We start from the raw sequence: 57,671 nt of genomic DNA, 5'->3' as shown, positions 1-57,671 counted from the left end.
AATCTTGGAATATCTCTTTCATTAACCGGAATATCAACTGCAATCGGATCAGTTGAAGATACCGTATTCAGTAAAGTAGTGCCAGCGCTTACCAAAGCACCCACTCTTACTTCTGATATACCAATAGTACCACTGAATGGCGCACGGATAATTGAGCGATCGAGATCAGTTGTTGCTGAGATATATGATGCTTTTGCCGATGCAACCTGAGCTTTAGCATTGCTGAGGTCAGTCATTGCATAGTCTAGTGTTTGTTTAGCAATAGCATCTTGATCTGAAAGTTGTTGATATCTTTTTACATCCGTTTCAACTTTCAATAAGTTAGACTCGGCAATTTCGAGGTTTGCTTTTGCCTGTTGCTGCGCAGATTCATAACGAATGCGATCAATCTCATATAACTTCTGACCTTTACTGACTTGGCTGCCATCTGCGGCCAATATTGCTGTGACATATCCATTCACCTCCGCACGTAATTCGGTCTGGTTCAATGCGACCACGCTTCCAGGATAGCTATCGCTAAGGTTTACATCCTCTCTGGTCACCGTATAGGCAGTAACTTGCGCATTTCCTCCTTGTTGTGAACCTTGCTGGTCATTTCCTCCACAGGAAGAAACTGCGATTGAACCAATAAATAAAATGGCCGATAGATAATTATTGTTCATATGATGGGATTATTACTCTGTATCGTTAATAATTTGTTGATTTAAATTGGATATCTCCTTGTGCTTGTTGAATGTCTAGCTTACTTGATAATACCGCATACAAGGTATTAATATAGTTTATCTGCGTGGTGCGTAGATCTGTTTCAGCGGTCATAAGATCTAGATAAGTCTTAATTCCAGCATCATACTGCAATTTGATCGTGTTATAGACATCCTTTGATAGTTCAACGTTCTCTTTGGCCGTCTTCCAGTCATTCAAACTTGCCTTATATGATGCCAACGCCTCTTGAAATTGCGTATTGATTTGATTTTTTACATTGGTTATTTCCCAATCAATTCGTTCTTCCTGCAATTTGGATTTTCTAATCTCTTGAATTCTTCTTGTTCCTTGAAAAATCGGCAGCGATAACGTTACTCCCAATACGGATCGAGGATAGTCTACGTTAAAAAGTCGCGAAAAATGGTCTTCCCGATAATCCCAAGCATAATTATAAAATGCCGATATATTAGGTAAAAAAGTCCACCTATTGTAGCTAGTGTTTAGCTGTTGGAGTTTGCTCTGGGTTTGTAGCTGTTGATATTCTATACGACGGTTGTAATCCAAAGTTTGTGTGGTATCCATGAGCATTTCCCGTTCCATCGTATCATCATCATATGATAATTGCAAATCGCTGTTCACGTCTGTACCAATCAACTCCTTTAAAAAAGCATATTTATATTTTAATGTTTCTTCAGTTCTTTTCCGATCGGCTTCTGTAGTGCCCAAGGTAATCTGTGCTCGTTTGAAGTCTGTTTTATCAACTAACCCAGCCTCATATTGTGCTTTTGCGTCTGATAGTTGTCGTTTAATCCTTGCAATATTCTCATCAATAATTTTAATTTGCTCCTCACTGGTCAGGATGTCGTAAAAGGCTTTACTTACGGCAACTGTTATATTTATTCGATTACTTTCCGTATTCTGCGCATTTTGGAGCTTAATATATTTTGCAGCTTTTGATGCCTGTAACAAGGCGGGATCCAAAATCGTTTGATCTGCCTGAAAGACTAAAGCGGCTACGTTTTTCTGTCCAAATTGGATAACTTGGCCTCCTATCACATTCGTTGGTATCCTGATATTATAATTATAGGATGCGTCAGCGCGCAACTGAGGATACCAGCCGGATAGGGCTGAAGCTATATCTTTTTTACCAATTTCTTCATCAATAAGCGCTTGTTGTACCGTTGCCTGGTGTTCTAGCGCATAATCAATACACTCTTGTAGAGATGCTTGGCGGGCGATACCGCCCCCCACCATCGGAATGGAATCCTGCGCATTTACTACAGGACCGATTAACAAAAAGAATAGTAAACTAATCGCGGTATACTTCATATATAAATTATGTAATAACTTGTAATATTTTTAATGTGTGCATTTTAAGCCATCCCATATAATAGCGGCCATTATTCTCAGTTCTTTATCGGTAACGGGATAATAACCATTTATGTGTTTCTTGGCAGCAATGGTAATACTCCCTATAAATATTGAAGAAATAATATGTAAATCATTTGATTTAATATGTTTTTGATCTACTCCTAACTTAAAGAAAACTGTTAAACTGTTCTCTCTAAATTGTAGATCGCGATCTTTAATTTTTTTCTGAAAAGGAGAACTGTAAAACTGTTCCATGAAACTCAGTACCTCAGGATGAGCGATATAGTATTGACATAAATTCATCCAAATACCCTGAAACCTATCCTTATAGTTATCCGTTATTCGATCCTTTATTTTAAATATTTCGTTATTTATTGAAGTCCTCACATACTGAAAAAGCTCCAATATCATGGCATCCTTAGACTCGAAATAATGGTATATAGTTCCCGCGGCCACATTGGCTTTCTTTGCTAACGAACTCATAGAAACACCTTGTAAACCGTGGGACGCTATTAGTTCCAACATACTGTTTAAAATGTTTTCCTTTTTTTCTGTTGCTTCCAATTGAACGTTCATTCGGCATCAAAAGTAGTAAATATTTGCTACCACAGGATTATGCCATTAATTTGTGACGAAAAAAAGATATTATAATTACAAAAGGAGTTTATGTATATAAAAAAAATTAAAATCAAGTAGTAAAAAATGGTTATTTTTTTTTGTTTTTAAAATTTTCCAATAGGGTTTTTGTCTGCTGTTCAACAACTAAGCTTCCGCTGATTTCTGCTTGGGATAGTAGCATAGTATCCCAATGATCTGTGCCCTGCCAAAGTGTCTTTTTCAGTTCAGATAATGCAGTTGGTGGATATTTGGATAGCTTTTGACAAAATTCCTGGACGGCTTCGTCCAATTGTTCGATATCTTCATAAACTGATTGAAATAATCCATATTTCATCGCCCAATCTGCACTCCTAAAAATTTCTGGATTAAACGATAATCGTGTAAGCGCATTTAGTCCCATTTTCCTTTGGATCACTGGTGCTATTACAAATGGACCTATACCAATGGTTAGTTCACTTAATTTAATATGGGCATTTACATGGGCGAAACAATAATCGCAAGCGGCTGCCAATCCAACTGCTCCACCGATTGCCTTTCCCTGTACTCTACCGATAACGAGTTTACTGGACAGGCGTATTTCGTTAATAACATGTGCAAATCCGGCGAAAAAAGTCTTTCCCGAATCCCTATCTCTGATCGTTAAAAGTTCATCAAAATTGGCTCCCGCACAAAAGGTTTTTATCCCTGCACTTGTCAATAATATCACATTTATTGCCTTGTTTTTTCCTAAGTTCCTTATCTCTGCTGCTAATTGCTTGAGTAGATCGGAGGGAAGCGCATTATGGGAAGGATGTTCAAAAATAACGGTTGCTACCTGATTGCTAATGGTAGTAGTTATTTTTCCAGCCGGTATATGGTGATTTTTCATGTGTTTTTTAATATGATCTCTCCATCCGATAATTTAACAATCCATTGCTTAATCGCTAACTTTACCATAATGGTAACCGATAGGGCAAATTTTTTTCCGGCGTTCGGTAGTCCGATGATGGCTCCCTGTTCGCTGATTCTATTTAATTGAATATTTTAAGAAGCGCTTATTGACGGAGCGTTATATACACGTTTACTAGTTTACTAAGGGAAATAAATTATCGTTTGTTGTTATTAAATTGTTGAATAGCAAACATAAAAAAATGAAATTGTACTTGCTAAATTTTGTGCCGTTCTTATTTTCGTGCCTTTGGCTTTTTTTTAAGTTTCAGATGTTCTTTAGTTTGGATTTTGATTATCCCTTTATTCAATTCATCTTTGAGCACCTCGAAGCTTTGTATTTCGTTTGGTGATAATTTGTTTAAGTCGTCTCTAGTTGCTTCCTCGTCATCAATAATAATGGTAATATCGTCAGGTAGCGTTCCTTGTTCGTAACTATTGTTTTTGATGGTTATTCCACTGATTACAGCTATAACCTTTCCTGTTGAAGAAGCTTCTTCAGGTTTATTTTTCAGCAATGTTTTCACGGGTAATCCGAAATCACCTGCGAGCCTATAGTCATAAATAAATGTTTTTTCATTGTTGATTTTTACCGTGCTTACCTTTGGCAGCGTATCCGTTTTTGCTGCTTTCTTCGAGGTGATTTTAACTACATTCCGACCTACTGATCCATTAATCGTTGATGATCGTTCCACCCCTTTCAAAACCTCCATTGCTGCTATTTCATTTGGATCAAGACGATTAAACGCGATAGTATTTATTTCTTTACCATCTAATAGATACATGGGGTCACGGAGATTAGTAGGTTTTTTGTTCTGTTTCAAGTTTCTGGATGCGTTAACGGGAATATTTTTTTCAACCTTGGTTGTAATAAGTACCACACCGCTTTTCCCTCTCTCACCATATAGGGCGGTGGCTCTTGCATCTTTCAACACATCTATGCGCTCAATATCTTCAGGTTTTATCTTATCCAGACCGTTACGCACTATTTCTCCATTAAGTACGTACAATGGCTCTTCATCTGAGTTTGCGGAACCTGCACTTACTTTAGAGGTTTTAGTATTACTTTTCCCTTCTAGAACGACCAACGCTGGTTCTTTTTCACCGGTTTTTGGTGATGGTAGGGTATCTGCCTTATCTTCAATAGTATTTTTGAGAAGAGTTGGCGTTGGTGGGACAACATGATCTCCGTCCAGTCGGTTGTCTTGATAAGCTTTTGTAATTGTAAATATTAATATGAAAACAATAATACCGGGGATCATAAATACATATTTACCTAAATTAAAATATGACGAGCTGCGTTTGTTCATCATCATAATTCTCCGTTTTAAAGCGTGTAGGTTGTAATTGTTCCCGATAATAGGTTGGTTATTCTGCGTAAGCATGTTTACCAAACTGTATTGATAAGTTTTTTTGTCTACACCACCGATAAGTACCCGCCTGTCTGTAATAAACTCTAAATTCTCTTTTATTGCATTTCTATAAAGCCAGATAAAAGGATTAAACCAACACGCAAGAGACACAATTTCTACCACTAACACATCTAATGTATGCAGGCTCTTAACATGGACATATTCATGTTTAAAGATATCTTTCAGCTCACATCTGTTATGACGATTGGGGTTCAGGTAAATGTTTCTCCAAAAGGAAAAAGGGCTTATATCCAGTTTTACTTTACGATATTGGTAAAGCGAATAAATAGCAGGCGTCGATTCTTTATGTATTCTTCGCAATGCAACTAGACGTAATAAGAAACGTATAAAAAGAATACATGTAATGAAAGATGACAAAATAGTTAAAATATCTACTAGTGAAAAATGGGGCGTAGTAGTTTGTTGTAACTCTTGCCAGTTTGGAGTCCAAGATATCACTGACGGTGATAGGGTTTGTCGTTTATAAAGGATGTTTGTGATGTCAATCAACGGATATATAGTGGAAAAGAGTAGTCCGAATAGCAGGTAAAGTCGGTTGAGGTTGTAAAACGTTAACCTGCTGAGCAGCCAGTGATATCCAAGATAGAACAACAAAATGCCAAGGTTAACCTTAAGTAAGTAAATAAACAGATCAGCCATAATCATTCATTTTTTTCAGCGTGAATCATGTTGATTATTTCTTTCAATTCGTCGGTACCGTTATTTCTTCTTTTGCAAAAAAAAAACGCAAGTTTTTTATAAGAATTTTTGAAATAATGATTCACAAAGCCATTCATAAACTTTTTTCTATTCTTCTCCGTTCATCAAGGCTCATGTCCATAAGCATTAGCATATTTAACCGCTTTGATAAAAATCCTTTACCTTCGCGATTTTTTTACAGTAGTATATATGGAAGTTTAGGCGTCGGTATATATGGCAGTAATTCTCTGATAAACCCACCGTTATTCTTCCAAATTGCCTACATGGCCTCTTCTCCTTGAATCGTTAACTTTACATATATTTATGTTTATATCGTAAATTTACGAATTATTCGTAAATAAGCAAATCATTCTTTATTTAACTTTAAGGTTATTCTGCTCATTCTGTTGTATTGAACAATTTATATTGGTAGAAAACAATCTCTTTATAGACGTGTTTTAATTTACACTAACTGCGATAGCCTTAAATACCTTATGTCATGAAAAAGTGGAATCTATTAGTATTATTATCTCTTTTTATCTGTAGCTGTAACAGCGGTGGTTCTACAGATGACAAAGCAGATACAGCTGCTGTCAGTGCTGAAGGGGTAATCATCGAGAACGATACATTATCTACTGTATTTGCAGCGTACATCAGCTTAAAAGATGCATTAGTCGATTCAGACCCCAACGAAGCGAGCCACGCGGCCAACACACTGGCGGAGAGTTTAAACACCATACATGGATGTGAGAATACAGCGATGTTGGCGCAGGAACTAGCCAATACGAAAGATCTCGGGATTCAGCGAACAGCATTTTCTACTATTAGTGAAGATGTTATCGCGATGTATAAAAACACCTCATTAAATGCGGGTACCATTTACGTTATTCATTGTCCTATGTATAATAATAACGAGGGGGCTAATTGGTTATCGGTCTCACCAGAAGTTGAAAATCCATATTTTGGCGATGAGATGTTAACTTGTGGTACTGTAACAGAAGAGATTAATTAGTGCATACCGGAAACGCATAAATAGCTGAGGTTAATATATCGTAAATTAATTGAAATATTTAAAGCCTTACACTATGTTTTAAGGCTTTTTTTTTTAGTTTTGTTACAAACCATTGAATTACTATGTCAGAAAAAATTTCTTTGAATATTGGAGATAAGAATGTGGAGTTACCGGTTATTGTAGGTACCGAAAACGAAAAAGCGATAGACATTTCAAAAATTAGAGCTGAAACAGGTTATATCACATTAGATCCAGGCTTTAAAAATACGGGGGCTACTACAAGTGCGATTACTTATTTAGACGGGGAAGAGGGAATTCTTCGTTATAGGGGATATCCAATTGAAGAATTAGCCGAAAAATCTAGTTTTCTTGAGGTAGCTTATCTGTTGATATATGGTGAATTGCCTAAGGAAAGTGAATATGCTGATTTTCAGAATAAGGTTGGCCGTCATACACTGATCCATGAGGATATGAAGAAATTTTTTGAGGGTTTCCCTACCAAATCTCATCCGATGGGGCAATTATCAGCTTTGGTTGGAGCACTTTCAGCATTTTACCCGGAATCTTTAAATCCAGATGCTTCTGAAGAAGAAGATAACCTAACTATTATCAAGTTATTGGCTAAATTTCCGACTATCGTGTCGTGGATATACAAGAAGTCATTAGGGCATCCTGTGATATATCCCAAGAACAGTTTAGATTACGTAAGTAATTATCTTAACATGACTTTTGGTCAGTTAACCGAAGACGTAGCTATTGACCCAATCGTGGTCTCGGCGATGAATAAGTTATTGATTCTTCATGCTGATCACGAACAGAATTGTTCTACTTCAACGGTTCGGATAGTAGGTTCTTCAAATGCGAATCTATTTACATCTATATCTGCAGGGATTTCGGCGTTGTGGGGCCCTCTTCATGGAGGCGCAAACCAAGCGGTTATAGAGATGCTAGAACGGATCAAGGAAGACGGTGGAGACTCCGAAAAATGGTTAGCAAAAGCAAAAGATAAAAATGATCCATTCCGTTTGATGGGTTTCGGACATCGTGTTTATAAGAATTTTGATCCACGAGCTAAGATCATCAAAAAGGCATGTGATGATATATTAGAAAATCTGGGGGTAGAGGATCCGGTATTAGATATAGCCAAGAAGTTGGAAGAAACAGCTTTAAACGATAGCTACTTTGTGGATCGTAAACTTTATCCGAACGTTGATTTTTATTCAGGCATTATTTATAGAGCCCTAGGCTTTCCTACCGATATGTTCACCGTATTATTTGCATTAGGACGTTTACCTGGTTGGATAGCACAATGGAAGGAAATGCGTACTAATAAGGAGCCCATTGGACGGCCTCGACAAATTTATACTGGCGAAACAAAACGTAATTATGTTGCGATGAAAGATCGATAGGACGTGATCTATAGCTTCTGAAGCTAATAAAAAAAGGAGCACTTTTACTTCAAGTGCTCCTTTTTTATTAAGACGCTTTTCTGGAGCTGCTGATTAAGGCAATTATACCTCCTCCAATCAATATAGCACCTATATATGGAGGCCAATTAATTTGCTTTTCTTTGTCTGCATTAATCTCAACCGGGCCTACATCTACAACTTTTTCTTTCTTTGTATAGCTGAATCCTGTCCATATTAACATTATGGCACCTACTACAATTAATATAATACCAAGTCCTTTCATAACAACATGCTTTAATGGTTAACAAAAATGTTATATGAAGGTTTTTTAACTTTAAATACTTTACTTAGTTTGTATAACAATTTTTAAAAATTCTATCTTTATCCCATGTTTCCTACACTCTCGCACATTATAGAGTATTTAACTGGCATCTACGTGCCACTACCCGTTCAAACTTTTGGCTTATTCGTCGCTTTCGCCTTTTTTGCAGCTTATTGGGTATTCAGTAAAGAGCTTGAGCGAAAAGAAAAGGAAGGGCTTATTAAACCTATATACCGTAGGGTTACTATCGGCGAGAGACCTAATATTTACGAAATAATCACCAATGCGCTTGTTGGTTTTATTATAGGGTACAAATTGTTGTATGCTGTATTAAACTACAGGTTAATGGTGGATGATCCACAAGGTTTTTTATTGTCTTTAGCGGGTAATTTTTTTGGTGGACTAATACTGGCGGCATTATTTGGCTATTGGGCATATGCAGAAAAGAAGAGAAACCAGTTAAGTAAGCCTAAGGAAATAGAGGAGGTCGTAAAACTGAAAGACCTCATGGGTAAGGTATTATTATGGGCGGCTATATGGGGATTAATTGGGGCAAAATTATTCCATAATCTAGAATATTGGGATGAGTTTGTAAACGATCCGATAACCGGTTTACTTTCATTTAGTGGGTTGACTTTCTATGGCGGGGTTATCTTCGGTGGAATAGCAGTTATTTATTATACCGGTAAACAAGGTATAAAGCCATTGCACATGTTAGATATAGGCGCACCAGGTATTATGTTAGGATATGCAATCGGAAGACTGGGCTGCCAATTATCGGGAGATGGAGATTGGGGTATTAACAATACTTATCTAAAGCCTACATGGCTGGGTTGGGCCCCCGATTGGGTCTGGGCATTTAAATTTCCGCATAACGTAATTAATGCGGGTGTACCGATAGCGGATTGTACCGGAAAGTTCTGTCACGAGCTACCATTACCAGTATATCCTACATCTTTTTACGAATTTTTAATGTGTATGTTTTTGTTTGCAGTGCTTTGGCTATTGCGAAAGCGTATACGTACGGCAGGTATACTTTTTTGTATTTATCTTCTTTTAAATGGTATCGAACGTTTTTTAATCGAATTGATACGTGTAAATTCAAAGTATCATGTTTTGGGGATACGTTTTACACAAGCAGAATTTATATCGTTACTAATGATTATTTCTGCGATAATTGGTATTTCTTACGCAAAATCATATGCAGAAAGGAATCCTGATACGGTAGCTCCCAAATATGTTTAGCATGTATTTTAAATAAGAAAAGGAAACAAATCGTCATTTGTTTCCTTTTCTTATTTAAAATATACTTTTGTCTATTTACATCGCTTCTGCTACAACTTCTTGTACCTCGGGTACCATTCTTTTCAATAAACCTTCTATACCAGCCTTAAGTGTGATTGTTGATGATGGGCAACCACTACATGAGCCTCTTAATTCTACAGTTACAACTCCTTCATCAAAAGATTTATATGCGATAGCACCTCCATCTTGCTCTACAGCAGGCCTAACATAGTCGTGTAGTACCTGTTGTATTTTAATTTCTGTTTCTGAACCCTCAAAATCGATATTTTGATCTGTGGCGACTTCTTGAATAAGCAATTCTGCTTCAACCGCACCTTTTACAAAATCCTTTAATATAGGTAAAATATCATCCCAATCGCTGTCTTCAGACTTCGTTATGGTTACGAAATTACTGGCAAAAAAAACTCCATTGACAAAATTGAACTTAAAAAGTTCTCTTGCAAAGGGAGAGCTTTGAGCCTTTTCTTTATCAGGGAAATCCAAGCTTCCGTTGTATAATAATTTATTCACCAGAAACTTCATAGTCGCCGGGTTGGGAGTACTCTCTGTATAGACGTTAATTGTAGCCATTTTTTAATTTTAATTTAATATAACAAAACTACTAAAATATAACAGCTTCGCCGTCAGTTGTTCGTCAAAGTTGTATCGTCGTGCCTGTTAAGATATACCGGTATATGTCCAAGGTGTTATTTGTTTTAATTCCAGTTTTATCTCGTCGGTGATATCAAGATTTTCAATAAAATGTGCAATTGATTGTTCGTTGATAGCGTCATTGGTTCTGGTAAGATCTTTCAGCGCTTCATAAGGTTTAGGGTAACCTTCCCGTCTTAAAATAGTTTGTATCGCTTCTGCAACAACGGCCCAATTTTTCTCCAGATCGGTTTTGATCACCTCTTCATTTAATATAAGTTTATTTAGACCGCGTAAGATAGACTTGCAGGCGATTAAGGTATGTGCAAAAGGAACACCGATATTACGTAACACTGTAGAATCAGTTAAATCCCGTTGTAACCTTGAAATGGGAAGCTTAGCCGCCAAATGTTCGAAGATAGCATTTGCTAAACCTAAGTTGCCTTCGGCATTTTCAAAGTCAATTGGATTCACTTTATGCGGCATAGCGGAGGAGCCTATTTGTCCAGCTATTATCTGTTGCTTGAAATAATCCATTGAGATATAGGTCCAAATATCTCGACATAAGTCAATCAAAACATTGTTGATCCGTTTTAAGCAATCGCACTGCGACGCAAAATTGTCATAGTGTTCAATCTGTGTAGTTCTTTGCGATCGATGTAACCCCAATTGGTTGTTTACGAAATTGTTTCCAAAAGCCACCCAGTCGTAATCAGGATAGGCTACATGGTGCGCATTAAAATTACCTGTGGCACCTCCAAACTTGGCTGAAAATGGAATGTTTTCCAATTGTACTAGCTGAACTTCCAACCGCTCTACAAAAACTTCAATTTCTTTTCCTAAACGTGTTGGAGATGCGGGTTGCCCATGTGTTTTTGCCAACATTGGTATCTGTCGCCAGGAAATAACTAAGTTACGCAAAACGCTTACGACTTCCTCGATATTTGGAAAATATACTTTCGTAAGCGCTTCTCTCCAAGAGTACGGGATAGCTGTGTTATTGATATCTTGAGAAGTAAGCCCAAAATGGATAAATTCTTTTAAATCATCTAAACCGAGCAAATCAAATTTCTCTTTAACAAAATATTCTACAGCCTTGACATCATGATTAGTCGTTTTTTCAAACTCCTTAACTTGAGCAGCATCTTCGTCTGAGAAATGTCTATATACATCTCGCAGTTTTTCCCTATTGCTGTTGTCAAAAGCATTAAGTTGAGGGATTTTACTATCAACCAGTGCTAGAAAATATTCAATTTCAACAAACACCCTGTACTTGATCAATGCTGCTTCGGAGAAATACGAAGACAACGCTTTTGTTGCGTTGTGGTAACGTCCGTCTATTGGAGATATCGCTGTTAGAGAAGTTAATGCCATCTTTATGAGAACTATAAATAATAAAGCGCAAAGTTATAAAAATAGCCTTAACCTACAGCAGTAATGTAAAACAAAAAGGCCACACAAATTATGTACGGCCTTTATATTCTTTCGAAATGTAATAGTGAGAAAAACTACCCTATAGTATCGGTAGTAATAGTAGTATCAGTCTCGATTACTGTAGTATCTGGTTCGCTAGGAGTTATAATAGTAGTTGTATCAGCAGCTTCTTCTGTGTTTTCTCCTGTGTTAGAATCACATGCTGCTACTGTTAAAGCTAAAGCTAGGCCTAAAAAACCGAATTTGAATAAATTTTTCATTGTTAATTTTCTTTTCTGATTTAAATAAAAAATTGTTTATTTATTACTTTATACCGCATTTGTAAAAAGGTAACCCAAAAAATAAAAAAAGATATTTTTTGTTCTTTATCACTTTTGCGGTTGCAAATATGAGTATATTTTTGGTATTTCCAAGGTTTAGATTAGATATTTGCAATATGTCAGAGGCCATTTTATTTCCGTACTTTTGCCGAAGTGCATGGAGTATAAAAGCGCATTCAATTAGTTTAGTAAAGGCTATGGCTATTATATATTGAGAATTTGTTTAATTAGGAGATAAAATACTTCTCAATTTTCTGCTATTAGTTGCTTGTGGGGAAAATAAAAAAATGTACTTTAATGGGTTACTATTTGCATATTGATGTATTAACTAGTGAGTAAAGAAGAGAGACATACACTATCTGAGGATAACGATATAATAACCGGAATACTTAAGGGGAAAAAAGGAAGTCTTGAAAAACTGTATGAAATCAATTTCCCTGTGGTGACGCGAATGATATTGAATAACGGTGGAGATATTGATGATGCGAAGGATGTATTTCAGGAGGCAGTCATTATATTGTATGATAAAGTGACTTGTGGGGACTTTAAGTTAAATAGTAAGCTCAAAACATATGTTTACTCCGTGAGCAGGAATTTGTGGTTAAAAAAACTTACAAGAAAAGGTGTTTTTACAAATATCAAGGATTACGAAGAGCGAATGGTAGTAGACGATGATTTAGAAAAACATCATGAAAAAGATCAGCAATTTACGTTGATGGAAAATGCCCTGGTTCGTCTAGGCGAACCATGTAAAACAATTATTGAAGATTTTTATATTCACAATTTGAGCATGCAGGAAATCTGTGAGAAATTCGGTTATACAAATACAGATAATGCAAAAAATCAAAAGTATAAGTGTTTACAACGGTTAAAAAAATTATTCTTTAGTTAATGGAATAAAGAGATGAAAAGTGATCAGGAATTTTTAAATCAAGTGGAGGCCTATTTAAGAGGTGATCTAAATGATTCGGACAATTTGCGGTTTGAGGATCTACTTTCTAAAGACCAGGCTCGCCGTGATCAGTTCAACGAACATCGTGCGTTTATGGAAGGATTACACACTTATGGTGGACGAATTAATCTACAGCATAAACTAGATGATATTCATGCAAATTTAGATATAGAGTCAATCATAGAAAATGCTCTGCCTAGGAAGACGTTGGTTGTTCGCTTATGGGATAAATATAAAATCAATTCCCTTGTTGCCGCGTCGGTCGCGATTTTAGCAGTATTCTCTACTTTATGGCTTACAGGTTTTTATGCTAAAGACGATGCTTCTCAATATATCGCTTTACGACGCGATATGAATAATATCCGTCAAAATGTGAAAGCCCAGAACGCGTTGATTAAAGATATTAATAGAAATCAGGGAGGTATAGCAACGCCAAGCCATTATGGCGCAACAGGTTTCGCCCTATCTTCAAATGGTTATATAATGACTACTTATCACGTAATCAAAGGTGCTGATTCCGTTTATATTCAGAATAATACCGGTGATTCCTATAAAGTAAAAGTCGTTTTTACAGATCCCGCTTATGATATTGCTGTTTTGCAAATTATTGATGAAGAGTTCAAAGATTTAGGCCATCTACCTTATACATTTAAGCAACACACAACGGATATAGGAGAAGATGTATATACGATTGGATTTCCCAGAGAAGAAGCCGTCTATGGAAGGGGATATTTGAGTAGCAATACGGGATATAGCGGAGATACAGTAGCTTATCAGGTGTCAATTCCGGTTAATCCAGGAAATAGTGGTGGTCCGGTTTTGGATAATAGAGGTAATATAATTGGTGTAATAAACAGTAAGCAAACAGAAACAGATGGCGCCGCGTTTGCAATCAAAGCTGATTATGTCTTGAAAGCTATTGAAAGTATTCCTGAAGATAGTTTGGAGAAGAAGATTCAGATTAATAAGAAAAATTCTTTATCGAACTTATCGAGAACAGAACAAATAAAAAAAGTGCAGGATTATATTTATATGGTCAAAGTGTATTAATAGATTCTGTATAATAATATTAGCAGGCCCTCATACTAAATATGGGGGCTTTTTTGTAGCCAACAATCGAGAATTGATTTTTATAGAATAAAAACTTATTTTAGATGACATACGTTTCACCCATAAAACTTATCTTCCTTCTATGACTTATATTAATATATAAATATATAGGTTGATAAAGTAAGCAATTTAGATGAATACATTTTCCGACAATATTAATAGATTTAATGATCGCGCTGACAACTATGATAGGTTCCGACCAGGATATCCCCAGCAGCTGCTGCAATATATTTATGAACATAATAAATTAGAAGCTCATCACATTGTTGTTGAAATGGGAGCAGGTACGGGAATATTATCACAAGAATTGATTAAATGGCCTGGGAAACTAATAGCAATAGAACCAAATGATGAGATGCGTGAAAAGGCTATCAATTCATTAGGTCATGCCGAACATTGCTCGGTTCTGGGATCAACGGCCGAAAATACCGGTTTAGCAGATAACTCCGTTGACTTAATCATATGTGCACAGTCTTTTCATTGGTTTGATGCCGAAAAATGCAAAATTGAATTTAAACGTATACTAAAATATCGTAAGAAAGCAGCAATTATTTGGAATATTAGGAGTGCCGAAACAGCTTTTGAGCGGGCTTATGAGGAATTTATATTGGAGTTTTCGATAGACTATGAAGAAGTTAAAAAGAGAGAACAGCGTGGAAACAACCTTCATTTTTTTTTCTACCAAGGCGTATTTGAAGAAAGAACGTTTATTTATGATACTTATTTAACCTTTGAGCAACTATTAGGCAGAACTTTATCATATTCTTATATGCCAAATTATGGACACCAACAACTGCCAAATATGGTAGATGCGCTGAAGGTATTGTTTGATAAATACAGCACGAATAATATTATCGGACTTTCATATAAAACGAGATTATTTATGGGAGAACTGTAAAACTTCTAAAATGTTACAATGTTGCATTATTAGGGCTCGTTTGCTTTTTACATTTTTACCTATGTTTGTGATAACTAATAATCATAACTTAGTATCACATGAAAAAAACATTAACTAATCTAAAAGTATTCCTTTCAGTATTTTTATTAATTACAGCAACTTCTTATAGCCTAGCCCAAACAGAGGCGTTGTGGTTAAGATACCCGGCTATCTCCCCAGATGGGACCTCCATTGTTTTTGGTTATCAAGGTAATTTGTATCGCGTCGATTCAAAAGGCGGAAACGCGGTAGCACTTACTATTGGCAATTCATATAGCATGATGCCTGTGTGGAGCCCTGATGGGAAATTCATTGCGTTCGCTAATAATAGATACGGTAATTTTGATGTGTTTGTAATGCCAGCTACTGGAGGTAAAGCTGTCCGACTAACGTTCAATAGCGCTAACGACTATCCGTACGATTTTACACCTGATAATAATGAGGTTGTTTTTGGAAGTGCTCGTCAAGCGCCCGCCGAAAGTATTAGATTTCCCAGTATCCGTCTCTTCCAAAATTTATACAGTGTGAAGATAACTGGAGGCAGACCAATGCTAATAAGTGCCGCTGGTGTTGAACATGCACACTTTAACAAAGATGGGAGTCAGCTTGTATTTCAGGATCGAAAAGGATACGAAGATCCTTGGCGTAAGCACCATACTTCATCGGTTACAAGAGATATTTGGTTATACGATTTAAACAACAAGTCTTATGAACCGCTAACAAATGAAGAAATCGAACACCGTGAACCGGTTTTTAGCAACGACGGTCAATATGTGTATTACTTAAGTGAAAAAGACGGTACGTTAAATGTATACAAGAAAGGGGTTAAATTAAAAATTGCTGATCAGCAGTTGACTAATTTTTCAAACAATCCGGTGCGGCATTTGAGTATTTCGAAAAACAACATGTTGGCTTTCAGTCAAGATGGCTCTATTTATACCTTAAAGGAAGGAGAGGATCCACAAAAGCTGACCGTTTATGTTAATACAGATGGTGGACAATACGTAACGGCCAACACTCCAATCAATGGGCAAGTCAATCAATTCAAGCTAAGCCCCGATGGCAAGCAGATTGCTTATGTAAGTAGGGGAGAGTTATTTGTTACAAGCGTTGAAGGAGATTTTACCAAAAGGGTCACGAACACAGCAGGGCAGGAGCGAATGGTACAATGGTCGCCAGATGGTAAATCTTTAATTTATGCAGCTGAACGTGAGCGCAAGGGGTGGGGCATTTATCAAACGACTGTTGTAAATGAAAATGAACGTTATTTTTTTAATGCAACTGTACTAAAAGAAGAGCCTCTCATTATTGGAAATACCGATAATTTTCTTCCTAAATTTTCACCCGATGGCAAATCCATTGCTTATATCGAAGAACGTAATCTACTGAAAGTGTACCAAATAGAAAGTAAAAAAACGATCACAGTTTTACCCAAGGGAAATAATCATTCGTATGCAGATGGTGATTGGGGGTTTGAGTGGAGTCCGGATAGCAAATGGTTATTGGTAGACGATCAACGTGGTTATTTTAGCATGAGTAATACAGCGCTGATAAAAGCAGATGGTTCGGGAGATATTCAGCATCCTATACTTAGTGGTTTTGGTGAAAGCGGTGCTCGCTGGCAGATGAAAGGTAGGCTTATTACTTGGTTAAGTAGCAAGTATGGTAGGAAATCGTTGGCTTTTCAGGGAAGTAGGGAGTTAGATGTATTCGGTGTTTTTGTGGATCAAGAAGCCTATGATAAATTCAAGTTAAGTAAGGACGAGTTTAACTTAGTGAAAGAAAAAGAAGAAAAGGAAAAAGAAGGTTCTGATGACAAAGAGAACGATAAGAAAAAAGAAAAGAAAGATACGGAAAAAAAAGACGAAGAACCTCTTCTTTTGAACCTCGACAATTTAAAAGAGAGAGAGATTAGGTTTACTATCAATAGCTCGTCCATAAGTGATTACGTATTAACAAAAGACGGGAGTAAACTGTACTATTTAACGGCTTTTGAGAAAGGATATGATCTCTGGGTTACAGAACCTCGTACTAAAGAGACAAAAATTCTAGCTAAACTGGGAGGAAGTCCCAGCGGTATAGCTATTAGTGACGACGAAAAGAATTTATTCGTTACTAACCGTGGAAATATTGTAAAAGTAGAAGCCTCTGGCGGGAAAATTACACCGATAAGCAGTAAAGGAGAAATAATGCTGGATGCAGCTTCAGAACGCAGTTATATCTTCGATCATGCGTGGTTACAAGTAAAAAAGAAATTTTACGATCCGACTATACATGGATTGGATTGGGAAGAATACTATGAAATATACCGTCGTTTTCTTCCACATATTAATAACAATTTTGATTTTCAGGAATTGTTGAGTGAACTGTTGGGGGAACTGAATGCTTCGCATACTGGAGGAAGGTTCACCCCTGAATATAATAATCCGGATATCACCGCTGCACTGGGTTTGTTATACGACGAAACCTTTAGTGGGCATGGCTTGAAAATTTCTGAAGTGATCATGGGAGGCCCATTAGACAAAGCGTCATCAAAAATTGATGCTGGAAGCATTATAGAAGAAATTGACGGAGACATCATAGCGGATAGTATTGATTGGGCAAAATTCTTAAATCGTAAAGAAGGGCAATATATAAACATCAGAGGAAAGAATTCGCAAGGAACAGTTTTTAACGAAACCGTAAAACCTATTACATTAAATGAGGAAATAGCATTAATGTATAAGCGATGGGTGAAGGGACGTAAAGAATATGTACATAAACTAAGCGACGGACGCTTAGGTTATGTACACGTTGAGGGAATGAATGACGCAAGTTTTCGGGAGGTTTACGACAAGGTTATGGGAGAAAATAGAGATAAAGAAGCGCTGGTGGTTGACACAAGATTCAATGGTGGTGGGTGGCTTCACGACGATTTAAACACTTTTTTAAGTGGGAAAGAATACCTGAAATTTGCTCCACAGGGCGAAATCCTAAATGGCGGAGAACCAATGTCGCGCTGGAATAAACCCAGTATAGTGGTTATGAGCGAAGGGAACTACAGTGACGCATTTATTTTTCCTTATATATATAAACAAAATGGTCTTGGTAAATTAGTAGGTATGCCGGTACCGGGTACCGGTACAGCCGTGTGGTGGGAAACACAGATCGATCCTACGTTGGTTTTTGGTATCCCCATGGTAGGTACAATTGGTGCTGAAAACCGCCCCACAGAAAATTTACAAGTTGAACCAGATATCAGGACTCCACTCCCATATGGAGACTTTCTAAAAGGAAACGATCCACAATTAGAAACTGCTGTACAAGAGCTCTTGAAGAAATAGCTATCTGCAGTAGATATCATGTTAATCCCATGGCATAATATCCATGGGATTTTTTATTTTTATACAAAAATCCTCTACAGATAAATTTTATTCCAATGAGAAATTATCCCTTTGTTTTAGCGCTAATATTACTAGCAGTATTGTTTGTAGCATGTAAGCAAAAAAAAGTTGCTGACCTCATCATACATAATGCAGTGATTTATACTGTCGATTCGGCCTTTAGCGTTCAGGAAGCTATGGCCATTAAAGACGGGAAATTTTTAACGATAGGCAGTAACGAAGAGATCATGAATAATTATGAAAGTGGCCAACAGGTAGATGCAGATGGAAGAACCATATATCCGGGCTTTTATGATGCACATTGCCATTTCTTCGGATTTGCCCAACGGTTGCACCAGGTTGATCTAGTGGGTACTTCCTCAGAAGAAGAGCTCGTAGCGCGGGTACAGGCATTTCGAGAGAAACACCCTAATGATCTTTGGATAACAGGGGGAGGTTGGGACCAAAACAGATGGACCGGTAAAAAATTTCCTACCCATGAGGCGTTAAGCAAGGCTTTTCCGGATGTACCGGTATACTTAAGAAGAGTTGATGGACATGCCGCATTAGCAAATAAAAAAGCTCTTGAACTGGCAGGAGTTACAGTGGGTAGACAACCTTCTGGTGGGCTTATCGAACAGCGAAACGGTCAGCTTACTGGTATGCTGATTGATAACGCTATGCGCTTGGTACAGGAAAAAATTCCTCACCCAAGTACCGAAGAAATGAGCAGTAGACTTCTAGCAGCAGAAAAGGCCTGTTTAGCAGTAGGCTTAACAACACTGGCGGACGCAGGTCTGGGAGAAGAAGAAATCGCTTTACTTCATAAATTATATAATGAAGGGAAATTGAATATACGGGAGTATGCGATGATCATGTTGAATCCTTCTTCGCTTGAAGAAGTGCTGGCTAAAGGGATATATACCAGTGAACATCTCGACGTTCGTTCTTTTAAGATAGTAGGAGATGGGGCATTAGGTTCGAGAGGTGCTTGTTTACTGGAACCTTACGCAGATCATGCTAGTCAGGGTTTTCTGTTGACTTCGCCGCAGGAATTGGAGACCGTGATCTCGAAGGTTGCCAAAAGTGATTTCCAGTTAAATATCCATGCCATCGGAGATTCTACCAATAGATTGGTACTCGATTTGTTTAATAAATATTTAGATAGCCAGCAGGATAGGCGATGGCGTGTCGAGCATGCTCAGATTCTTTCAGCCCGCGATTTCGAAAAATTTGCTAGAGGTATTATTCCATCTATACAACCAACACATGCCACTTCTGATATGAACTGGGCCATCGATCGTATTGGAAAAGAGCGGCTAAAAAATGCTTATGCCTATAAGCAACTATTAGAGGTAGCTGGCAGTGTAGCCATTGGCAGTGATTTTCCGGTGGAAGATATTAATCCATTGTATGGTTTCCATGCAGCGGTTGCGAGGGTTGATGAACAGGGTATGCCGAGTGGTGGCTTTCAAATAGAGCATGCATTAAGTAGAGAAGAAGCATTGAAAGGGATGACTATCTGGGCTGCCTACGCGTGTTTTCAGAATGATTCGCGTGGTAGTATTGAAGAGGGGAAACTGGCCGATTTTGTGATGTTAAACAACGACATCATGAAAATTCCTTTAGAGGACTTAAGAGACGTTGATGTACTGCAAACGTTCATTGGAGGGGAGTCTGTTTTCAAGAAGGAAGACAAATAAACCTGTTTTTTGTGGCTCATTGCCATAGAGATTCCTTTGTGAAGACTGTTTGTGCGTTAATAAAGCATATATGGTTTTCAAAAGGGTCATAAGTATAAAGTGGGGTTTACTAAAGGTATATAAAGTAATTCACGAATGATGACGAAGTATACACATTACCGGTTATCGATGAAGTTTTTAATTTCACTAATTAATTGTGTTCTTCCCTTTTCTGGTCTATCCAGGAAAACATAATGAGTGCCCGGTATTTCAACAATTCGTTTTCGTTCCGTATTTACCAATGCTTTTTCAATGGCAACCAAGTCTGATGGTCGAGACCAGAAGTCGAGATCACTTCTGATGATTAAAGTCGGACAGGTAATATCTGCTGCATCCCAGTATTTTTTTCCTAAGGACATATAAAAACTTTCTTCTTGATAACCTCCGGGAACGTATAAAATATTAGAATCGGGATGGAAGCTAGTAGCTGTATTTCGGTAAGCCTCCATTACCAAAGAATCTCTCCAATCATTTTTTACTTCAATGGGTATAGTCGCATTCCACTGTCTGACGAGACCAACTTTATCCGATGTCCGAAAATGATCGCTTTTATTGAATTGACTGGTATCCTCTTCTTTCCCAAAAGCGGCTCTCAATGGCCATGGAGCATTCACACTGTATAAGGAGTTTAACGAAATAAAATGACTTACCTTTTCGGAATTTCTAGTGGCATAATAACCTCCCCAATGTCCACCGGTTGCCCAGCCAAAAAGAGAGACTTTATCTATCTGTTCTTTTTCCCTGATAAACTCAACTACTGCGTCGATATCATCGAAAGCTTCTTCGTAATTACCGGTAACTATAGTCGAATCATGCTTGTCATAATCAGGATAAGTGGATAGTTCCCACCCCCTAATATCCATTATGTATACTTTAATACCCTGTGCGGCCAAGTCTCTTGCGAGAGAACCATGAGGGATGTCCAAGTCAAAAGATGCTATTGCTCCAGGTCCTCCACCGTGTACGAGCAGTAGTGGATAAGGACTGATTGGTGTTTTATCATCCAACTTAAATTCTCTAACAAATAACCTCACACTGTCGGTACTTTCTATGAAGTGATCCTCGTATGTTATTTGCTTTTCTTTACCCGCTTGTGAGCACGCACCGAATAAAATCACGCCTAATAATATAACACGTATTACCATTTTTATAAGCAATTTTTAACATAAAACGGTCATCCCGTTATTGGTATTGTTCGCTTTGTCTAATATTAAAATAAAAATAAGTAATCTACGGTTAATTCTAAAACAACCCCATTAATGTAAATTTTTTAGGTAATTTTCATTATAAATGAATGAAATCCTTTGTTCTTTGAAAAGAAAATAACATTTTAGTTCTTCATAAGAAACGTCAAATTGCCGATGACGTCATAACTAACAGTTATAACTTAAATTTATCGAATTTGAAACTAGCCGTAGTCAAAGAAACCAAAGTACCTGAAAGTCGGGTGGCGATTACGCCAGAAGCTATCAAACCACTAATTAAAGCAGGTTTTTCGTGTTTTATTGAAAGTGGTGCCGGGTTATTATCAGGATTCAGTGATGAACTCTATCAAAAGGCCGGAGCAGAAATTATTTCAGATAAATCCATTTTATTGCAGCAAACACAAGTCCTATTAAAGGTAAATGCTCCTACTCCAGCAGAGTTGGAATTATTGCCCTATGGGAGCACTACGATATCCTTACTATACGCTTACACGATCCCCGATTTAGTAGCACTTCTGAACAAAAAACGTATTTCTGCCTTTGCGATCGATGCTGTGCCACGGATATCCAGGGCACAGAAAATGGATGCGCTGAGTTCGCAGGCCAATCTAGCGGGCTATAAAGCAGTGATTCTAGGGGCAAATGCCCTGGGCAAAATATTTCCGCTGATGATGACGGCCGCTGGTACTATCACCCCTGCTAAAGTGCTTATCTTCGGAGCTGGAGTTGCCGGGCTGCAGGCCATCGCTACCGCCAAACGGCTCGGAGCAGTCGTAGAAGTGACGGATGTACGCCCCGAAACAAAGGAACAGGTAGAATCTTTGGGTGGACGTTTCTTGCAAGTAGAAGGTGAAGGAGTTCAAATTGCGGGTGGTTACGCACGTGAAGTTTCTGCCGAATATCTCCAGAAGCAACAAGATTTAGTTGCCATGCATGTCGCTGACGCCGACTTGATTATTACAACTGCATTGGTGATAGGAAAAAAAGCACCTGTGCTGGTTACCGAAAAAATGATACAAACCATGAAACCAGGTTCAGTCATCGTTGATATGGCCGTGGAGTCTGGTGGCAACTGCGCGCTTAGTGAAGCCGGAAAAACAGTCGTAAAGTACGGTGTAAGCATTATCGGAGAAACAAATCTGCCTGCTCTGCTTCCAGTAAATGCCAGCGGACTGTATGCTCGCAATATCAGCACCCTATTATTGCACTTGGCCGATAAAGAAGGTTTCAAATTGGAATTGGAAGAAGACATTACCAAAGGTTCGTTGATCACTCACGAAGGAAAGTTAATTCATCAATTTACTAAAGAAATATTAGAAAAAAAATCATGACAGCAGACACCCTCTTGATCTTGTTATACATCTTAGTTCTGGCCGGGTTTATCGGTTTTGAATTGATCTCAAAAGTACCACCTACACTGCATACGCCTTTATTGTCTGCAACAAACGCCATAGCTGGTATCACCATCGTAGGTGCTTTACTGTCTTCCGGATCTTTGGGTTGGCCGACAAGTAAAATATTAGGTCTTACGGCATTATTCCTCGCCACACTTAATGTAGTGAGTGGGTATGTGGTTACCGATCGCATGTTGCAAATGTTTAAAAAGAAAAAGTAAAAACCAAGATGTTAAATGCAGCAGAAAAAAAGTAAACTTACCCTTTCAAGGACGTAATTAGGAGAGAAATGGACAACACGCTACTCATACGGACTGCATACTTAATAGCTGCGGTCCTTTTTATCGTAGGTATCAAAATGCTTGGTAAAACACCTACAGCCAGAAGAGGAAATACGCTATCTGCTACAGCCATGCTTATTGCGATATTGGCCACCTTACTAGATACCCAAATATTGCGTTTTTCAGAAATATTTGTCACTATACTGGTTGCTTCCGCCATTGGCGTATATGCCGCCCGAAAAGTAGAAATGACCTCAATGCCCGAAATGATCGCATTGCTCAACGGCTTTGGAGGTCTTGCTTCTGCACTTGTGTCCACATCCGAATATTGGCGAATGACACAGGAAACAGGTATCGGAATCAATACGGTTATCGGTATTAGCATTACACTTAGTATCCTTATCGGCGCTGTCACATTTACCGGATCCATGGTGGCATTTAGCAAGTTGAAGGGGATCATGAGCGGCAAGGCCATCGTTTTTTCTGGCCAGCATTATATCAATTTGATGCTGTTAATTGCAGCGATTGTCTTTTCGATATTGCTAATTATTAATCCATCAGCCCAAATATGGGTCATCAGTATCTTGACCACTGCATTAGTTTTAGGTGTGCTCGCAGTCATCCCTATCGGAGGTGCAGATATGCCAGTAGTGATTGCCCTACTCAATTCATATACGGGTATTGCAGCAGCGGCTACCGGATTTGTCTTGAATAATAAGGCACTCATTATTACTGGTGCTATAGTTGGTACAGCGGGGCTTATCCTCACGCAAATCATGTGTAAAGCGATGAACCGCTCACTAGTTAATGTAGTGCTTGGAGGTTTTGGACAAACAACTGGATCGGGAGATAATGGGGGAGAAGACATCGTGGTGAAAGAAGTCGGTGTAGAAGAAAGCGCTATGCTTTTTGATTCGGTTTCCTCAGTTATCATTGTACCGGGATACGGCATGGCTGTGGCACAGGCCCAGCATGCAGTTCGTGAACTCTCAGAACTACTTGAAAAAAGAAATATTTCGGTGAAGTTTGCCATCCATCCAGTAGCCGGTCGCATGCCCGGCCACATGAATGTCTTATTGGCCGAAGCTAATATCCCCTATGACAAACTCATTGAAATGGATCATATAAATGATGAGTTTGCTACCACGGACATTGCACTGATCATCGGAGCGAATGATGTGGTAAACCCTGCTGCAAAAACTAATTCAGAAAGCCCTATTTTTGGCATGCCGGTATTGAATGTAGAAAATGCACAAACGGTAATTGTCTGCAAGCGGAGTATGAATGCAGGATATGCGGGTATTGAAAATGAACTCTTTGGATACCCCAATTGCCTGATGCTCTTTGGAGATGCTAAATCTTCCATCACAGCGGTGATCAACGAACTAAAAGAGATGTGATAAAGCATGGGTAAAATTGTACTGATAAAAAAGTACATGATCTGTGAGACGAGGAAAAATGCCAAGAGCAAGTTCGAACTCTTTATTGGAAGGCTTGAGGCGATTGAACCAATTGAAAGACAGCCCCAATCAACATAATTTAGATACGGACAACGTTAATCGACCTGGTTTATAAAGCCTATTTTCTCAGGCGGTAACGATCACACCTCATTTGCCACCCTTGCAAACTTATTCCTGTACTCTATTGGCGTAAGCCCTGTAATCTTTTTAAAGATATCCCTAAATGCTTTCGTGTCCGTATAACCCACATCGAACATGATTTCAGTTATATTCTTTCTTGATGCTTCAAAGAATTTTTTTGCGGCTTCTATTCTTACCCGTTGTATATATTCTATGGGTGTATTGTTGGTAGCCTCTTTAAATTTCCGTTCAAAAGTTCTACGGCCTATATGAATTAAATTCGCTAAAGTTGCTATGGATATTTTATTGTGATAATGCTTTTCAATGTAATCCTGTACTTCTTGAATATCATTGTCACCATGATTCCGTTGACCTTTGAATATCGCGAATTGAGATTGACTATCTCTCCCGATATCTAATGCAAAATATTTTGAAATCATGATTGCTGTTTCTCTATCCGCAAACTTTTCAACCAGGTATAATATTAAATTCCATAAACTGCTTGCCCCACCACTGCTGTAAATATTATCGTGTTCGGTGATTATAGCCCCATCTTCCACTTCTACATCGGGGTATCTTTCCCTAAATTCGTTGATATGAGCCCAATGTGTCGAGCATTTCTTACCATTGAGTAAACCCGTTTCGGCTAAAAGAAAAGCGCCGATGCACAAACTGGCAATACTTGAACCTTTCTCGTGCAGCTTTTTAAAGTAAGGTATCGCTTCTGCATTGGCCTGAACCCCTTTGGCGGTATCGCCAAATGCAGGTGGTATAATCAGTAGGTCCGTTTCGGTCACATCCTTGAGTAACCTATCGGTTTTTATCATGTATTCGCCATTGTTAGCAGGTACATATTCATTTAAGCCCACATATTCAACTTTGAACATGGGCTTTTTGCCAAATGTGGTTAAAAACTCATTGGCGGTATGAAAGGTTCTGAATGGCGGTGTAACGGCTTCAATTACCCCATACTCTGGTACAAAGACAGAAATCTGCATAACAACGAATGTGTTAAACCGCAAGATAAAAAATAGTTTTGTCATAATTCACCCCTAAAGTTGTCGTTTTCATAACAGCCACGGTTTTATATTCCATTGTAATTTTGAATTGTAAAATTTAATGAACAAAAATTAACTAATAATGGCACAAGTAACAAGAATTACGGTAGAAGCAACAGTAAATGCTCCCGTAGCAAAAGTTTGGAATGCTTGGAATACACCAAGTGACATTATGCAATGGAATACTCCTGACCCAAGTTGGCATACCCCAAGCAGCGAAAACGACCTGCGTGTAGGAGGTAAGTTTAAGAATAGAATGGAAGCAAAAGATGGCAGCTTCGGTTTTGACTTCGAAGGCATTTATGATAAGGTAGAACTTCATAAGGAAATTACCTACACCATGCTTGATGGGAGAAAGGCTACTACCTTGTTTACCATAAAAAATGGAAAAACCAACATAGTAACGACATTTGATGCTGAAACAGAAAATGACCCTGAATTTCAGAAACAGGGATGGCAAGCTATCTTGAACAACTTTGTTAATTATGTTGAATCAACTAATTTATAAACCATTAATCGTTATTAAGATGAAGAAGAATAAAATAATCTTTTGGGTGGCAACTACCATCATCATCCTTTGGGAAGGTGTCATGCCACTTGGTACCCTGCTGCTTGCACCGCAGCAAGCGACCGTCGGTACAAAACCTTTGGGTTATCCCGATTACTTTGCCTATACGCTTATCATCTGCAAAGTACTCGGCGTATTAGCGATATCTATTCCAACAATACCAGGCAAGTTAAAGGAATGGGCCTATGCAGGGCTCACCTTTAGTTTAATCTATGCATTCATCAGCCATGCATATGTAGATCAAAACATCGGGTTTATGCTGTTGCCATTGGTGGTGTTGGGTATTCTTGCCATTTCTTATAGCTATAACAACAAAATCCAAGCTAATGGCTGAGACAAATTAATTAAGACGTAACTAAATTTCAATAAAAATGACAGATCAAACGGTTTCAGTATACCGAGTCATCAATTAACAAATGAAATGTAGCTCTATAGCGGTTTTAAGGATGGTTCAAATCCAACAGGGAAACCCCTTCTGTTCTCATAAACAATAAAGAAGGCGTCTAAAAAGGGCGCCTTCTTTCGTTTTGTATCTACCTGTAGAGTCTATCGGTTTTAGGATGTTACTCTGCGACCAATGGTTGATAGCAGTAGTTTATCCATTTGGGGTCATAAATAAGGGGATTATTGTATTTAGGTTCGTTGTTTGGGCCTGACGAAGTTGTTTTCAGGAGCTTTTTCGACCATTTTCTCAGGTTATGCCCTATACACATCAGGGCGAACTCAATATCGACCTTTTCAAGCCCCCTCATGGTTAACCTGTTGAATCTGTTGTTGCTTTTCATCTGTCCGAAGACCGCCTCCACTTCTATGGGGCGTTTACTCCGGTGGTACTTTCCTGTTTCCGATGTTAGACGTTCGCGTGCCCTGGTCTTCAGTTCGTTCAACCGGTGGTTGACTTCGATGATCCTGTTTCCCTGCGCTTTATGGCACTGCCCCCGAAGCGGGCAGCCTTCACAGCGTTCGGCCCTGTAATAGCTCACCCGGGAACTATATCCATTGGTGCTTTTGCGTATTCCCTTACCGGCAAACTCCATCTTCTGTCCCATCGGGCACACATAGAAGTCCTGCTCTTTATGATAATACAGGTTCTGTAATAGAAAAGGATTGTTCCTCTGGTTGCGTTTCTGCTCTTTGTGGAAGTAATTATATTTCACGTAACCTTCTATGTTCTTTGATTCCAGCATTTCATAGTTCTCTTCACTTCCGTAACCGGCATCGGCCACCACCACATCGCTCTGCCTGTTATATTGATCTTCGAAGCTATCAAGATGGTCTTCCAATGTGGTGGTATCGGTGCTTGTCTGGTGGATACTGTAGTGGGTGATGAACTGTTCTTCCGTACTGATCTGCGTGTTGTAGGCCGGTTTGAGCTGCCCGTTCTGCATGTGGTCATCTTTCAGCCGCATGAAGGTGGCATCTTCATCGGTTTTGCTGTAACTGTTCCTTTCCCCCAGTGTAGCCAATTGCTTTTCGTACTTTTCCAGCCTTGGAAGATGTTCTTCCCGCAGCTTTTTAAGCTGTTTTTGGGTAGGTTTTGCTGTTGCTTTGAGCTTTTCGTTCAGTAAAGAAAGTCTGTCCCTGAGCTCATTGCTCTTAATAGGTTTGGGTGTTTCATCCCTGCCCAGTTCCGATTGGTCCTGTTTTATCTGTGATTCAATGTCCGAGAGGACCGACTGTATTTTATTTTCCAGTTTTGCTTTGTTCTTTTCCACCGAACCTTTCCATACAAAAGTGTAACGGCCTGCCGCCGATTCAATCTTTGTACCGTCTATGTACTGGTGGAGTTGCTACCTTTAAAGCGAGACAGATTTAGACAGTAATTTTAAATTTGTAGAAATGCATAGAAAATTTGATGATTCGTTTAAGATAATGGCGGTCGATTTGAGCGTTGTTAAGGGATCTGTAGCCGATGTAGCTAAGGAATTAGACATAGACCCCAGTTTACTGAGTAAATGGCGTAGAAATCCACGTTATAATGGGAATAAGGTTTTACCTGACAATCCCAAGATCAGTCCGGAGGAGCAGGAGTTAAGGATTTTACGCAAGAAATTAAGAGATACAGAATTAGAACGCGATATCTTAAAAAAGGCCATAGCCATCTTCTCCAGGGGAGACGGTCCATATACCGGTTCATAAAGGAGAACCGAGAAGTATATTCCGTAGAGAAGATGTGCGAAGTATTGAACGTTAGCAGCAGTTGTTTTTACCGTTGGCTGGTTTGGCCCGAATCCCCCAGGGAACAACGCAGTAAAGCACTTGTGGATAAAATACAGCAGGTACACAGTGACAGTAAGTATATCTATGGCAGCCCACGGATAACCGCAGAGCTGCACAAAAAAGGTGAAATGGTATCAAGAAGCTACGTAGCAAGATTGATGAAGAAACATGGGATACGAAGTAAGGTTAAGAAAAAATATAGGGTGACCACAGATTCGAGCCATAGTTATAGGATAGCTGAAAATCTCCTCCAAAGAGATTTTTCAGCGGATTCCCTATCGCAAAAATGGGTTAGCGACATTACTTACATCCATACCGGCAAAGGGTGGCTTTATCTAACAACGGTTATCGATCTGGCGGACAGAAAAGTCATTGGATGGTCTTTAAGCACCGATATGACGACTAAAAACACTTCTGTACAAGCCATCAAAATGGCTATTAGAAACCGAGGTATCAAAGATGGTCTTATCTTCCATTCGGATAGAGGGATCCAATATGCCTGCGATGAATTCAGGAGGGTAATTGTAAAAAACAAGATACTTCAAAGCATGAGTAGGAAGGCCAATTGCTGGGACAATGCAGTAGCTGAGAGCTTTTTCAAGACACTAAAGGCTGAAATGATCTACCATAGAAAATTCATCGATCAGCAATCGGCTAAATTGGAGATCTTTGGATATATTGAAGGTTTTTATAATACCAAAAGAACACATTCTGCCCTGGGATATAAAACCCCTAAGCAGATCGAAGAGATGCTATTGGAAAAAGAGAAAATGGCAGCATAAAAAAGTCTCCTATTTTAAGTTGCAATTCCACTGGACCTTTAGGCTTACATAGCCCAGTTCGGCAAGCAAACGGACAACATCGGCAAAAAGGGAATGGATATGCCCTTTAAGTCTTTTGCCACGGAAGTGGTTGATCGTTCGGTAATCCGGTGCACTGTGGCCCGAAAGCCACATGAAATAGATATTCTCCTGTAAGGCCTTTTCTATCCTGCGGCACGAATAGATGTTGCCCAGATAGGCATAGAACAGCACTTTGATCATCATACGCGGATGGAAACTGCTCGTGCCGCCACCTTTGTACTGTCCTATGATGTGGTCGATGTTCAGTCTGTCAACCACTGCATTTACCAGACGTACCGGGTGGTTCTCTGGGATCTTTGCAAAAATATCTTCCGGAAACAGGCTCGGACTGTTGGACGGTAATGCTTTGAATAGTATGTTTGCCATATTGTTTGGGTGCACCTAAAAATAACTGTTTTTTAGGACAAAAAATAAAAATCCCCGACACTTTTTCAGTATCGGGGATCTTCTATTAATAGGGCTTTTTAGACAGCTCCTTTTGTGAATTTGCTGGTATGTGACACACGCCGCTTATTGGAAGATTTGAGGCGATTGAAGCAATTGAAAGAACGCCCCTGCCAGCATGATTTGAATGCAGAAAAGGATAATCAACCTAAACAGCCTCAAATTCCTACCAAAGTAGGAAAGATAAAAATGCAGTATTGGATACGATTAATTTAGGACTTCCTGGATATCTTGATAAATTTTCGGCACAAATTTTCGCGGTGTTTTCGCATCACGCAATACGAGATCGGGGTCTATCAATGCAACATCATGCCCATCAGCTCTCAGCCGGTCAATGCCATCGAGAAACATACGACGACCTACATCATTCACCAAGGAAATATGACTTAGATCAAATACGATAATATTATCACTCTTGTCTTCATCTTGCAAAATACGTAGCAGTCGCTCAGCTTCGGTGAATTGCAGAACACCTTGTAATTTATACACTTTAACCTCTGGTTTCGTCCGAACAACGGACTGATCGTGTACAATGACTCTTGATGATGGAACACCTTCCAACAGGTGTAAACCCATATCGTTGGACAATTGTTGCATTATGTCGATACCACGTACACTGTTGCCGTGACCGTCAAGCTTAGGCGAAAATACTGCCAGGCCAACCTGACCGGGTAATACGCCGATAATTCCCCCGGCTACCCCACTTTTGGCAGGAATGCCGACGTTGGCGAGCCAATCTCCTGCTGCATCGTACATGCCGCACGTGGTCATTACAGTTAATACTTGACGGACTGTTTTATGGCTAAGAATTCGCTCACCTGTTCGGGGCAGAATACCATCATTTACCAATACACTGATCATATTGACCAAATCTTTCACAGTAACATTGATAGAACACTGTTTGATATAGCTTTCAATGATTTCAGTGGGATCGCTCTCCAGAATACTGACATTACGTAAAGAATAACCGATCGACAAATTTCGATACGCTGTATTCATCTCGGATTGAAAAATAGACATATCAAATGATAATTCTCGTCCTGCTAATTCACTGAAAAATTTTCGTATTATTTCAGCTCTACAGGTGTTATCGGCGTTGGCAATAAGTGAATGTGTGGTAATTGCACCTGAATTAATCATTGGATTTTTTGGCTTTGGCCGATCTTCTGATTGATCCAGCGAAATTTCGTTAAAAGCTTCGCCAGATGGTTCGACTCCGACTTTCTTCAGTACCGTGTCTAGCCCAAGCTCTTCAATTACATAAGCATAGGTAAAAGCTTTGGAGATTGACTGTATGCTAAATTCATATTCGTCATCACCAGCGCTATACACCAAACCGTCTAAAGTAGTTAATGCAACTGCAAGTTTATTCGGGTCAGCTGAAGCTAGCTCAGGTATGTAATCCGCGAGTTGTCCACCACCGTTGGCTTTACAATTATAGAGTAGGTTTGCGAGATATTCTGGAACAGGTGTATTCATAAAAAATTATATAGAGCTATTCACTTAGTTACTTATTATGATATTACTATAGGACAGGTTTTTATGTTTTACCATTCTTGAAATAAGGTTGTCAAATTTCGAACAGTATATTTCGTATGCCCGTTTTTAACGCACGAATAGCCAAATGATGCCTTGCCTTCTGCTAAATAGACTAAACAATCATGATCATCTTTGAACCTGTCAAAAAAACTGACAATGCTCTCGCCGTTGAAAATATCCATACCTTAAATATATGTATTTAAATGAGTATCTCTAAAATTATATTTGAAATGATGCGATCGCTTGTATATTAGCGCGATGACTGACGGTAAGAAAGCAGAATTATTGCGTGTTAGTGTATTCAGTAATATACCAATAGGCGCAGGAGCAGTAGAAATTACTCAGAAGAAGGCTACCGCCTTTTTTATAATTGCATTTTCCAGTTCTGCATCCCAGCTATAAACAACAAAAGCCCCACGTTTCTGTGAGGCTTTTTGTGATCCCGCTGGGATTCGAACCCAGGACCCATACATTAAAAGTGTATTGCTCTACCAGCTGAGCTACGGAATCCTTCAATAACAACTCTCTTAATTTAAAAAGGAAGCTGAAATTAATATAACGTTAACTTATTTTATTCAGAATTATATTTTATTTTCTGAACTGTTAACGGCTGCAAAGGTATATTTTTTGATAATATCTACCAAATTTTACAGATAAAAAAAACTGCTTTTTTTACTTTAGACTATAAATCAATTTGTTGGCTTACTTGATGTCATTTTATTGATATAAATGGATTATTTTTTGTAGGATCTTCATTAGGCTGCAAGTAACGCTATCAAATAATTTCATCTTTCAGCGTTTGCTTGATATTTTCCGGCAAATTTCTCCAGTCGATATTAAGTATTGCGCCCTGCAAGGAATATAAATAGTAACATACTGGAATTGTCTCATTCGGATATCTTTTGCAGATCTGCCGGTAAGCACTCACAGAGGTCATTTTTCTTAAATCCGTTAGGGTATAAACGCCTATTTCGTTTAGTTTCCTTGCAATTGTTTTGCCTATGTTTTTGGCCCCGCTTAAACTATTGACAGTTTTCATGTATATGGCATTAATGTGTTATTTATTGAGCTACTTTTTCATAACATCAGTGAGTGCTACATCATATTCTTACGCTTAGGTTACTACAATACGAGAATATATATATGTTTATGCTACAAATATCCAACACCTATACGAGGTTAAATTGTAAAAACCGGACAATCTTTTGCTAGGTACGTACAGGGCTTTATAGCCTATTTACTCCCTTCTATACGTATTATTCATAAGCACACTTGCTATTTGTTTTGAAATAGCATGATCACATAACTTATCAAGCCAAAAATATTCTCCGGCGGGATTTAACTCTAAAAAGTAATAATCATCCTCAGGCGTTAGAATGAGGTCAATTGCTCCATAATTTAGCCTGTAAGTATCCATGTACTGCAGTAATTGCTTCCTTATATGGGCAGGTAAGTTAAACGGTTTCCAATGGTCGACTAAAATTACTCCCTCTTTCCGCCAGTCAATTCTTGCACGCTCTTTATTTTGAGAATCAATACTGAAAGCAAACAGTTGATCTCCAACAATCGTAACACGCAGCTCTAGCTTTTTTTCAATTTTCTTTTGGAAGGTCATAGGACAATAACTCAGGCTATCTAGCTCATCTAAATGTTCTGAGAGAACTTCATTGGTAAACACAACCTGCTCTTTATCCTTTTTGTATAAGGAAAACGAACTTTGCATCTTGGTTACTACCGGCCCTTTTACTTGTTCTATGAATGTCTTTAGTTCTTCCGGCGAGTTGGTTATACAAGTTGGAGGGATTTGCATCCCGCACTTTACCGCTATTTTAAGTTGCTCTTCTTTACTATCTAAGCGTCGATATGTACTGTACTTTTCCATCTGAAAACAATCTAGCCCCTCAATCATTCCGTAAAAGCTTCGCTTGATTTCGCCCATCGCTGCCGATAGATAAGCTTGATCCATCGATTCATTAAGGCCTTTGCCGATATAGTGACTTCTTCGATACCATACACTATCTATATTTTCCAAATCGTGATACGTCTTACCGTCAGCTAGCACAACTTTCCACTTATTGTCCAGAAAGAGGGATGACAGTTCGGTACGAAGTGGATAACGATCAACATCGAAGCGTATAACATCTCCTCCTAAATCATGAATATATTTTACAACGGTGTCTACAGATGTATTATCGGCAGTATGCGTGATTATTAGTACTTTGTTTTTACTCATTTGTTTATTTTAATACGTGCTACCAATTTTTCAGCAATTGTTTCTCCGATAGGGTAGCCTAAGTGTTTTTGCAACATTCCCCATTCTCCTTGAGGGTTCACCTCAAGAAAGACATATTGTCCGTTGGGTTTTCTTATCATATCTATAGCTCCAAAATGTAAGCCTAACTTATTCATCATTTCTGTAAGTCGAAGCCCTAAAAATTCCGGTAGCTTATACTGTTCCCAGAGAATGGGCTTACCCGTTACAATACGCCAATCTATCTTATCACCATCAGCAGGGATTTTTCCTGTGAAGAAAACGCCATCAACATATACAATTCTCAATTCATATGCTTTTACTATGTGTTTTTGAAAAATCATTGGGCTATATGCCATTGCTTCGAGATTCTCTAAATCGGACGCAGCTAATTTTGTCGTAGGAAAAAATGGGGTGTTGCCATCCATACTTTTTGAAAGTGATCCATGTAATTTCGCCACAACATTAGTATCACATATTTTATAAAAGTGCTTAATCATGGCTGGATCATTGCTAAAAAGCGTTTGCGGAATATAAAGTCCAGCTGCTCTCGCGGCTTTAAGTTGCATTAGTTTATCACCACCAACCGCATGATCAATCTGCATATTATTTATCCAGGGAATCCGCTCAATACTATTAATAAACAATTGTTGAGCGGTTTGGTATTCTTGTCTAAAAACAGACCTATAAGTTTGATCCAGCTCATTTGGCACAATTAAATCCCATAGTTTACGATACCAAACCGCCTCAATTTGAGAAGCATGTATACTCTGCTCCGTGTCTGACAAGCAATAGTCTTCTCCATCCTTCTGCAAAGTGTAATTGATCTGATAATCTATCGCAAATTTATCGGAATTGAGACGGAATGACTGGTATCCCAATTTTTCTAAGTGCCGCTGTACAATGTCAATCGTATAGAAATCATTTGAATGTGTAATGCATAGAATCATATTGGTATTTATGAAACAAGAGGCTGGGAACCAACCTCTTGCTATATACTAAAACTTTCAGCTAAAAGACTTATAAGCCTTCGTCACTGTCAGAAGGGAATTTTAAAGTTACGTCCCATCCTTCTTCAAAGAAGTTAGATGATCCTTGTTGCGTACCTTTCTGGTTTTTAGCATCTTTTTCAGTTTTTTGCCCTTCTAGAAATTTAGCGAAGAAAGGCTGCTTTCTTTTTGTAGTTTCCATAATAATTCGTTTTTAATGATTAATAAATTAAAGTAATACGCATTACATTTATTACACGAATGAGTTATGGTTTGTGCTACACCCAAATATTATTTTTTTACGAAAAAGTGGTTAATGCTGCTAAATCGTATAAAATAGCACTAGATAAATCAGAATGTTACAATAGTAAATAAACGAAAGTAGCCAGCAGTATGTCTGTTCGAAATATTATTGGCGCAGGCGAATATCACGGACTGAAATTTTCCAGTCTCTATTTTGTTATGAAGATATATTACCATGATGGATATTGTTAATGGCTCATTTTTTTTTGTAATGTAATTGTGTCAACCCGGTATCATATGTTTTTGCAGTTATGAGTTCAAGCGTTTGTTCAGACCTGCCGTCCTTAAAAAGTCTTGTTCCATTACCTAATAAAACCGGTATAACCGAAATTATAAACTCGTCTATTAATTCGTGCTTTAATAATTCATTTATTACTTCAGCTCCACCGTCACAATAAATGTTTTTTCCGTTTTCAGATTTCAGTCTTTCAACCAAATCGGCCAGATTTCCCGTGTAAAAAGTTGTTCTACCTACCTTTGGTCTTTGATTTCTTGTTATGACATAAACATCTCTCTGTCCGTTATCGTAATGAGAAGAACCGATTTCTCTAAGCACATAATCATAGGTTTTTCGACCAATAATTAGGGTGTCGATTGTGTCCGTAAATTTGGCGTAACCATAATCTTCACCTTCTTTTTCTACAAGTTTTAAGAAACTGAGGTCGTCGTTTGTAGCCTTCCCCGGAAATAGGACAGTTATTTATCCAAAAAATGTTATTTTAGAACTTAACTGTTATCATGAGAAAACACACATTCAGCGAGAGCCAGATCGTCAAGGCATTAAAGGAGAACGAAGGAGGCCGCAGTGTCGGGGATATATCCCGGGAACTGGGCATAGACAAGAGCACGTTTTATTACTGGCGAAAAAAATACGGAGGCATGGAGAGCGGGGAACTGAAACGCCTGAAGGAACTTGAACAGGAAAACCAGCGTTTAAAGCAGATGTATGCGGATGTGAGTCTGGACAATAAAATGCTGAAAGACCTGTTGTCAAAAAAGTTCTAAAGCCCTCCGGCAAACGGCAGTGCGCCATGTATCTGATGAATTCATATAAAATCGGGATAAAGCGTGCGTGCGCAGTTGCGGGACTTACCAGATCCATGTGGTACTACAGCAGTAAGCGGGATGATAGTGAGTTGATCGGAAAACTTTCCCAGCTTGCGGTCGCATACCCCACCCGGGGTTTCGATGAATATTATTACAGGATCCGCCGTGAGGGCTTGAAATGGAACAGGAAACGGGTTCTGCGCGTATACCGCCAGATGAAACTGAAATTGAGGAGAAAACATAAAAAGCGCCTGCCCGGAAGGGAGAAATGCCCATTGGAGGTTCCCCTGGAACTAAATGAATGCTGGAGCATGGATTTCATGAGCGATTCGCTTACCGATGGCAGAAGGATACGGGTATTCAACGTGATCGATGACTGCAACCGGGAGGCACTGGCTTCCGATATTGGATTGTCTTTTCCGGCACGTACAGTTATTGAAACTCTGGAGAACTTAAGGGATGAGATCGGTACACCGAAATATATCAGGTGCGATAACGGGCCGGAATTTCTTTCGAAGCTTTTCATAAACTGGTGCCAGCGGCATCACATAGAGATCAGATATACGCAGCCCGGAAAACCAATGCAGAACGGATATGTGGAGCGTTTCAACCGTTTTTTCAGAGAGGATATACTGGACGCCTATTATTTCAACGATATATACCAGATGAGAGAAAAGGTATGGGAATGGACTGAGGACTACAACAATAACCATCCCCATAGTTCATTGGGCAATAAATCACCGAGGGAATTTAAACCCCGATTCAGCAAAGAATTAAAATTCTTCGCTGAATCGGGTTAATTAATTATTTTTTTCTGAATTTTATGCTGTCCTAAATTTGGTAAGCCTACAAATGCTTCACATCATTTAGTCTAAATGCTCTACTCCCCAATTATAGATATCATTGATAATAGACTCCAATTTTTCACCTTTTTCGGTTAAACTATACTCAACCGTTGGTGGAACGGTTGCAAAAACTTCTCTTACTACAACTCCATTTTTCACCAAATTCTTTAGCTCTTTCACCAACATCCTTGTATTGATGTGAGGTATGGTGCGTTCCAAGTCGCTGAAGCGTTTTTTTCCGGAAAACAGCATATAGATAATGGACATAGACCATTTTCCTCCAATTACTCTCAAAATTTCCTGAAGGACACATTGATCTTCAAAATCTTTGATTTTTTTTACTTCCATAAGTCTCTTATTTTCAGCTAAACTTTACTATAAGTCATTACTTACCATACTTGTAACTACTTTCAAAAGTAAAGTAAACATTTTAACTTTGCACGACATATTCTTAAATAGATTCGCATGAACAATTCATTGAAAGGACAAATCGCCCTGATTACGGGTGGAACTAGAGGTATAGGAAAAGCTATTGCAGATAGGTTAAGTAATGAAGGTGCAACATTAGTCATAACAGCACGAACAGAACCCTTGGAAAATTCGTTAGGACATCATTTCATAGCAGCAGACCATTCAAAGGTAGATAGTGCAGAGATAATTGCACAAGAAATCATCGAAAAATATGGCAAACTGGACATTATCGTAAATAATGCCGGAGCCAACTTGACACCCAGTGGCGGCTATAGTGCACTTTCAGATGAAGATTGGAACAACGAGATACAATTGAATTTAATGTCTGCAGTTCGCATCAATAAAACATTAATTCCATTAATGATAAAACAGAAAAAAGGTGCCATAATTAATATTTCAATGAATCCCGCCATGCAACCGATATGGGAAATAACCATGGCCTATTCTGCGGCAAAAGCGGCCTTAAATGCATACAGTAAAGCTTTAGCATCTGAATTAGGAAGTAAGGGAATACGCGTCAATACGGTTTCACCAGGCTTAGTTAAGACACCACAAATGCAGCAATATATAGACACCTTGTCAAAATCATCAAACATCACAGTTGAAGAAGCTACCCGATCATTAATGAATAAACTGGGGTATGTTCCACTCGGAAGGCCGGCCGAACCGGAAGAAATCGCTGATTTGGTGCGGTTTCTCGTATCGACAGAAGCAAGTTATATTTCAGGTGCTATTTATCAAATTGACGGAGGATCTTTGGCGGTAGTCTAATCTTTGAAAAAAGATTAATAAATATATGTCAAAATTCACATTTTTAGTTCGAAAAGTTCCCGCTTCCCATAATATAAGAAAATGCTTTTTTCATAAAAAACTTGCTTCCTGCACAAAGATTATCTTCTGTCCTAAGAGCATACGAAGATTTACTGGATTTGTTTTGTAAGAAAGATAGTGAAAATGAACTTGACACTTCTTCACGGAAATAAGTAATAGAGGTGAGACTTCATCAGCAGGAGAAAAATCAAAAAAAAGACTAACTTTGAATATTTCAATTCGTTCATATGGATTCATTATTCCATTATATTAACAAATACGCCTCAACTTTAATGTCCGAAGAAGATTTTAAGGTTTTCAGGAGCCATTTTATCCAGAAAAGGATAAGAAAGAAGCAATATCTATTAGCAGAAGGAGAAATATGTAAACATATGGCCTTTATCGCAAAAGGTGCCATGCGTAAATATTATATAGATGAAAAAGGTGTTGAGCACATCGTTGATTTATATATCGAAAATTGGTGGGCAGGTGACCGTGAGAGTTTTGTTATGTTTACGCCCAGTGTGTACCATATAGATGCGTGGGAAGATTGTGAAGTACTCCTCATTTCAAGGGAAAATACATTAAAACTATGTAAGGAATGTCCTGCTTTTAATGAATTGTTATTGAAACTTGATGAACGAAATAATATTGCTACACAAAAAAGAATAACTTCTTCGATCAGCTTTACTGCGGAAAAACGCTATGCAGACTTTGTTGACTGCCATCCATATTTTGTACAACGGTTTCCTCAACATATCATTGCTTCTTATCTCGGCATTACAAAAGACACACTAAGTCGGGTGCGTAAAAAAGCACTTAAAAAGTAAGCTATACCTTTACTTCATTTATATTTAGTCGATATTTATCGATGTTTTTTTTTCGCTATTTAGCTACGTTTTTTTCTTTCCATTTGATGCATTTTTGCGTTTTAAATTTAAGTCAAGAACCAATGGCAAAGTCTCCTAAAATCATTCATCTAAATTTACTTCGTCCTGAATTTTATAAGAAAGATGGGTAAATGATCTTAGTCTTTCTTAACAAAGACCGCTAGTAGGGATAAGACTTTATCACCAGAAAAAACAACTTTAAATACACTAATTTGTTCAAATGCATCCACTCTTCCATTATATTATCAAGCATGTTTCCACTTTAATTTCCAAAGAAGAATTTAGGGTTCTAAGAAGCCATTTCATTCAAAAAAAAATACGAAAAAAACAATATCTATTACAGGAAGGAGAAATATGTAAATATTTTGCCTTTATCGTAAAAGGTGCCATGCGCCAATATTATATAGATGAAAAAGGTTTCGAGCGTATCGTTAATTTATATACCGAAAATGGGTGGGCGGGTGACCATGAGAGTTTTGTTATGTTTACGCCCAGTATCTATCATATAGATGCGTGGGAAGATTGTGAGGTACTCCTTATTACAAGAGAAAGTTTATTAAAACTTTGCAGGGAATGTCCCGCTTTTAATGAATTCCTATTGAAACTGGATGAACGAAATAATATTGCCGCACAAAAAAGAATCACTTCGATCAGTTTTACCGCAGAAAAGCGCTATAAGTGCTTCGTCCGGGATTATCCAAGGCTTGTCAATCGTTTCCCTCAACATATTATTGCTTCTTATCTTGGCATTACAAAAGACACGCTAAGTCGGGTGCGTAAAAAAGCACTTAAAAAATAAAGCTATATCTCTACTTTGTTTTATATTTTGTAGACATTTGTCGATATCCTTTTTCGTCATTTGTCTACGTTTTTTCTTACCATTTGGTATAGTTTTGTTTAAACAAATCAAAACTATAAACAATGGAAAAATCTCCAAAAATCGGTCTTGAAGGCCTACTTCGTCCAGAAGACAGTATTGTTGTACTGATCGATCATCAACCTTTTCAAGTTGCCAATTTACATAGTCATGAACCTACAATGATTATTAATAATACAGTAGGGCTTGCTAAAGCTACAAAAGTATTTAATGTTCCAACTATTCTTACTACCGTTACCGAGGAACGAGGAGGCTATATCCTTAAAGGTATTCAAGACGTATTCCCAGAACAAAAACCTATTAACAGGACATTCATCAATACTTGGGAGGATCCTGCAGTTACTGAAATAGTAAAGGAAAGTGGTCGTAAGCAATTAATTATAGCAGGTCTATGGACAGAAGTTTGTGTTGCAATGCCTGCAATTCAAGCTTTGGGAGAAGGTTATGATGTATTTGTGGTTACAGATGCATGTGGTAGTGTAAGTGCTGAAGCTCATGATATGGCTGTACGCCGTATGGTTCAGGTAGGTGTTGTACCAATCAATTGGTTAGCTGTGGTTTCAGAATGGCAACGCGATTGGGCCCGTACCGAAACAGCATCTCAACTGGGGCCTATCCTATTTGAACATGGTGGGGGAAGCGGTGTTGCTTTAGCCTGGGAGTTGCAGTTACTTGCTACTACACCTCCACAACAATAATAGCGGGATATCTGATATACTAATAGATCGTATTAAACCAGAGGCTGTCTCATATTTTGACAGTCTCTGGTTTATCTATCAAGTATCTGTTATATAAAGAATATACTTATGAATAGTGACTTAGCCCTTTTAATGGAAGAGAATTTAATTCAGGTATGGAGTGAAAATAATTCTTCTAACAGGATAAAAGCAATAGAAAAAATCTATACATCAGACAGTAACCTGTACCATGTAGGACATCAAACAACAGGGCATGAGGCTATTAATGAAAGTGTGAACAATATTTTGGCTAATATGCATGCAGCATTTACTTTTTTCAAACTTAAACCAGTTGTTATCAATAATAATATGGGTAGACTAATCTGGGGGATGGGTCCAAATATAGAATCGCTTGTTGCCACGGGGATGGATATCGCTGTGTTTGAAGATGGAAAAATCAAATCATTATATGTATTCCTTGATTAAAAACTAAGAAATGAAACATGCATAAGTAGCCATAAACCAAAGGAAAAGCATCATTTATACAGGCTTCATTGCCGAAAAAGACAATTTATTCTAATGAACCGTCCATGATTAAATAATCATCCCTCTGTGTGTTTAATGATTATTTAACCATGGTATAAAACCGCCAAAGGCAGCATGAATGCCTTTAGAAGCAAGCGATAAATGAATAAACAAAATATAAACAGATGAAAAAGGAAACCAGCTTTTCAACAAAAGGACAACGAGCTGATATAGGCGACTTAACCATTTATCGAATATTAGCGAATAGATATACGGATGCTGTTGGTCCATTTGTATTTTTAGACCATATCGTTCCGAAAGCTCATTCGTCTGCTATGGATAGCGGGACTGGTGCACATCCCCATCGCGGTATAGCTACCTTAAGTTACATTATAGAAGGGGAGGGTGAACATTTCGATAGTGCCGGGAATCATGCGAAAGTCTATTCCGGGGGAATCCAATGGATGAAAGCTGGAAATGGGATTCTCCATGATGAAACGTTAAATGTAGATTCTCGAACAGAAAATAATCGTACGCATGCCTTTCAATTCTGGATTAATCTTCCCGCAAAAAACAAAGCCGAAAAGCCGGAATATTTAGCGGTTCAAAGTGATGAAGTGCCACAAAAATCATTACCAAATGATAGTGGTTGGATAAAAGTAATCGTTGGCAGTTATGAAGATTTGAATTCCAACATACCAAATTATTCAGCGCAGTTTTTATATCATATTCAAGTTGAAGCAGGGAAAAGCTTTACCATTTCAATTGCCGAAAAAGTTGAGGTTGCTGCCTTTTTACCCAGCACGAACTCGATACTTAACGATGTTGAATTTCAAGTGGGAGAGTTTATAGAATTTGACAGACTTGCTGGTGAGATAATGATTGAAAATAAATCGCAGGAAGCTACGGATGTTATTCTATTTGGAGGAGAACCCTATACTGAACCCATTGTGGCTGAAGGCCCATTTGTAATGAATAGCCGGTCTGAAATAGCAGATGCTTACCGCGACTTTTATGCAGGGAAATACGGCAAGATCAATAATCAAAAAGGTAGGGTGTAATTTGGTTAACTATTCTATAATAAACAGGAAAACATGAAAATAAGTGTTCTATTATTATTAGCCCTTGTAAATATTAACTGCAGTACAAAAATTAAGACTACAGAAAAAATGCAAAGAAATCGTATAAGTTTTTTGATGAAAACAATATGAATCCTTTTGTCGTAAACGAGAACAACGGTGGTATTGAAACATTAGGCACATTGAAGAGTCATCAAGTGGTATGTATACCAGCGAACTGTGTGGAGTCCGGACACCTTTGGCGAGCATAATTTTTACTCATCTTCTATATCAACCATATTAAGAATAGTCTGACCGTTTTGAGAGTAATTATTGTAAAGTAAAACAACACAAGATATGTTTTAGCGTACTAAGCGCGGATCCGGTACCAATTTATTAGACGAATAAATATTTATAAATATGAAAAGACAAGCAACAGCCGTGTGGAACGGCACGATTAAAGAAGGCAAGGGAAACCTGACTTCTCAAAGTGGAGTTTTAAAACAAACGCCTTATACATTTGTCTCCCGTTTTGAGAACGGAACAGATACCAACCCCGAAGAACTCATGGCAGCGGCGCATGCCGGGTGCTTCACCATGAAATTGAGTGCCGACCTCACCACTGCAGGCTACGATCCGGAAGAACTGACCACTACATCAACGATCACATTAGATAATGGTGTTATCACAAAGTCCGACCTGGTTTTGACCGCAAAAATTGCCGGAATTTCAGAAGATGAATTTCAGAAAATAGCACAATCTGCCGAAGAAACCTGCCCTGTAAGTAACGCTTACAATCTAGAAATTTCATTAAAGGCAACCTTGCTATAAATTAACAATAAAATGAAAGCGATAAAAAAAACAGTCATGATTTTAGCGATATCTTTTGCCGCAGGCAATGCTGCTGCACAAAGTAATGAAGCCTCTTTTGGAAGAGAAGAGTACATCACGGTAGAAAAAAATGTCAAATTGCACGTCACGGATTTGGGTGAGGGAAAACCCGTGGTTTTGATTCACGGCTGGCCATTGAGCGATGCAATGTATGAATACCAATATCAGTTTTTATTGGAAAAAGGCTACCGGGTCATCGGAATTACACTACGCGGTTTCGGAAAGTCTGACAAACCATATGGCACTTATAATTATGACGTGTATGCCCATGACATCAACGTGGTGTTAGACAAATTGGATATTAAAGATGCAACACTTGGTGGATTCTCGATGGGAGGTGCCATATCTATACATTATGTAGCAACATACAATAGCGCCAGGGTAAGTAAGCTCGCATTATTCGGCGCAGCGGCCCCAGTCTGGACCAAACGCGAAGATTACAATTATGGCTTTACCGAAGAAGCCGTGAATGAGCTGATCGCATTAAGCAAGGTCAACAGGCCGCAGCTTCTGGAAAACTTCGGTAAAATATTCGGAGCCAGTGAAACGGCTTTGCCAGCAGGTATTGCGAATTGGTTAGGAGGTATTAATATCGAAGCATCTCCTTATGCCACTACACAAAGTTTAATCGCATTGAGAGATACAGATTTAAGGGGTGAACTTTCAAAGATCAATATTCCAACAGCTATTTTCCATGGCGTTAAAGACCTTATCTGTGAATATGCTCTGGCAGAACAAATTCATCAGGGAATTAAAAACTCCTACATCGTAAAATTTGAAAACAGTGGTCACGGCCTGTTTTTCGAAGAATTGGAAAAATTCAATACGGAATTATTAGCATTCCTAAAAAAGTAGATGTACTACATATCAGTTCCTAATTAGACACCATATAACTGACTATACGGCTAAATCAATCAACAAAAGCAAGAGCGTATAAATTTACAATTAAAATAAAATGGGAAATAAAGAAATCGTGTTGAAGGCAATGAATGAATTGTTTCACGAAAAAGACAGCACAGCCATCGAACGTTATTGGCATGAATCATACCAACAGCACAACCCATCCATGATCAATGGTCATGAAGGACTTAAAAAGCTTTTGCCTGTTTTAGATGCAAGCTTTAAGTGGCAGCCCGGAATAATCGTTGAAGAGCATGACATCGTGATTACGCATAGCCTAGTACATGGTTGGGGGCCGGTACCAGTAATAGTGGTCGATATTTTTCGATTAGAAGATGGAAAAATAGCAGAGCATTGGGATGTCGTACAAGAAGAGACTCCAGCCTCAAAATCTGCTAATGGAAATGCAATGACTTCTTTTTAAAATACCCCGTTAAGCAATGAGACGAGTTTATGATTTCAATAATATAAGTTCAAAAATCGGTTAAATACTTTTAATAAGTATTGTATTTCAAAGCTTAGGGAAATGAAAAAAAACAAGATCATTTTAATTCTTCTCTTAATTTTTAGCATTTGTTCCTGTGCTAAACAAGAACCTTTCATGGACTATGTGTTCAGCTGGGACGGAGATTCCGCTATATTAGGGGTTGAACTCACGTATTCTGCCGCTCAAAAAGACAGTACCGTCTTTATATTCGGAGACCCGAGTTGGGGCGGACAGAACGATATATTTGATGTTATCAAAAATATTCGTAGTATCGGATCTGATGAAGAGCTCAAGATAGACGAAGCGAACAGGCGGATCACCATATACCACAATGGGGCAAAAAAACACAGGCTCGCTTATGAAATAGACGGTTCACTTCTCGCCGATAAACCAACTAGGAGTTCTCAAAGGGAACTGTTCAGGCCTGTTATCACAAAAGGAGTGTTGACGTTGGTAAGTAAGCAGTTTGCCTTGGCCATAACCGACGAAAGTAATCCTTTGGTATCCTTCAGCTGGCGTAGCTACCCTGAAAATGTCAACTATTTCAATTCCGTCAATCCATCCCAGATCGATCCATCGGAAAAACTTTCAATCGATTACGACAACCTTTCAAATATGGTGCTATTCGTTATGGGAAATAATATTGGCGTGAAGGAATACAACGTTATGGGTATCCCTTACTATTGTGTAACCACGAAAGAAGATAAATATGGAAATGACTTGCAGGGAAATCTCAGCCCTTTTTTTGAAAGCTATTTACCGAACATCCACAAGTTCTGGAACGATACCGATTTTCCGTTCTATTTTTTATCCGTCACAGCATTGCAAAACAACGAAAAAGAAATAGGAGGGGGTGGTTTTGGTATAAAAAATGGTTTTGTCATGAAGTTGGGGAGAAAATTTGGCACAAGGGAAAAGTACGTTACGGCACACGAAACCGCTCACACTTGGATCGGAATCAAAATGATGTTAGGTGAGGATAGTTTTGACCATCAATGGTTCGGTGAGGGGTTTAACGATTATACCACAATCATTAATTTGGCAAACAGCAAAATTTACGGGAAGGAGGACTTTCTTTATTACCTAAATGAAGAGACCTTAAAACCACATTACGAAAGTAAAATCAAAAGTGTACACAATGATTCTATTGCCACAAAATACTGGACGGATTATGCCAATTATGGAGTTCTTCCATACAGACGTGGACTCATCTACGCTTTTTACCTCGATAACCAGGTCAGGTTAGCGTCGAACGGAAAATTTACGCTCAGGAATATGTTGCTCGACCTGCACGCACTTAGAAAGGCAAAAAAGAGCGATGAGATTTTAACGGTTGATGATTTTATTAACGTAGGCGCTGCATATGTAGACAAAAAGGAGTTGGTTGAGCAGATAGAGCATCATATGATAGAGGGACAACCCATTGATTTTAACAACGTAAAACTTATTGCCGAATTTAATATCGAAATCAACAACAATATACCGGAGGTAAGCTTAATCGAGAATGCCGATCTGTCAAAAATATATCGGTGGTAATGATAATAATACAGCACTTTAACGAGGTAAAGTTAACCACCAGTGGTAGCATGAGTGCATTTAAAAAACAAACAAGTAATTAATAAATTATTCTAATGAAAAACAAATTAACGGGTAATAGATATATAATGGATGTGGGGGTTCTGAAAACCGAACTCTTTTTCGAAACCGATGAATCCATGGTTTTTACAGTGATAGAAGGTGGCTCTTTAACCGAAAATGGCTATTCGGAAAGAGTGGAAACCACCATCGCTGAAATTCGTCCACAGGTATATATGGTTGCATGGAAAGAAATTTCAGGTGCTACCGTAACACATGTGGAAGACCATGAAAATGGAATTATTTATAGCAACGCAACGTTGCCCGATGGAAGCTTTTACACGATGAAAGGCACCATAAGCCTCATTCAAAATGACGCGAGTACATAATAAATAAGTAAAGCAAAAAAAATATCCCAAATCATGGATACACCACCAAATGAAACAACAAATGACCCCATTCGCATTGGTTATAGTCTTTCACTTTCCGGTCCAGTGGCCGAGAATACAAAGGCAGTTATGCTCGCACACCGTATTTGGGAAGAAGAAATCAATAGCAAAGGAGGTCTTCTTGGCCGTAAAGTAGAGTTGGTATGTTACAATGACAATGGAGACCCTCTGCAAGTATCCGATAGCTATAAAAAGCTTTTGGATGTGGATAAAGTAGATTTGATTATTGGAGGTTATGGAACCAATACGATTGCAGCCTCAATGCCAGTGATTATGGAGCGTAAACGATTTTTAGTCGGACTGATGGGCTTAGGCGTTAATTTGAACCTGAAATATCCGAATTATTTTGCGATGATTCCTACAGGTCCTAAGCCTAATTCAACGCTTACAGAAGGCTTTTTTGCGCTTGCAGCTTCCCAAAGTCCCAAACCGATAACCGTTGCTGTACTTTCTGCTGATGCAGAATTTTCAAAAAACCCGGTTATAGGTGCCCGAGAAAATGCAGAGAAATATGGCTTTCAGGTAATTTATGAGAAAACCTATCCACTTTCAACAGAAGATTTTACAGCCATAATAGATCAGGTAAAAGCGACCAACGCTGACTTATTTTTCATCTGTTCTTATTTAAACGATTCAATAGGTTTGGTTCGTGCGCTACATAAAAGTGACTTTCGTCCAAAGATCGTTGGAGGAGCCATGATTGGTCCACAGAGTGCTTCCGTAAAAACAGAGCTGGGTCCTCTTTTAAATGGCTTTGTCAATTATGAATATTGGGTGCCGGTACCAAAGATGAACTTTCCGGGAGTTACTGATATGTTGGCCAAATATCAAACAAAGGCAATTGAAAAAAATGTAGATGCGCTGGGTTACTATATGGCTCCATTGGCATATGCACAAATGCAAATACTTGAACAAGCGGTTGCGGCAACTGCAAGTTTGGATGATGAGGTTCTTTCTGCATATTGTCGAACCAATAGTTTTGAAACGGTAATGGGGAACATTCGTTTTGGCGAAGGTGGTGAATGGGCTGAACCACGTGTGGTACAAGTACAATTTCAAAACATCGACAACCATGAAATGGAGACCTTTAGAGACAGCCGTGTGCAAGTGGTTGTCGATCCACCGGCATACGCATCTGGTCCATTGATATACCCATACGCCCCATAATTTAACCATTTGATGAGGGGATTGTATTAACAATATTAAAAAAACAGAGCATCAATTTCAGAAAAAGAACGATTATGGAAACACATGAATATCCAAACGGAGAAATTACCATTCTTTGGAAACCAAAGTTATGCGTTCATGCGGCAGTTTGTGTAAAGACTTTATCAAAAGTCTATAATCCAAAGGCACGCCCTTGGATAAAAACAGAAAATGCGACCACGCAGGAACTCATTGAACAGGTTGCAAAATGCCCATCTGGAGCATTGAGTATAAAAAAAGAACCTAACAATTTTGAATAATGGAAAACACAAAAGTAGTTTTTAAAGAAGATAGTATTTACGGTGAAGTCCAGCTGTTCTCAGATGATAAAAAAGCGGGAAAAATGGACATTTCCGTTGCAGAGGGTAGGCTTAGGGTATATCACACTGAAGTCAATGCTGCGTACGAAGGAAGAGGTTTTGCAAAATTATTGCTTGACCAATTAATAAGTTATGCCAGGGAGAATAACCTGGGAATCATACCGCTTTGCCCCTATGTTCTTGCACAATTCAAACGCCACCCAGCAGATTACGCAGATGTCTGGTTAAAAAAGAGCATAAATAATTAGGTGATAAATGAATTATATATTAGAAAGCCCAGTAAAAGGAGCTTTAGGTACCCAAAAACACAAAACAGACATTCATTGGAGAAATGGTGTGTTGATCACCGATGAACCTGAAAAACTGGGTGGAAAAGATTTAGGTCCGGATCCTTATACACTACTACTAGCATCTTTGGTAGCCTGTACATTAGCGACGCTCAGGATGTATATCGAACATAAAGGTTTAAGCATCTCAGGAATAGAAGTTGAGGCTAACATCTTCTACAAAATAGAAAATAAAGAAACGATAGCATATATTGAACGGAAGATCGAATTTGGAGAGCAGCTGAGTCCGGAAATAGAACAAAGACTATTAAGGGTGGCGGAAAATTGTCCTATATCAAAAACGCTAAAAGGAAATATCAATATCTCAACCGAATTAATAAAATAAAAGCAAGCGCTTTTTTAATAGGAAAAAATAAATAAAACCTCAATAGTAAATAATACAAAATATAGATGGCTCATTTACCCGAACTGATACAAGATATGGCGCTTATCCTTTTGGTAGGTGCATTGGTTACCATTCTTTTTAAACGAATTAGGCAGCCCCTGGTTTTGGGTTATATCATTGCCGGCTTCTTGGTTGGTCCGCACTTCAGTTATCTGCCCACCATCGTGGATCACGAAAATATAAAGACTTTTGCAGAGATTGGCGTCATCATGCTGCTGTTCAGCCTAGGTCTGGAGTTCAGCTTTAAAAAACTGGTGAAAGTAGGTGGTTCGGCGTCTGTCACAGCGGTTGTCGAAATTATATTTGTAGGTTTGGGCGGGTATCTTACCGGGTATTTGCTGGGTTGGAATCAGATGGATAGTCTCTTCCTTGCGGGTATGCTCGCAAGTTCCTCCACCACCATTATTCTGCGGGCTTTTGACGAGCTGGGTTTAAAATCAAAACAGTTTGCCAAAGTAGTTTTCGGTGTACTGGTAGTAGAAGATATTATCGTCATCCTACTGATGGTATTGCTTTCTACCGTTGCCGTAACGCAGGCTTTTCAAGGCTCGGAAATCCTTTTCACCGTACTCAAACTTGGCTTCTTTTTGGTGCTTTGGTTTTTAGTAGGTATTTATCTGCTTCCGGTATTTATAAAAAGGACCAGAAAATGGATGGACGAGGAAACGGTGCTCATCCTTTCGATAGGCCTTTGTTTCGGCATGGTGCTGCTGGCTACGCAGGTCGGGTTTTCTGCCGAATTAGGTGCTTTTGTGATGGGTTCGTTAATAGCAGAAACGGTGTTGGCAGAAAAAATCGAACACCTAACGCAGCCTATTAAACAGTTCTTTGGTACCATATTCTTTGTTTCTGTGGGTATGATGATCGATCCACAGGCGATGTATACCTATGCAGGTCCCATATTGGCTATTACCCTACTCACCATCGTAGGAAAGTTTTTCTTCAGTGGATTAGGCGCCTTGATTTCTGGGCAACCCTTAAAACAGGCTGTACAGATAGGTTCGAGCATGGCCCAGATCGGCGAATTTGCTTTTATAGTTGCGGCTCTGGGATTGTCGCTCGGGGTTATTTCGGAATTTCTGTTTCCTATTGCCGTAGGCGTATCGGCGATCACTACGTTTACCACACCTTATCTGATTAAATTTTCAGAACCGCTTTACGGTACGATTGTAAAAATACTTCCGGTAAAATGGGTAGCACGTTTGGATGCCTACACTTCCGAAACGCAGAAAAATAAAAACAATCCGCTTTGGAAAAAAATGCTGCGGGAATACAACAGTATCCTGATCACCAATAGTATTATGCTCGTGGCCATTGCCCTTCTGTTCAAATATACATTCATTCCGTTTGTGGATGTGCAGATAGAAAGTGTACTTTGGAGAAATGTGGTGTTGATAAGTGCGGCGACCTTGCTGGCATCGCCTTTCCTATGGGCTATCCTGATCAAAAAAATCAAACTGAAAGAAGGCAATGAAAGCGTCAATGCGTATTACCTGAACTATTCGCTGACGGGTATCTCCCTCCATGCCATCCGGTTTCTTTTGGGGATATTCCTTATCGGTTTCTTCATTGATCAAATAACAACAACGAGGTATGCGCTGATGGTCGCTGTTCCGGTAATTGTGGTATTGCTCTGGTTTTTCTCAGATAAGGTTCAGAAGGTTCACCAGCGAATAGAGCAGCGGTTTATGTCGAATCTCAATGAACGGGAACGGCTTGCATATATCCAGAATAAAGGAACCATCGAACTGCAGCAAAAAAACGAAGAGACAAAGCGGCATTTTCAGGAATGGAATGCTTATGTAACAGAACTGGAAGCCGGTGCCACTCTTCCTTTTGCCGGAATGACTCTGTACGAACTTAACTGGAAAGAGCAATATGGGATAAATATCGTGTACATACGTAGAAACGACAGAACCCTACATCTGCCCAGCGGAAATCACCGGATATTGCCTTACGACAAGGTAGGCATATTGGGAACGGATGAACAGGTTTCTCAATTAAAACTTGTCTTTGACCAAACAGACCCGCAAGAGGGCAGCGAAGAAGAAATAGACATTAATGATATACAGCTTATCAAGGCACAGGTTACGGAAGCCAATCCTTATTCCGGCAAGACGATAAAAGCCTCCGGTATCCGGAAAGACCTGCATAGCCACGTAATAGGTATTGAAAGAAACGGTGACCGTATCCTGAACCCGAGTTCATCAGAAGCGATATTCGCTAATGATATTGTGTGGCTCGTAGGCGATACACACCGTATAAAAGCATGTTTAAAGGATCATCGGGAGAACTTTCTGGAAGTATAACGCCTATTCAGGTGTCAAAAATGGAGAGGCTTATGTACACAACGTTTCTAAATAACATATCTAAATTCACCACCCTAACGGAAGAGGAACAATCGTTATTTACGGATATGCTGGATCTCAGGTATATACCAAAAAAAACAACACTACTTCGTGAAGGTGAAATCTGCCAATTTGAAGGCTATATTCAAAAAGGTTGTGTACGCATTTATTATATGAATGAAAATGGTTGTGAAGTGACGTTGTGTTTTGCTGTGGAAAACTGGTGGGTATGCGATATTGACTCATTTTATGAAAGAAAGCCATCCATTTTTTTTATTGAAACATTGGAAGCTACGGAAATGTATGTATTCACTCCGGAAACCAAAGAAAAGTTACTATCCACCATACCAAAATTTGAAAGAGTCTTTCGGTTATTGGTACAGCGTAACTTATCTGCTGTTCAAAAAAGGCTGGTTACAACCATTTCAAAAACGGCCACTGAGCGTTATCTTGAATTTATCAAGATGTACCCCTCGCTTCCGTTGCGCGTACCGCAATATTATATAGCGTCTTATCTTGGGATATCGCCCGAGTTCATAAGTACAATAAGGAAAAGGCTCTCATCTAAATAAAATATGATGGAGTAGGCAATTACCTTCACCCGGAAAGAATGCATTTTGACATTTCCGCGTTTTGTCCTTAGAAAGTATATAGGAGAAACTAAGGAATAACTTGACCAAATGAAATATTTTTTTTATCATATGTCATTAATTTTGAATTTGTTGATTAACCTAACTTTAATTTTTATTATTTAAAGATTTATTATGCTTGATATCGTTATAGAATCCAGAAAGGCCGAAATTACCCCAGGTTTTGCGGTTAAACGCATCCTTCCCTACCAGCTCCGTAGAATGGTTGGGCCGTTTATTTTTATGGATCATGGTGGCCCGGTAAATATCCCGATAGCGGCTGCAAATAGTCTTGATGTACTGCCGCATCCGCATATTGGTCTATCCACGGTCAGTTATCTGTTCAGTGGGAATGTGACCCACAGAGACAGTCTTGGAGTAGAGCAGGTGATAAAACCTGGCGAGATCAATTGGATGACCGCTGGGAAAGGAATTACACATAGTGAACGTTTCGAAGATCCGGCGATGCTGGCTGGGGGCGAGCTGGAAATGATACAGACATGGGTAGCACTTCCCGAAAAGGATGAAGAAAGCGAGCCATCCTTCGACAACTATAAGCCTGACCAGCTGCCCATTTTTACGGATACTGGTGTTTGGATGCGTTTGATTGCAGGGGATGCCTATGGCTTGAAAAGTAATGTCAGGACACATTCCCCCTTATTCTATGTGCACGTCGTGCTGGATCAGGGTATTCATTTTGGCTTGCCTAAGGGGCATAGCGAAAGAGGGGCGTACATTGTCAGGGGCAGCGTCGAAGTAAACGGGATCACCTATACGGCAGGACAACTGATAGTATTTACCAAAGGGGTTGACCCATTGATTATTGCCAAAGAACAAACCACATTGATGATGCTCGGTGGTGAACACTTGGGAGAACGGTACATCTGGTGGAATTTTGTGTCCAGTAGAAAAGATAGGATTGAACAGGCCAAAGAGGACTGGAAACAGGGGCGTATTGTTTTACCACCAATGGATAATGAAGAATATGTACCCTTACCTGAAGGAAAAAGCAAACCAGCAGGAGGCCCTCCCCCAAATGCCCTTTCTTGAGCAATCGGCAATTTTCAGGCGTAACATCGTGCAGCCATTACATCGATTATAGCTGAAAGCGGTGTCTAAACACCAAAAGACGTATTCAAAAACAGTATTAAAAGAAGAAAAAAAATGGAAATAGGAATTGATAGTTTCGCATCTGCCATGTACGGCAGCAATAAACTTAGCAGTGTCGATGCAATGGAACAGCTACTGGAGAGGATCGTTCAGGCCGATCAGGCGGGACTGGATATTTTCGGTATCGGCGAGCACCATAAGAAGGAGTTTCTGGATTCCGCTCCTGCGGTAATCCTCGCTGCGGCAGCAGCAAGGACGAAAAATATACGCTTAACCAGTGCCGTCACCGTGCTGAGCACCTCAGATCCGGTACGGGTTTATCAGAGCTTTGCAACCTTGGATCTGATATCAAAGGGTAGGGCAGAACTTGTTGTGGGCAGGGGGTCTGCTATAGAAGCGTACCCGCTGTTTGGGTTTGATCTGAATGATTATGATGCGCTGTTCAAAGAGAAATTGGGACTCTTGTTGAAAATCCGTGATCAGGAATTTATTACCTGGTCAGGAAAATTTAGGGCAGCGTTGGAGAATCAACCGGTCTATCCCAGATCAACTCAGGAGACACTTCCAGTTTGGCTTGGTGTTGGGGGTACTCCCGAATCATTTGTCAGGGCCGGGACTTTGGGACTGCCGCTTATGGTTGCGATTATCGGCGGAGAAACAGGGCGCTTTCGTCCTTTGATAGAACTGTACAGACAGGCTGGACGTCGGGCAGGCTTTGCGCCAGAACAGTTAAAAGTTGGATTGCATTCACCGGGCTACGTAGCGGTAACCAATGAGGAAGCTATTGTAGACTATTATCCAGGTTATGCTGAACTGTGGACTAAGGCGGGCAAGGAACGTGGGTGGCCTCCGGTAACCAGAACCGGGTTCGATGCATTGATATCTCCTAAAGGTGTACTGGTGGTTGGTGGGCCCGAACAGGTGGCAGAAAAACTGTTAAGGCATAGCGAGGCATTGGGTGGTGTTGACCGCTTTACCTTTCAGATGGATAATGCAGGGCTTAGCCATCAACAGCTGTTACGTTCCATAGAAATAATTGGTACGAAGGTTATTCCACTGGTCAATAAAGAGCTTGATTAATTCCTTTTTTGATTCATCCGATCTTCAGGCACCATTTAAAAAACGACCACCGAGCGTTATCTTCAATTTATCAATAAATATCCTTTGGTTCCGATAAGCGTACCGCAATATTACATAACGTCTTGTCTTGGCGTATCAGCTGCATTCATCAGCACGGTAAGTAAAACGCGTCCAGCTAAGTAAAACCTTCCGACATAAAAGGTCTCAAATAGCGAGATTTCCCATTCATTAATTCCCTATATATTGGTTCTAACCCGTATAGGGAATTTTAATTTTAAAGACAGTCCTTTTTATTTCCGTCATTTCTTAAACCAGTTAAATGAACAGGGGGTTTTGTTGTCGCAACTTTGTAGTATCAGAATTACAATTAAAATAAAACGATAAAAAAATGGCAAAATCAGTCTGGACAATAGATCCATCACATTCCGAAATCGGCTTCAGGGTAAAACACATGATGTTTACCAATGTGTCCGGTAAGTTTAATGATTTTCATGCAACCGTTGAAAATGACAATGACACATTTGAAACTTCTGAAATTTCCTTTTCAGCAGACGTAAGTTCCATTGATACAAACAATGTCGATAGAGATAACCACTTGAGAAGCGCGGATTTCTTTGATATCGATAAATTCCCGAAGATTTCATTCAAATCAACAGCCATCAAGAAAATCAATGAAGGACAGTTTGAGGTATCGGGAGATCTTACTATTAAAGATGTAACCAAAAAGGTGACTTTAGATGCGGAGTACAGCGGTTTGATGAAAGATCCATGGGGCAACACAAAAACAGGAGTTTCTTTATCGGGAAAAATCAACCGCAAAGAATTCGGATTAACATGGAATGCCTCCCTTGAAACAGGTGGTGTTTTGGTTGGAGAAGACATCAAACTGGTGTCTGAGGTGCAATTGATCAAACAAGTTGATATACACTAAAATTTAAAATTATGCTTAATAGAAACAAAGAATTCAAGACTTTCAACATGAGTTGGGAAGCTGAGTATGGTTATGTACAGGCTGTGAAAAATGGCGATACAGTATGGATCTCGGGACAATTGGGGCATAATGAGCAGGGCGTACTTGCAGAAGGAATGGAAAATCAGATGGACCAAACGTACGCGAACATTGGTAGCCTTCTGCAGGGCTTTGAAATGACACCAGATGATGTTGTTGAAGAAGTAATTTATGCCACGGATATATCCTCCGCATTTGAATTTAGAAAAAAATTTGGTGCCTTATTTTATTCTGATCCAAAAAGAATTGCCAGTACCATAGTGGAAGTCCGCGACTTAGTATTGCCTGGACAATTGGTTGAAATAAAAATAGTAGCGAAAAAATAAAAATTAAAAGCAAAACAATTTATTAACATGAAAAAGACAATTTTATCTACCGTGGTGAGTCTAATATCCTTGGTTACATTCGCCCAAAATCCAAGCCCTGAATTATTAAACCCAACCAACCATTCTTTACTGTTGATCGATCACGAAGGTCAAATGGCCTTTGCTACGCACAGCATTTCTACAACGGAATTAAGAAACAATGTGGGACTTGTGGCGGGGGCCTCCCAGATCTTCAAAATTCCTACGGTTGTTACGACCGTTGCAGAAAAATCATTCAGCGGTCCGGTTTTCCCGGAAGTTCAAGAGTTTTATCCCGAATCGACTTCCGGTTATGTAGATAGAACCACCATGAATACATGGGAAGACGTTAATGCACACAAAGCCATCACCGGTAAAGGCAAAAAGAAAATTGTTATGGCAGGTTTATGGACAAGCGTTTGTATTGTAGGTCCCGTTTTATCAGCATTGAGTGAAGGATATGATGTATATGTTATAACCGATGCTTCGGGAGATGTTTCAAAAGAAGCCCATGATCAGGCCGTAACACGCATGGTTCAGGCGGGCGCAAAACCAATAACTTCTCTACAATATTTATTGGAACTACAAAGAGATTGGGCACGTCAGGAAACCTATAAAGCAGTGAATGACCTGGTTGTACGGTTCGGTGGAGCATATGGCATCGGCGTGCAGTATGCCCGGGAAATGTTGAAGCATTAAAAATAAGTTATTTATTCCAAAAGGCAGGATATCACAAGCCTGCCTTTTTAGACTGCATGTGAAGCATGAAAAACATTAATAATTTATTTCTGAGTACTTTCCTTTTAGGCGCGTCAATTGTACATGCCCAACAAGCTGATATCCTAATCACCAACGGAAAGATCACTACGTTGAGCGACAACAATCAGGACGTAGAAGCTGTAGCTATTTCCGATAATAAAATAGTGAGAACAGGAACCAATAGCGAAATCCTTAAACTGAAAGGGAAAAACACAACAGTTGTTGACGCCCAAAATAGACGTGTTATTCCCGGTCTTTTTGATAGCCATATGCATGTGATCCGTGGAGGCCGCTTCTATAATACCGAGCTGCGTTGGGACGGGGTAACATCGTTGAAAAGGGCTCTTCAGATGCTGAAGGAGCAGGCAGCTCGTACACCAGAGGGCCAGTGGGTACGTGTTGTAGGTGGTTGGAACGAATACCAATTTGAAGAAAAACGACTCCCTACTATCGAAGAGATCAATGAAGCAACCGGAAATACGCCTACTTTCATTCTCTACCTATACGGAAAGGCTTGGCTTAACAAGGCTGGTCTGCAGAAATTGAACATCATGGGCGATACACCGAATCCTTCTGAGGGATTGATCGAAAAAGATGAAAAGGGGAACCCAACAGGACTTTTAGTTGCAGAACCGAATGCCTTTATTTTGTATTCTACATTGGCAAAACTGCCGGAACTTACCGAAGAAGAGAAAGTGAATTCCACTTTGCAGTATATGACCGAACTGAACCGCGTCGGTGTTACAGGAGTAATGGATGCAGGTGGCGGATTTCAGAATTTCCCGGATGATTATCGTATTACCGATTCCTTGGATAAGCAGGGTAAGATCACGGTTAGGCTTCCTTACTACCTCTTTGCACAGAAAAAGGGCGCAGAACTGACCGATTATACAAATTGGACAGGAATGGTAGAAATTGACGCGGATCACAACAACGGCCACAATGAAATTGACTATGAAGTGGCTGGTGGTGGCGAAAATTTGATTGCTGATGCAGCTGATTTTGAAAACTTCCTTTTTCCAAGACCTGAGTTACCTGCCACCATGGAGAAGAGTCTAGGCGATGTTATTGCTGTTTTGGTTAAAAAACGTTGGCCTTTCCGCATCCATGCAACCTACGATGAAAGCATAAACCGGTTTCTGAACGTTATCGAAGAAGTAAACGAAGAAACGCCGCTTGATGGATTGGTTTGGTTCTTTGACCATGCAGAAACCGTGACCGAAGAAAATCTGCAACGCATCAAGGCCTTGGGAGGTGGTATCGCTATTCAGCATAGAATGGCCTATCAGGGTGAAAGTTTTATAAAACGTTACGGTAGAAAACCTGCCTTAAACTCGCCTCCTACTAAAAAAATACTTGAGCTGGGAATTCCTATAGGACTGGGAACAGATGGAACACGGGTGGCTTCATACAACCCCTGGGTTGCTCTTTACTGGGTCACAACCGGCAAAACGGTTGGAGGAAACCAGGTTATGGCCGAAGAAAATACCTTGGATAGGACTACGGCCTTGCGCTTGGCTACCCACAAGGGCTACGAGCTCATAAAGGATAAGAAAAAAGGTAAGATAGAAAAAGGATATTATGCTGATCTTATCATCTTAGATAACGATTACTTTACGGTGCCCGACGAAAGTATCAAAAATATAACTTCTAAGCTGACCATTGTAGACGGT

The 57,671-nt window shown here is 39.1% G+C and carries 59 protein-coding genes, 1 tRNA gene and 2 pseudogenes (2 of these 62 only partly in view); 40 read left to right on the top strand and 22 right to left on the bottom strand.

Annotated features, from left to right (window positions below):
- The 5 genes from H8S90_RS19210 to H8S90_RS26270 all read right to left on the bottom strand — a co-directional run.
- A protein-coding gene (locus H8S90_RS19210) for an efflux RND transporter periplasmic adaptor subunit (RefSeq protein ID WP_187339432.1) crosses the window boundary here: on the bottom strand, positions 1–662 show its 5' portion. It extends 478 nt beyond the left edge of the window; only the first 662 of its 1,140 coding nucleotides appear in the window; its start codon is at positions 660–662; its stop codon lies off the left edge, out of view.
- A 25-nt stretch (positions 663–687) separates the two neighbouring features.
- Entirely contained in the window at positions 688–2,031 is a 1,344-nt protein-coding gene (locus H8S90_RS19205) for a TolC family protein (protein ID WP_187339431.1), read from the bottom strand.
- Positions 2,032–2,061: 30 nt separating this feature from the next.
- Entirely contained in the window at positions 2,062–2,649 is a 588-nt protein-coding gene (locus H8S90_RS19200; protein WP_187339430.1) for a TetR/AcrR family transcriptional regulator, read from the bottom strand.
- 130 nt (positions 2,650–2,779) lie between these two features.
- Complete coding sequence (locus tag H8S90_RS19195) at positions 2,780–3,559, bottom strand: enoyl-CoA hydratase/isomerase family protein (RefSeq protein WP_187339429.1); 780 nt, start codon at positions 3,557–3,559, stop codon at positions 2,780–2,782.
- 295 nt (positions 3,560–3,854) lie between these two features.
- A complete protein-coding gene (locus H8S90_RS26270; RefSeq protein ID WP_187339428.1) occupies positions 3,855–5,690 on the bottom strand; it encodes a TonB-dependent receptor plug domain-containing protein in 1,836 nt (611 codons plus the stop codon).
- 538 nt (positions 5,691–6,228) lie between these two features.
- Here H8S90_RS26270 and H8S90_RS19185 point away from each other — a divergent pair.
- Positions 6,229–6,741 carry a DUF3347 domain-containing protein gene (locus H8S90_RS19185; protein ID WP_187339427.1) on the top strand — a complete coding sequence of 171 codons (513 nt, stop codon included), beginning with the start codon at positions 6,229–6,231 and terminating at the stop codon, positions 6,739–6,741.
- A gap of 122 nt (positions 6,742–6,863) precedes the next feature.
- Positions 6,864–8,150: a citrate synthase gene (locus H8S90_RS19180; RefSeq protein WP_187339426.1), complete on the top strand. Its 1,287-nt coding sequence runs from the start codon at positions 6,864–6,866 to the stop codon at positions 8,148–8,150.
- A 67-nt stretch (positions 8,151–8,217) separates the two neighbouring features.
- On the opposite strand, the gene H8S90_RS19175 is transcribed toward H8S90_RS19180, so the two are convergent.
- Positions 8,218–8,433, bottom strand: coding sequence for a hypothetical protein (locus H8S90_RS19175; protein ID WP_187339425.1), 216 nt, complete (start codon positions 8,431–8,433; stop codon positions 8,218–8,220).
- A gap of 105 nt (positions 8,434–8,538) precedes the next feature.
- On the opposite strand from H8S90_RS19175, the gene H8S90_RS19170 reads away from it, so the two are divergent.
- Complete coding sequence (locus H8S90_RS19170; RefSeq protein ID WP_187339424.1) at positions 8,539–9,717, top strand: prolipoprotein diacylglyceryl transferase; 1,179 nt, start codon at positions 8,539–8,541, stop codon at positions 9,715–9,717.
- Positions 9,718–9,792: 75 nt separating this feature from the next.
- Here the strand turns inward: H8S90_RS19170 and H8S90_RS19165 are convergent, their stop codons facing one another.
- From H8S90_RS19165 to H8S90_RS19155, 3 genes are all read right to left on the bottom strand, one after another.
- Positions 9,793–10,347 carry a NifU family protein gene (locus H8S90_RS19165; protein ID WP_187339423.1) on the bottom strand — a complete coding sequence of 185 codons (555 nt, stop codon included), beginning with the start codon at positions 10,345–10,347 and terminating at the stop codon, positions 9,793–9,795.
- A gap of 87 nt (positions 10,348–10,434) precedes the next feature.
- Positions 10,435–11,781, bottom strand: coding sequence for an adenylosuccinate lyase (purB, locus tag H8S90_RS19160; RefSeq protein WP_187339422.1), 1,347 nt, complete (start codon positions 11,779–11,781; stop codon positions 10,435–10,437).
- Positions 11,782–11,915: 134 nt separating this feature from the next.
- Positions 11,916–12,101, bottom strand: a complete 186-nt coding sequence (locus tag H8S90_RS19155) for a hypothetical protein (protein ID WP_187339421.1) — start codon at positions 12,099–12,101, stop codon at positions 11,916–11,918.
- 391 nt (positions 12,102–12,492) lie between these two features.
- On the opposite strand from H8S90_RS19155, the gene H8S90_RS19150 reads away from it, so the two are divergent.
- The 5 genes from H8S90_RS19150 (at position 12,493) to H8S90_RS19130 (ending at position 20,225) form a co-directional block, all read left to right on the top strand.
- The gene (locus tag H8S90_RS19150; RefSeq protein WP_187339420.1) at positions 12,493–13,053 is read left to right on the top strand and encodes an RNA polymerase sigma factor; all 561 of its coding nucleotides are present in this window, start codon (positions 12,493–12,495) and stop codon (positions 13,051–13,053) included.
- Positions 13,054–13,065: 12 nt separating this feature from the next.
- Positions 13,066–14,163 carry a S1C family serine protease gene (locus H8S90_RS19145; protein WP_187339419.1) on the top strand — a complete coding sequence of 366 codons (1,098 nt, stop codon included), beginning with the start codon at positions 13,066–13,068 and terminating at the stop codon, positions 14,161–14,163.
- Positions 14,164–14,356: 193 nt separating this feature from the next.
- Positions 14,357–15,121, top strand: a complete 765-nt coding sequence (locus tag H8S90_RS19140; protein ID WP_187339418.1) for a class I SAM-dependent methyltransferase — start codon at positions 14,357–14,359, stop codon at positions 15,119–15,121.
- 98 nt (positions 15,122–15,219) lie between these two features.
- Positions 15,220–18,483: a S41 family peptidase gene (locus H8S90_RS19135; protein WP_187339417.1), complete on the top strand. Its 3,264-nt coding sequence runs from the start codon at positions 15,220–15,222 to the stop codon at positions 18,481–18,483.
- 95 nt (positions 18,484–18,578) lie between these two features.
- Positions 18,579–20,225: an amidohydrolase gene (locus H8S90_RS19130; protein ID WP_187339416.1), complete on the top strand. Its 1,647-nt coding sequence runs from the start codon at positions 18,579–18,581 to the stop codon at positions 20,223–20,225.
- A gap of 155 nt (positions 20,226–20,380) precedes the next feature.
- Here H8S90_RS19130 and H8S90_RS19125 read toward each other — a convergent pair whose 3' ends face one another.
- Positions 20,381–21,409 carry an alpha/beta hydrolase gene (locus H8S90_RS19125; RefSeq protein ID WP_187339415.1) on the bottom strand — a complete coding sequence of 343 codons (1,029 nt, stop codon included), beginning with the start codon at positions 21,407–21,409 and terminating at the stop codon, positions 20,381–20,383.
- Positions 21,410–21,666: 257 nt separating this feature from the next.
- On the opposite strand from H8S90_RS19125, the gene H8S90_RS19120 reads away from it, so the two are divergent.
- The 3 genes from H8S90_RS19120 (at position 21,667) to H8S90_RS19110 (ending at position 24,544) form a co-directional block, all read left to right on the top strand.
- Positions 21,667–22,800: a Re/Si-specific NAD(P)(+) transhydrogenase subunit alpha gene (locus H8S90_RS19120; RefSeq protein WP_187339414.1), complete on the top strand. Its 1,134-nt coding sequence runs from the start codon at positions 21,667–21,669 to the stop codon at positions 22,798–22,800.
- Positions 22,797–23,084 carry an NAD(P) transhydrogenase subunit alpha gene (locus H8S90_RS19115; protein WP_187339413.1) on the top strand — a complete coding sequence of 96 codons (288 nt, stop codon included), beginning with the start codon at positions 22,797–22,799 and terminating at the stop codon, positions 23,082–23,084. Before H8S90_RS19120 ends, H8S90_RS19115 begins: the two co-directional genes overlap by 4 nt.
- 68 nt (positions 23,085–23,152) lie before the next feature.
- Positions 23,153–24,544 (top strand): NAD(P)(+) transhydrogenase (Re/Si-specific) subunit beta, encoded by a 1,392-nt coding sequence (locus H8S90_RS19110; RefSeq protein ID WP_187339412.1) that lies wholly within the window; start codon positions 23,153–23,155, stop codon positions 24,542–24,544.
- 200 nt (positions 24,545–24,744) lie between these two features.
- Here H8S90_RS19110 and H8S90_RS19105 read toward each other — a convergent pair whose 3' ends face one another.
- Positions 24,745–25,722, bottom strand: coding sequence for a GlxA family transcriptional regulator (locus H8S90_RS19105; RefSeq protein WP_187343108.1), 978 nt, complete (start codon positions 25,720–25,722; stop codon positions 24,745–24,747).
- A 142-nt stretch (positions 25,723–25,864) separates the two neighbouring features.
- On the opposite strand from H8S90_RS19105, the gene H8S90_RS19100 reads away from it, so the two are divergent.
- Positions 25,865–26,290, top strand: a complete 426-nt coding sequence (locus tag H8S90_RS19100; protein WP_187339411.1) for an SRPBCC family protein — start codon at positions 25,865–25,867, stop codon at positions 26,288–26,290.
- A gap of 19 nt (positions 26,291–26,309) precedes the next feature.
- Entirely contained in the window at positions 26,310–26,684 is a 375-nt protein-coding gene (locus H8S90_RS19095; RefSeq protein ID WP_187339410.1) for a DoxX family protein, read from the top strand.
- Between the two features lie 229 nt (positions 26,685–26,913).
- Here H8S90_RS19095 and H8S90_RS19090 read toward each other — a convergent pair whose 3' ends face one another.
- Positions 26,914–28,125 (bottom strand): IS1182 family transposase, encoded by a 1,212-nt coding sequence (locus tag H8S90_RS19090; protein ID WP_187343107.1) that lies wholly within the window; start codon positions 28,123–28,125, stop codon positions 26,914–26,916.
- A gap of 64 nt (positions 28,126–28,189) precedes the next feature.
- Between H8S90_RS19090 and H8S90_RS19085 the strand changes: the two genes are divergently transcribed.
- Both H8S90_RS19085 and H8S90_RS19080 read left to right on the top strand, forming a co-directional pair.
- Positions 28,190–28,489, top strand: coding sequence for a transposase (locus tag H8S90_RS19085; protein WP_187339052.1), 300 nt, complete (start codon positions 28,190–28,192; stop codon positions 28,487–28,489).
- A complete protein-coding gene (locus H8S90_RS19080; RefSeq protein WP_187342851.1) occupies positions 28,402–29,352 on the top strand; it encodes an IS3 family transposase in 951 nt (316 codons plus the stop codon). The genes H8S90_RS19085 and H8S90_RS19080 overlap by 88 nt, the downstream gene beginning before the upstream one ends.
- 27 nt (positions 29,353–29,379) lie before the next feature.
- On the opposite strand, the pseudogene H8S90_RS19075 reads toward H8S90_RS19080, so the two are convergent.
- The 9 genes and pseudogenes from H8S90_RS19075 to H8S90_RS19035 all read right to left on the bottom strand — a co-directional run.
- A pseudogene (locus tag H8S90_RS19075) lies at positions 29,380–29,799 on the bottom strand (transposase); the annotation flags it as partial.
- Between the two features lie 285 nt (positions 29,800–30,084).
- Entirely contained in the window at positions 30,085–31,356 is a 1,272-nt protein-coding gene (locus H8S90_RS19070; protein WP_187339408.1) for a glutaminase, read from the bottom strand.
- Between the two features lie 98 nt (positions 31,357–31,454).
- Positions 31,455–31,598: pseudogene (locus H8S90_RS19065) on the bottom strand (IS1595 family transposase); the annotation flags it as partial.
- Between the two features lie 255 nt (positions 31,599–31,853).
- A tRNA-Lys gene (locus H8S90_RS19060) sits at positions 31,854–31,926 on the bottom strand.
- Positions 31,927–32,191: 265 nt separating this feature from the next.
- Positions 32,192–32,455 (bottom strand): TfoX/Sxy family DNA transformation protein, encoded by a 264-nt coding sequence (locus H8S90_RS19055; RefSeq protein ID WP_187339407.1) that lies wholly within the window; start codon positions 32,453–32,455, stop codon positions 32,192–32,194.
- Positions 32,456–32,653: 198 nt separating this feature from the next.
- Positions 32,654–33,649 carry an MvdC/MvdD family ATP grasp protein gene (locus H8S90_RS19050; RefSeq protein WP_187339406.1) on the bottom strand — a complete coding sequence of 332 codons (996 nt, stop codon included), beginning with the start codon at positions 33,647–33,649 and terminating at the stop codon, positions 32,654–32,656.
- Positions 33,646–34,617, bottom strand: a complete 972-nt coding sequence (locus H8S90_RS19045; protein WP_187339405.1) for an MvdC/MvdD family ATP grasp protein — start codon at positions 34,615–34,617, stop codon at positions 33,646–33,648. The genes H8S90_RS19050 and H8S90_RS19045 overlap by 4 nt, the downstream gene beginning before the upstream one ends.
- 70 nt (positions 34,618–34,687) lie before the next feature.
- On the bottom strand, positions 34,688–34,858 hold the full coding sequence (locus H8S90_RS19040; RefSeq protein WP_187339404.1) for a microviridin/marinostatin family tricyclic proteinase inhibitor: 171 nt from the start codon (positions 34,856–34,858) through the stop codon (positions 34,688–34,690).
- 297 nt (positions 34,859–35,155) lie between these two features.
- Positions 35,156–35,515: a dihydrofolate reductase family protein gene (locus H8S90_RS19035; protein ID WP_255501659.1), complete on the bottom strand. Its 360-nt coding sequence runs from the start codon at positions 35,513–35,515 to the stop codon at positions 35,156–35,158.
- A gap of 182 nt (positions 35,516–35,697) precedes the next feature.
- On the opposite strand from H8S90_RS19035, the gene H8S90_RS25980 reads away from it, so the two are divergent.
- Positions 35,698–35,964, top strand: a complete 267-nt coding sequence (locus H8S90_RS25980) for a transposase (protein ID WP_222852088.1) — start codon at positions 35,698–35,700, stop codon at positions 35,962–35,964.
- Between the two features lie 26 nt (positions 35,965–35,990).
- Positions 35,991–36,806, top strand: a complete 816-nt coding sequence (locus tag H8S90_RS19030) for an IS3 family transposase (protein ID WP_222852336.1) — start codon at positions 35,991–35,993, stop codon at positions 36,804–36,806.
- Between the two features lie 66 nt (positions 36,807–36,872).
- Here H8S90_RS19030 and H8S90_RS19025 read toward each other — a convergent pair whose 3' ends face one another.
- A complete protein-coding gene (locus H8S90_RS19025) occupies positions 36,873–37,199 on the bottom strand; it encodes a helix-turn-helix domain-containing protein (RefSeq protein ID WP_187339403.1) in 327 nt (108 codons plus the stop codon).
- 117 nt (positions 37,200–37,316) lie between these two features.
- On the opposite strand from H8S90_RS19025, the gene H8S90_RS19020 reads away from it, so the two are divergent.
- The 23 genes from H8S90_RS19020 to H8S90_RS18910 all read left to right on the top strand — a co-directional run.
- Positions 37,317–38,093, top strand: coding sequence for an SDR family oxidoreductase (locus H8S90_RS19020; RefSeq protein ID WP_187339402.1), 777 nt, complete (start codon positions 37,317–37,319; stop codon positions 38,091–38,093).
- 287 nt (positions 38,094–38,380) lie between these two features.
- Positions 38,381–38,962: a Crp/Fnr family transcriptional regulator gene (locus H8S90_RS19015; RefSeq protein WP_187339401.1), complete on the top strand. Its 582-nt coding sequence runs from the start codon at positions 38,381–38,383 to the stop codon at positions 38,960–38,962.
- A 280-nt stretch (positions 38,963–39,242) separates the two neighbouring features.
- Complete coding sequence (locus H8S90_RS19010; RefSeq protein WP_187339400.1) at positions 39,243–39,821, top strand: Crp/Fnr family transcriptional regulator; 579 nt, start codon at positions 39,243–39,245, stop codon at positions 39,819–39,821.
- 122 nt (positions 39,822–39,943) lie between these two features.
- Positions 39,944–40,597: a hydrolase gene (locus H8S90_RS19005; protein WP_187339399.1), complete on the top strand. Its 654-nt coding sequence runs from the start codon at positions 39,944–39,946 to the stop codon at positions 40,595–40,597.
- A gap of 108 nt (positions 40,598–40,705) precedes the next feature.
- Positions 40,706–41,062 carry a nuclear transport factor 2 family protein gene (locus tag H8S90_RS19000; protein WP_187339398.1) on the top strand — a complete coding sequence of 119 codons (357 nt, stop codon included), beginning with the start codon at positions 40,706–40,708 and terminating at the stop codon, positions 41,060–41,062.
- A 224-nt stretch (positions 41,063–41,286) separates the two neighbouring features.
- On the top strand, positions 41,287–42,162 hold the full coding sequence (locus H8S90_RS18995; protein ID WP_187339397.1) for a pirin family protein: 876 nt from the start codon (positions 41,287–41,289) through the stop codon (positions 42,160–42,162).
- Between the two features lie 417 nt (positions 42,163–42,579).
- Entirely contained in the window at positions 42,580–42,990 is a 411-nt protein-coding gene (locus H8S90_RS18990) for an OsmC family protein (protein WP_187339396.1), read from the top strand.
- 12 nt (positions 42,991–43,002) lie between these two features.
- Positions 43,003–43,905, top strand: a complete 903-nt coding sequence (locus H8S90_RS18985; RefSeq protein ID WP_187339395.1) for an alpha/beta fold hydrolase — start codon at positions 43,003–43,005, stop codon at positions 43,903–43,905.
- Between the two features lie 100 nt (positions 43,906–44,005).
- Positions 44,006–44,374, top strand: a complete 369-nt coding sequence (locus tag H8S90_RS18980; RefSeq protein ID WP_187339394.1) for a nuclear transport factor 2 family protein — start codon at positions 44,006–44,008, stop codon at positions 44,372–44,374.
- A gap of 102 nt (positions 44,375–44,476) precedes the next feature.
- Positions 44,477–45,973: a hypothetical protein gene (locus H8S90_RS18975; protein ID WP_187339393.1), complete on the top strand. Its 1,497-nt coding sequence runs from the start codon at positions 44,477–44,479 to the stop codon at positions 45,971–45,973.
- 95 nt (positions 45,974–46,068) lie between these two features.
- The gene (locus H8S90_RS18970; RefSeq protein ID WP_187339392.1) at positions 46,069–46,401 is read left to right on the top strand and encodes a hypothetical protein; all 333 of its coding nucleotides are present in this window, start codon (positions 46,069–46,071) and stop codon (positions 46,399–46,401) included.
- Positions 46,402–46,434: 33 nt separating this feature from the next.
- Complete coding sequence (locus H8S90_RS18965) at positions 46,435–47,628, top strand: amino acid ABC transporter substrate-binding protein (protein WP_187339391.1); 1,194 nt, start codon at positions 46,435–46,437, stop codon at positions 47,626–47,628.
- A gap of 74 nt (positions 47,629–47,702) precedes the next feature.
- Positions 47,703–47,927: a (4Fe-4S)-binding protein gene (locus H8S90_RS18960; protein WP_187339390.1), complete on the top strand. Its 225-nt coding sequence runs from the start codon at positions 47,703–47,705 to the stop codon at positions 47,925–47,927.
- A complete protein-coding gene (locus H8S90_RS18955) occupies positions 47,927–48,235 on the top strand; it encodes a GNAT family N-acetyltransferase (protein WP_187339389.1) in 309 nt (102 codons plus the stop codon). The genes H8S90_RS18960 and H8S90_RS18955 overlap by 1 nt, the downstream gene beginning before the upstream one ends.
- A gap of 7 nt (positions 48,236–48,242) precedes the next feature.
- Complete coding sequence (locus H8S90_RS18950; protein WP_187339388.1) at positions 48,243–48,659, top strand: OsmC family protein; 417 nt, start codon at positions 48,243–48,245, stop codon at positions 48,657–48,659.
- A gap of 65 nt (positions 48,660–48,724) precedes the next feature.
- Positions 48,725–51,028, top strand: coding sequence for a cation:proton antiporter (locus H8S90_RS18945; protein WP_187339387.1), 2,304 nt, complete (start codon positions 48,725–48,727; stop codon positions 51,026–51,028).
- Complete coding sequence (locus H8S90_RS18940; RefSeq protein ID WP_255501658.1) at positions 50,989–51,639, top strand: Crp/Fnr family transcriptional regulator; 651 nt, start codon at positions 50,989–50,991, stop codon at positions 51,637–51,639. The genes H8S90_RS18945 and H8S90_RS18940 overlap by 40 nt, the downstream gene beginning before the upstream one ends.
- A gap of 192 nt (positions 51,640–51,831) precedes the next feature.
- Entirely contained in the window at positions 51,832–52,746 is a 915-nt protein-coding gene (locus tag H8S90_RS18935; RefSeq protein ID WP_187339386.1) for a pirin family protein, read from the top strand.
- Between the two features lie 114 nt (positions 52,747–52,860).
- Positions 52,861–53,886 (top strand): LLM class flavin-dependent oxidoreductase, encoded by a 1,026-nt coding sequence (locus H8S90_RS18930; protein WP_187339385.1) that lies wholly within the window; start codon positions 52,861–52,863, stop codon positions 53,884–53,886.
- A 388-nt stretch (positions 53,887–54,274) separates the two neighbouring features.
- Positions 54,275–54,817 carry a YceI family protein gene (locus H8S90_RS18925; protein WP_187339384.1) on the top strand — a complete coding sequence of 181 codons (543 nt, stop codon included), beginning with the start codon at positions 54,275–54,277 and terminating at the stop codon, positions 54,815–54,817.
- An 11-nt stretch (positions 54,818–54,828) separates the two neighbouring features.
- Positions 54,829–55,221 carry a Rid family hydrolase gene (locus H8S90_RS18920; protein ID WP_187339383.1) on the top strand — a complete coding sequence of 131 codons (393 nt, stop codon included), beginning with the start codon at positions 54,829–54,831 and terminating at the stop codon, positions 55,219–55,221.
- A gap of 27 nt (positions 55,222–55,248) precedes the next feature.
- Positions 55,249–55,938: a hydrolase gene (locus H8S90_RS18915; protein WP_187339382.1), complete on the top strand. Its 690-nt coding sequence runs from the start codon at positions 55,249–55,251 to the stop codon at positions 55,936–55,938.
- 65 nt (positions 55,939–56,003) lie between these two features.
- Positions 56,004–57,671 carry the 5' portion of an amidohydrolase gene (locus H8S90_RS18910; protein WP_187339381.1) on the top strand. 108 nt of this gene lie beyond the right edge of the window, so only the first 1,668 of its 1,776 coding nucleotides appear in the window; it begins with the start codon at positions 56,004–56,006; its stop codon lies off the right edge, out of view.

It is taken from the genome of Olivibacter sp. SDN3, assembly GCF_014334135.1.
GTDB lineage: Bacteria > Bacteroidota > Bacteroidia > Sphingobacteriales > Sphingobacteriaceae > Olivibacter.
The sequence above is the reverse complement of the archived record's forward strand: the minus strand, read 5'-3'. Positions and strand labels throughout refer to the sequence as shown.

Coding starts and splice junctions, on each gene's coding strand:
- H8S90_RS19025 (WP_187339403.1), bottom strand. CDS start 37,199: ATGGAAGTAAAAAAAATCAAAGATTTTGAAGATCAATGTGTCCTTCAG.
- H8S90_RS19135 (WP_187339417.1), top strand. CDS start 15,220: ATGAAAAAAACATTAACTAATCTAAAAGTATTCCTTTCAGTATTTTTA.
- H8S90_RS18960 (WP_187339390.1), top strand. CDS start 47,703: ATGGAAACACATGAATATCCAAACGGAGAAATTACCATTCTTTGGAAA.
- H8S90_RS18935 (WP_187339386.1), top strand. CDS start 51,832: ATGCTTGATATCGTTATAGAATCCAGAAAGGCCGAAATTACCCCAGGT.
- H8S90_RS18990 (WP_187339396.1), top strand. CDS start 42,580: ATGAAAAGACAAGCAACAGCCGTGTGGAACGGCACGATTAAAGAAGGC.
- H8S90_RS25980 (WP_222852088.1), top strand. CDS start 35,698: ATGAGAAAACACACATTCAGCGAGAGCCAGATCGTCAAGGCATTAAAG.
- H8S90_RS18920 (WP_187339383.1), top strand. CDS start 54,829: ATGCTTAATAGAAACAAAGAATTCAAGACTTTCAACATGAGTTGGGAA.
- H8S90_RS18945 (WP_187339387.1), top strand. CDS start 48,725: ATGGCTCATTTACCCGAACTGATACAAGATATGGCGCTTATCCTTTTG.
- H8S90_RS19010 (WP_187339400.1), top strand. CDS start 39,243: ATGCATCCACTCTTCCATTATATTATCAAGCATGTTTCCACTTTAATT.
- H8S90_RS19175 (WP_187339425.1), bottom strand. CDS start 8,433: ATGAAAGGACTTGGTATTATATTAATTGTAGTAGGTGCCATAATGTTA.
- H8S90_RS18965 (WP_187339391.1), top strand. CDS start 46,435: ATGGATACACCACCAAATGAAACAACAAATGACCCCATTCGCATTGGT.
- H8S90_RS19100 (WP_187339411.1), top strand. CDS start 25,865: ATGGCACAAGTAACAAGAATTACGGTAGAAGCAACAGTAAATGCTCCC.
- H8S90_RS19130 (WP_187339416.1), top strand. CDS start 18,579: ATGAGAAATTATCCCTTTGTTTTAGCGCTAATATTACTAGCAGTATTG.
- H8S90_RS19170 (WP_187339424.1), top strand. CDS start 8,539: ATGTTTCCTACACTCTCGCACATTATAGAGTATTTAACTGGCATCTAC.
- H8S90_RS19000 (WP_187339398.1), top strand. CDS start 40,706: ATGAATAGTGACTTAGCCCTTTTAATGGAAGAGAATTTAATTCAGGTA.
- H8S90_RS19055 (WP_187339407.1), bottom strand. CDS start 32,455: ATGAAAACTGTCAATAGTTTAAGCGGGGCCAAAAACATAGGCAAAACA.
- H8S90_RS19040 (WP_187339404.1), bottom strand. CDS start 34,858: ATGGAAACTACAAAAAGAAAGCAGCCTTTCTTCGCTAAATTTCTAGAA.
- H8S90_RS19195 (WP_187339429.1), bottom strand. CDS start 3,559: ATGAAAAATCACCATATACCGGCTGGAAAAATAACTACTACCATTAGC.
- H8S90_RS19105 (WP_187343108.1), bottom strand. CDS start 25,722: ATGCAGATTTCTGTCTTTGTACCAGAGTATGGGGTAATTGAAGCCGTT.
- H8S90_RS26270 (WP_187339428.1), bottom strand. CDS start 5,690: ATGGCTGATCTGTTTATTTACTTACTTAAGGTTAACCTTGGCATTTTG.
- H8S90_RS18995 (WP_187339397.1), top strand. CDS start 41,287: ATGAAAAAGGAAACCAGCTTTTCAACAAAAGGACAACGAGCTGATATA.
- H8S90_RS19085 (WP_187339052.1), top strand. CDS start 28,190: ATGCATAGAAAATTTGATGATTCGTTTAAGATAATGGCGGTCGATTTG.
- H8S90_RS19125 (WP_187339415.1), bottom strand. CDS start 21,409: ATGGTAATACGTGTTATATTATTAGGCGTGATTTTATTCGGTGCGTGC.
- H8S90_RS19070 (WP_187339408.1), bottom strand. CDS start 31,356: ATGAATACACCTGTTCCAGAATATCTCGCAAACCTACTCTATAATTGT.
- H8S90_RS18915 (WP_187339382.1), top strand. CDS start 55,249: ATGAAAAAGACAATTTTATCTACCGTGGTGAGTCTAATATCCTTGGTT.
- H8S90_RS19020 (WP_187339402.1), top strand. CDS start 37,317: ATGAACAATTCATTGAAAGGACAAATCGCCCTGATTACGGGTGGAACT.
- H8S90_RS18985 (WP_187339395.1), top strand. CDS start 43,003: ATGAAAGCGATAAAAAAAACAGTCATGATTTTAGCGATATCTTTTGCC.
- H8S90_RS19115 (WP_187339413.1), top strand. CDS start 22,797: ATGACAGCAGACACCCTCTTGATCTTGTTATACATCTTAGTTCTGGCC.
- H8S90_RS19145 (WP_187339419.1), top strand. CDS start 13,066: ATGAAAAGTGATCAGGAATTTTTAAATCAAGTGGAGGCCTATTTAAGA.
- H8S90_RS18930 (WP_187339385.1), top strand. CDS start 52,861: ATGGAAATAGGAATTGATAGTTTCGCATCTGCCATGTACGGCAGCAAT.
- H8S90_RS19050 (WP_187339406.1), bottom strand. CDS start 33,649: ATGAGTAAAAACAAAGTACTAATAATCACGCATACTGCCGATAATACA.
- H8S90_RS18975 (WP_187339393.1), top strand. CDS start 44,477: ATGAAAAAAAACAAGATCATTTTAATTCTTCTCTTAATTTTTAGCATT.
- H8S90_RS18925 (WP_187339384.1), top strand. CDS start 54,275: ATGGCAAAATCAGTCTGGACAATAGATCCATCACATTCCGAAATCGGC.
- H8S90_RS19185 (WP_187339427.1), top strand. CDS start 6,229: ATGAAAAAGTGGAATCTATTAGTATTATTATCTCTTTTTATCTGTAGC.
- purB (WP_187339422.1), bottom strand. CDS start 11,781: ATGGCATTAACTTCTCTAACAGCGATATCTCCAATAGACGGACGTTAC.
- H8S90_RS19045 (WP_187339405.1), bottom strand. CDS start 34,617: ATGATTCTATGCATTACACATTCAAATGATTTCTATACGATTGACATT.
- H8S90_RS19005 (WP_187339399.1), top strand. CDS start 39,944: ATGGAAAAATCTCCAAAAATCGGTCTTGAAGGCCTACTTCGTCCAGAA.
- H8S90_RS19180 (WP_187339426.1), top strand. CDS start 6,864: ATGTCAGAAAAAATTTCTTTGAATATTGGAGATAAGAATGTGGAGTTA.
- H8S90_RS18955 (WP_187339389.1), top strand. CDS start 47,927: ATGGAAAACACAAAAGTAGTTTTTAAAGAAGATAGTATTTACGGTGAA.
- H8S90_RS19030 (WP_222852336.1), top strand. CDS start 35,991: ATGTATCTGATGAATTCATATAAAATCGGGATAAAGCGTGCGTGCGCA.
- H8S90_RS18940 (WP_255501658.1), top strand. CDS start 50,989: ATGTTTAAAGGATCATCGGGAGAACTTTCTGGAAGTATAACGCCTATT.
- H8S90_RS18970 (WP_187339392.1), top strand. CDS start 46,069: ATGAAAAACAAATTAACGGGTAATAGATATATAATGGATGTGGGGGTT.
- H8S90_RS19095 (WP_187339410.1), top strand. CDS start 26,310: ATGAAGAAGAATAAAATAATCTTTTGGGTGGCAACTACCATCATCATC.
- H8S90_RS19140 (WP_187339418.1), top strand. CDS start 14,357: ATGAATACATTTTCCGACAATATTAATAGATTTAATGATCGCGCTGAC.
- H8S90_RS19205 (WP_187339431.1), bottom strand. CDS start 2,031: ATGAAGTATACCGCGATTAGTTTACTATTCTTTTTGTTAATCGGTCCT.
- H8S90_RS19155 (WP_187339421.1), bottom strand. CDS start 12,101: ATGAAAAATTTATTCAAATTCGGTTTTTTAGGCCTAGCTTTAGCTTTA.
- H8S90_RS18980 (WP_187339394.1), top strand. CDS start 44,006: ATGGGAAATAAAGAAATCGTGTTGAAGGCAATGAATGAATTGTTTCAC.
- H8S90_RS19200 (WP_187339430.1), bottom strand. CDS start 2,649: ATGAACGTTCAATTGGAAGCAACAGAAAAAAAGGAAAACATTTTAAAC.
- H8S90_RS19110 (WP_187339412.1), top strand. CDS start 23,153: ATGGACAACACGCTACTCATACGGACTGCATACTTAATAGCTGCGGTC.
- H8S90_RS18950 (WP_187339388.1), top strand. CDS start 48,243: ATGAATTATATATTAGAAAGCCCAGTAAAAGGAGCTTTAGGTACCCAA.
- H8S90_RS19165 (WP_187339423.1), bottom strand. CDS start 10,347: ATGGCTACAATTAACGTCTATACAGAGAGTACTCCCAACCCGGCGACT.
- H8S90_RS19015 (WP_187339401.1), top strand. CDS start 38,381: ATGGATTCATTATTCCATTATATTAACAAATACGCCTCAACTTTAATG.